General features: G+C 55.5%; 52 protein-coding genes, 2 tRNA genes and 1 other RNA gene (2 of these 55 cut by a window edge). 21 read left to right on the top strand and 34 right to left on the bottom strand.

Annotation, left to right across the window (positions count from 1 at the left end):
* From gluQRS to QEN58_RS01605, 10 genes are all read left to right on the top strand, one after another.
* Positions 1–215: the final stretch of a tRNA glutamyl-Q(34) synthetase GluQRS gene (gluQRS, locus tag QEN58_RS01650; RefSeq protein WP_280105467.1), read on the top strand. 697 nt of this gene lie to the left of the window's left edge; only the last 215 of its 912 coding nucleotides appear in the window; its start codon lies beyond the left edge, outside the window; its stop codon occupies positions 213–215.
* A gap of 1 nt (position 216) precedes the next feature.
* A complete protein-coding gene (locus QEN58_RS01645) occupies positions 217–393 on the top strand; it encodes a hypothetical protein (protein WP_007111811.1) in 177 nt (58 codons plus the stop codon).
* Positions 383–3,331, top strand: a complete 2,949-nt coding sequence (locus tag QEN58_RS01640; protein ID WP_280105466.1) for an ATP-binding protein — start codon at positions 383–385, stop codon at positions 3,329–3,331. Before QEN58_RS01645 ends, QEN58_RS01640 begins: the two co-directional genes overlap by 11 nt.
* Positions 3,309–4,703: a sigma-54-dependent transcriptional regulator gene (locus QEN58_RS01635; protein WP_280105465.1), complete on the top strand. Its 1,395-nt coding sequence runs from the start codon at positions 3,309–3,311 to the stop codon at positions 4,701–4,703. Before QEN58_RS01640 ends, QEN58_RS01635 begins: the two co-directional genes overlap by 23 nt.
* Positions 4,704–5,617: 914 nt before the next feature.
* Complete coding sequence (pcnB, locus tag QEN58_RS01630; RefSeq protein ID WP_133731577.1) at positions 5,618–7,000, top strand: polynucleotide adenylyltransferase PcnB; 1,383 nt, start codon at positions 5,618–5,620, stop codon at positions 6,998–7,000.
* The gene (gene folK, locus QEN58_RS01625) at positions 7,000–7,494 is read left to right on the top strand and encodes a 2-amino-4-hydroxy-6-hydroxymethyldihydropteridine diphosphokinase (RefSeq protein WP_280105464.1); all 495 of its coding nucleotides are present in this window, start codon (positions 7,000–7,002) and stop codon (positions 7,492–7,494) included. Before pcnB ends, folK begins: the two co-directional genes overlap by 1 nt.
* A gap of 158 nt (positions 7,495–7,652) precedes the next feature.
* Complete coding sequence (panB, locus tag QEN58_RS01620) at positions 7,653–8,444, top strand: 3-methyl-2-oxobutanoate hydroxymethyltransferase (protein ID WP_280105463.1); 792 nt, start codon at positions 7,653–7,655, stop codon at positions 8,442–8,444.
* Between the two features lie 57 nt (positions 8,445–8,501).
* Positions 8,502–9,365, top strand: a complete 864-nt coding sequence (gene panC / locus QEN58_RS01615) for a pantoate--beta-alanine ligase (protein ID WP_280105462.1) — start codon at positions 8,502–8,504, stop codon at positions 9,363–9,365.
* A gap of 29 nt (positions 9,366–9,394) precedes the next feature.
* Positions 9,395–9,775: an aspartate 1-decarboxylase gene (gene panD / locus QEN58_RS01610; RefSeq protein ID WP_007111819.1), complete on the top strand. Its 381-nt coding sequence runs from the start codon at positions 9,395–9,397 to the stop codon at positions 9,773–9,775.
* A 220-nt stretch (positions 9,776–9,995) separates the two neighbouring features.
* Complete coding sequence (locus tag QEN58_RS01605; protein WP_071695112.1) at positions 9,996–11,174, top strand: acetyl-CoA C-acetyltransferase; 1,179 nt, start codon at positions 9,996–9,998, stop codon at positions 11,172–11,174.
* 71 nt (positions 11,175–11,245) lie between these two features.
* Here the strand turns inward: QEN58_RS01605 and QEN58_RS01600 are convergent, their stop codons facing one another.
* The 16 genes from QEN58_RS01600 to rlmE form a co-directional block, all read right to left on the bottom strand.
* Complete coding sequence (locus QEN58_RS01600) at positions 11,246–12,415, bottom strand: MFS transporter (RefSeq protein WP_280105461.1); 1,170 nt, start codon at positions 12,413–12,415, stop codon at positions 11,246–11,248.
* Positions 12,416–12,588: 173 nt separating this feature from the next.
* Positions 12,589–14,757, bottom strand: a complete 2,169-nt coding sequence (gene pnp / locus QEN58_RS01595) for a polyribonucleotide nucleotidyltransferase (protein ID WP_280105460.1) — start codon at positions 14,755–14,757, stop codon at positions 12,589–12,591.
* A gap of 163 nt (positions 14,758–14,920) precedes the next feature.
* On the bottom strand, positions 14,921–15,190 hold the full coding sequence (rpsO, locus tag QEN58_RS01590; protein ID WP_007111823.1) for a 30S ribosomal protein S15: 270 nt from the start codon (positions 15,188–15,190) through the stop codon (positions 14,921–14,923).
* Between the two features lie 122 nt (positions 15,191–15,312).
* Positions 15,313–16,233, bottom strand: coding sequence for a tRNA pseudouridine(55) synthase TruB (gene truB / locus QEN58_RS01585; protein WP_280105459.1), 921 nt, complete (start codon positions 16,231–16,233; stop codon positions 15,313–15,315).
* The gene (gene rbfA / locus QEN58_RS01580) at positions 16,233–16,685 is read right to left on the bottom strand and encodes a 30S ribosome-binding factor RbfA (RefSeq protein WP_280105458.1); all 453 of its coding nucleotides are present in this window, start codon (positions 16,683–16,685) and stop codon (positions 16,233–16,235) included. The genes truB and rbfA overlap by 1 nt, the downstream gene beginning before the upstream one ends.
* 18 nt (positions 16,686–16,703) lie before the next feature.
* Positions 16,704–19,298, bottom strand: coding sequence for a translation initiation factor IF-2 (infB, locus tag QEN58_RS01575; RefSeq protein WP_280105457.1), 2,595 nt, complete (start codon positions 19,296–19,298; stop codon positions 16,704–16,706).
* A gap of 27 nt (positions 19,299–19,325) precedes the next feature.
* Positions 19,326–20,840, bottom strand: coding sequence for a transcription termination factor NusA (gene nusA / locus QEN58_RS01570; RefSeq protein WP_071695106.1), 1,515 nt, complete (start codon positions 20,838–20,840; stop codon positions 19,326–19,328).
* A 72-nt stretch (positions 20,841–20,912) separates the two neighbouring features.
* A complete protein-coding gene (rimP, locus tag QEN58_RS01565; protein WP_007111828.1) occupies positions 20,913–21,374 on the bottom strand; it encodes a ribosome maturation factor RimP in 462 nt (153 codons plus the stop codon).
* Between the two features lie 346 nt (positions 21,375–21,720).
* Positions 21,721–21,797: transfer RNA gene (locus tag QEN58_RS01560), tRNA-Met, on the bottom strand.
* A gap of 161 nt (positions 21,798–21,958) precedes the next feature.
* Positions 21,959–22,045: transfer RNA gene (locus tag QEN58_RS01555), tRNA-Leu, on the bottom strand.
* A gap of 30 nt (positions 22,046–22,075) precedes the next feature.
* Positions 22,076–22,435, bottom strand: coding sequence for a preprotein translocase subunit SecG (gene secG, locus QEN58_RS01550; RefSeq protein ID WP_280105456.1), 360 nt, complete (start codon positions 22,433–22,435; stop codon positions 22,076–22,078).
* 4 nt (positions 22,436–22,439) lie between these two features.
* Complete coding sequence (gene tpiA / locus QEN58_RS01545; protein ID WP_280105455.1) at positions 22,440–23,189, bottom strand: triose-phosphate isomerase; 750 nt, start codon at positions 23,187–23,189, stop codon at positions 22,440–22,442.
* Between the two features lie 147 nt (positions 23,190–23,336).
* Positions 23,337–24,686, bottom strand: a complete 1,350-nt coding sequence (gene glmM, locus QEN58_RS01540; RefSeq protein ID WP_280105454.1) for a phosphoglucosamine mutase — start codon at positions 24,684–24,686, stop codon at positions 23,337–23,339.
* On the bottom strand, positions 24,683–25,597 hold the full coding sequence (gene folP, locus QEN58_RS01535; protein ID WP_280105453.1) for a dihydropteroate synthase: 915 nt from the start codon (positions 25,595–25,597) through the stop codon (positions 24,683–24,685). The genes glmM and folP overlap by 4 nt, the downstream gene beginning before the upstream one ends.
* 105 nt (positions 25,598–25,702) lie before the next feature.
* Positions 25,703–27,733, bottom strand: a complete 2,031-nt coding sequence (ftsH, locus tag QEN58_RS01530) for an ATP-dependent zinc metalloprotease FtsH (RefSeq protein ID WP_280105452.1) — start codon at positions 27,731–27,733, stop codon at positions 25,703–25,705.
* A 245-nt stretch (positions 27,734–27,978) separates the two neighbouring features.
* Positions 27,979–28,626, bottom strand: coding sequence for a 23S rRNA (uridine(2552)-2'-O)-methyltransferase RlmE (gene rlmE, locus QEN58_RS01525; RefSeq protein WP_035582941.1), 648 nt, complete (start codon positions 28,624–28,626; stop codon positions 27,979–27,981).
* 114 nt (positions 28,627–28,740) lie between these two features.
* On the opposite strand from rlmE, the gene yhbY reads away from it, so the two are divergent.
* On the top strand, positions 28,741–29,067 hold the full coding sequence (gene yhbY, locus QEN58_RS01520; RefSeq protein ID WP_008958789.1) for a ribosome assembly RNA-binding protein YhbY: 327 nt from the start codon (positions 28,741–28,743) through the stop codon (positions 29,065–29,067).
* Between the two features lie 122 nt (positions 29,068–29,189).
* On the opposite strand, the gene greA is transcribed toward yhbY, so the two are convergent.
* From greA to QEN58_RS01495, 5 genes are all read right to left on the bottom strand, one after another.
* Positions 29,190–29,666, bottom strand: a complete 477-nt coding sequence (greA, locus tag QEN58_RS01515) for a transcription elongation factor GreA (RefSeq protein ID WP_280105451.1) — start codon at positions 29,664–29,666, stop codon at positions 29,190–29,192.
* The gene (gene carB, locus QEN58_RS01510) at positions 29,663–32,893 is read right to left on the bottom strand and encodes a carbamoyl-phosphate synthase large subunit (RefSeq protein ID WP_280105450.1); all 3,231 of its coding nucleotides are present in this window, start codon (positions 32,891–32,893) and stop codon (positions 29,663–29,665) included. Before carB ends, greA begins: the two co-directional genes overlap by 4 nt.
* Before the next feature lie 61 nt (positions 32,894–32,954).
* Complete coding sequence (gene carA / locus QEN58_RS01505) at positions 32,955–34,100, bottom strand: glutamine-hydrolyzing carbamoyl-phosphate synthase small subunit (RefSeq protein WP_280106882.1); 1,146 nt, start codon at positions 34,098–34,100, stop codon at positions 32,955–32,957.
* Between the two features lie 426 nt (positions 34,101–34,526).
* Complete coding sequence (dapB, locus tag QEN58_RS01500; RefSeq protein ID WP_280105449.1) at positions 34,527–35,333, bottom strand: 4-hydroxy-tetrahydrodipicolinate reductase; 807 nt, start codon at positions 35,331–35,333, stop codon at positions 34,527–34,529.
* Between the two features lie 80 nt (positions 35,334–35,413).
* Positions 35,414–35,695: a DUF2218 domain-containing protein gene (locus QEN58_RS01495; RefSeq protein WP_280105448.1), complete on the bottom strand. Its 282-nt coding sequence runs from the start codon at positions 35,693–35,695 to the stop codon at positions 35,414–35,416.
* Between the two features lie 265 nt (positions 35,696–35,960).
* On the opposite strand from QEN58_RS01495, the gene QEN58_RS01490 reads away from it, so the two are divergent.
* The 3 genes from QEN58_RS01490 to QEN58_RS01480 are packed head-to-tail and all read left to right on the top strand — an operon-like array spanning position 35,961 to position 38,897.
* Positions 35,961–37,094, top strand: a complete 1,134-nt coding sequence (locus QEN58_RS01490) for an ABC transporter substrate-binding protein (protein ID WP_280105447.1) — start codon at positions 35,961–35,963, stop codon at positions 37,092–37,094.
* Positions 37,084–38,154, top strand: a complete 1,071-nt coding sequence (locus QEN58_RS01485) for a FecCD family ABC transporter permease (protein ID WP_280105446.1) — start codon at positions 37,084–37,086, stop codon at positions 38,152–38,154. Before QEN58_RS01490 ends, QEN58_RS01485 begins: the two co-directional genes overlap by 11 nt.
* Positions 38,148–38,897, top strand: coding sequence for an ABC transporter ATP-binding protein (locus QEN58_RS01480; RefSeq protein ID WP_280105445.1), 750 nt, complete (start codon positions 38,148–38,150; stop codon positions 38,895–38,897). Before QEN58_RS01485 ends, QEN58_RS01480 begins: the two co-directional genes overlap by 7 nt.
* Here the strand turns inward: QEN58_RS01480 and QEN58_RS01475 are convergent.
* The 4 genes from QEN58_RS01475 to grpE all read right to left on the bottom strand — a co-directional run bounded on the left by QEN58_RS01475 (position 38,875) and on the right by grpE (position 43,907).
* Complete coding sequence (locus QEN58_RS01475) at positions 38,875–39,774, bottom strand: DMT family transporter (protein ID WP_280105444.1); 900 nt, start codon at positions 39,772–39,774, stop codon at positions 38,875–38,877. The two genes, QEN58_RS01480 and QEN58_RS01475, sit on opposite strands and share 23 nt — an antisense overlap.
* Positions 39,775–39,862: 88 nt before the next feature.
* A complete protein-coding gene (gene dnaJ, locus QEN58_RS01470) occupies positions 39,863–41,008 on the bottom strand; it encodes a molecular chaperone DnaJ (RefSeq protein WP_133731605.1) in 1,146 nt (381 codons plus the stop codon).
* A gap of 164 nt (positions 41,009–41,172) precedes the next feature.
* The gene (gene dnaK / locus QEN58_RS01465) at positions 41,173–43,107 is read right to left on the bottom strand and encodes a molecular chaperone DnaK (RefSeq protein WP_280105443.1); all 1,935 of its coding nucleotides are present in this window, start codon (positions 43,105–43,107) and stop codon (positions 41,173–41,175) included.
* Between the two features lie 158 nt (positions 43,108–43,265).
* Positions 43,266–43,907, bottom strand: a complete 642-nt coding sequence (grpE, locus tag QEN58_RS01460; RefSeq protein WP_280105442.1) for a nucleotide exchange factor GrpE — start codon at positions 43,905–43,907, stop codon at positions 43,266–43,268.
* Between the two features lie 211 nt (positions 43,908–44,118).
* Here grpE and recN point away from each other — a divergent pair, with 211 nt between their 5' ends.
* On the top strand, positions 44,119–45,792 hold the full coding sequence (recN, locus tag QEN58_RS01455; RefSeq protein ID WP_280105441.1) for a DNA repair protein RecN: 1,674 nt from the start codon (positions 44,119–44,121) through the stop codon (positions 45,790–45,792).
* Positions 45,793–45,959: 167 nt separating this feature from the next.
* Here the strand turns inward: recN and fur are convergent, their stop codons facing one another.
* Complete coding sequence (gene fur, locus QEN58_RS01450; RefSeq protein WP_007111850.1) at positions 45,960–46,412, bottom strand: ferric iron uptake transcriptional regulator; 453 nt, start codon at positions 46,410–46,412, stop codon at positions 45,960–45,962.
* 72 nt (positions 46,413–46,484) lie between these two features.
* Between fur and bamE the strand changes: the two genes are divergently transcribed.
* Positions 46,485–46,943 (top strand): outer membrane protein assembly factor BamE, encoded by a 459-nt coding sequence (gene bamE / locus QEN58_RS01445; RefSeq protein WP_280105440.1) that lies wholly within the window; start codon positions 46,485–46,487, stop codon positions 46,941–46,943.
* A 5-nt stretch (positions 46,944–46,948) separates the two neighbouring features.
* On the opposite strand, the gene QEN58_RS01440 is transcribed toward bamE, so the two are convergent.
* Positions 46,949–47,266 (bottom strand): RnfH family protein, encoded by a 318-nt coding sequence (locus QEN58_RS01440; RefSeq protein WP_280105439.1) that lies wholly within the window; start codon positions 47,264–47,266, stop codon positions 46,949–46,951.
* A complete protein-coding gene (locus QEN58_RS01435; protein ID WP_088702172.1) occupies positions 47,256–47,690 on the bottom strand; it encodes a type II toxin-antitoxin system RatA family toxin in 435 nt (144 codons plus the stop codon). Before QEN58_RS01435 ends, QEN58_RS01440 begins: the two co-directional genes overlap by 11 nt.
* Before the next feature lie 125 nt (positions 47,691–47,815).
* Here QEN58_RS01435 and smpB point away from each other — a divergent pair, with 125 nt between their 5' ends.
* Entirely contained in the window at positions 47,816–48,307 is a 492-nt protein-coding gene (gene smpB, locus QEN58_RS01430; RefSeq protein ID WP_008958772.1) for an SsrA-binding protein SmpB, read from the top strand.
* Between the two features lie 45 nt (positions 48,308–48,352).
* Positions 48,353–48,733, top strand: a transfer-messenger RNA (tmRNA) gene (gene ssrA / locus QEN58_RS01425).
* A gap of 78 nt (positions 48,734–48,811) precedes the next feature.
* Here the strand turns inward: ssrA and QEN58_RS01420 are convergent.
* The 3 genes from QEN58_RS01420 to QEN58_RS01410 all read right to left on the bottom strand — a co-directional run bounded on the left by QEN58_RS01420 (position 48,812) and on the right by QEN58_RS01410 (position 50,523).
* Positions 48,812–49,210: a lysozyme inhibitor LprI family protein gene (locus QEN58_RS01420; RefSeq protein ID WP_280105438.1), complete on the bottom strand. Its 399-nt coding sequence runs from the start codon at positions 49,208–49,210 to the stop codon at positions 48,812–48,814.
* A gap of 169 nt (positions 49,211–49,379) precedes the next feature.
* On the bottom strand, positions 49,380–50,051 hold the full coding sequence (locus QEN58_RS01415) for a metal-binding protein ZinT (protein WP_280105437.1): 672 nt from the start codon (positions 50,049–50,051) through the stop codon (positions 49,380–49,382).
* 265 nt (positions 50,052–50,316) lie between these two features.
* On the bottom strand, positions 50,317–50,523 hold the full coding sequence (locus QEN58_RS01410; RefSeq protein ID WP_007111857.1) for a cold-shock protein: 207 nt from the start codon (positions 50,521–50,523) through the stop codon (positions 50,317–50,319).
* A gap of 364 nt (positions 50,524–50,887) precedes the next feature.
* Between QEN58_RS01410 and QEN58_RS01405 the strand changes: the two genes are divergently transcribed.
* Positions 50,888–51,844, top strand: coding sequence for a calcium/sodium antiporter (locus QEN58_RS01405; protein ID WP_280105436.1), 957 nt, complete (start codon positions 50,888–50,890; stop codon positions 51,842–51,844).
* 85 nt (positions 51,845–51,929) lie between these two features.
* Entirely contained in the window at positions 51,930–52,487 is a 558-nt protein-coding gene (locus QEN58_RS01400) for a hypothetical protein (RefSeq protein ID WP_280105435.1), read from the top strand.
* A 9-nt stretch (positions 52,488–52,496) separates the two neighbouring features.
* Here QEN58_RS01400 and QEN58_RS01395 read toward each other — a convergent pair whose 3' ends face one another.
* Both QEN58_RS01395 and QEN58_RS01390 read right to left on the bottom strand, forming a co-directional pair.
* A complete protein-coding gene (locus QEN58_RS01395; protein ID WP_280105434.1) occupies positions 52,497–54,296 on the bottom strand; it encodes a TRAP transporter permease in 1,800 nt (599 codons plus the stop codon).
* A gap of 96 nt (positions 54,297–54,392) precedes the next feature.
* Complete coding sequence (locus QEN58_RS01390) at positions 54,393–55,370, bottom strand: TAXI family TRAP transporter solute-binding subunit (RefSeq protein ID WP_280105433.1); 978 nt, start codon at positions 55,368–55,370, stop codon at positions 54,393–54,395.
* Positions 55,371–55,832: 462 nt separating this feature from the next.
* Between QEN58_RS01390 and nhaD the strand changes: the two genes are divergently transcribed.
* Positions 55,833–57,311, top strand: coding sequence for a sodium:proton antiporter NhaD (nhaD, locus tag QEN58_RS01385; RefSeq protein WP_280105432.1), 1,479 nt, complete (start codon positions 55,833–55,835; stop codon positions 57,309–57,311).
* Positions 57,312–57,392: 81 nt separating this feature from the next.
* Here nhaD and QEN58_RS01380 read toward each other — a convergent pair whose 3' ends face one another.
* Positions 57,393–57,671, bottom strand: partial view of a putative bifunctional diguanylate cyclase/phosphodiesterase gene (locus tag QEN58_RS01380; protein WP_280105431.1) — the end only. 1,560 nt of this gene lie beyond the right edge of the window; only the last 279 of its 1,839 coding nucleotides appear in the window; its start codon lies off the right edge, out of view; the stop codon is at positions 57,393–57,395.

Here is a 57,671-nt window from a genome sequence, read left to right as displayed (position 1 = left end):
AGCAAAACCTGGCCCCAGCCCTGGCAGAAGACGAGCAGGAAGTGCGCCAGCAGCTCTTTCAGGCGCTGGAAGCGCTTGATCAGGCGCCACCCCAAGAACTTGCCTCAGAGCCCCCCGCAACTCAGCTACACTGGGCCGTAGCGAACTGGTCGTTGGCACGGCTAAGCCCAACGGCACATCGTTTAACCCCCTCTTTACCTCCAGCAGGAGATTGATATGTACGTCTATCGCATCATGCTGTTTTTGGTGTTTGGCGGCTACCTGCTCTCTCCGCTACTGATGAATGGCTGGAGCGACCCTGAGGCTGCCTGGTACCGACCTTTTGCTATTTGGGGCGGCTTAATTGCGTTAACCCTCTGGCTGGAGCAGAAAAGGAAACTTGATGAACGTTGAGTTAATCGGCGTCTTACTGCTTGGGCTGGGCTACCTGGCGCTGCTGTTTGGCTGCGGTTTTGCGGTAGAGCGTGGCTGGGTGCCGGTGCGTATTACCCGCCACCCAATGGTTTACACCCTTGCCCTGGGTGTTTATGCCAGCGCCTGGGCAATCTACGGCAGCGTGGAAATGGCTGCCAATGCTGGGTTTGGCTACCTTGCCTACTACCTGGGCGCAGCGGGCGCCTTCTTGCTTGCCCCTGTGCTGCTGGTGCCCATCCAGCGCATCACCCGCACCTATCAACTGACGTCGCTGGCGGATCTGTTTGCCTTTCGCTTTCGCTCCAGGTGGGCGGGTACGCTGGTTACCCTCGTCAGTCTGCTGGCCGTGCTGCCATTGCTCGGCATTCAAGTCCAAACCCTGAGCGAAGCCATCAACATCATCACCGCCAGCCAAGCGGGCGGAAGTGTTGCACTGCTTTTTTGCGCCGTGATTGCCGCCTTTGCGGTCATTTTTGGTGCCCGCCACAGTCAGTCTCATGGCCGTCACGACACCTTGCTTAGCGCCATTGCGTTTGAATCCATCGTTAAACTACTGGCCATGCTGGGGCTGGGTGCGGTGGCGCTATGGATGGTGTTTGATGGCCCGGGCGATCTGCAGCTGTGGCTGGAAGGTCCAGGCGCTATCCTCCAGCAACAGACACCCAAACTTGACCCTGCCCAGTGGCGAACCCTGCTGCTGCTGTTTTTTGCCGCGGCGTTTATGATGCCGCACCTATTTCACATTAGTTTCGCGGAAAGCCTGTCGCGGCATACCCTGCTACAAGCGAGCTGGGCACTGCCGCTGTTTCTACTGCTAATGGCGCTGCCCGTGCCGGTGATCTGGTGGGCCGCGCAGTCGGTTAATCCCGACATACCCATCGCCGCCTATGCCGCCTACCTAATGAGTGAACACTGGTGGGTAGGGGCACTCGCGTTTATCGGCGGACTAGCTGCCGCCAGCGGCACCATGATTATGATTGCGCTGGCGCTTTCAGGCATGGTGCTTAATCATATTGTGCTGGTAGCAAGGCCCCCCGAAGCGCGCAGTGACCTCTACGGCTGGCTGCTGTGGTTGCGTCGTGGTTTAGTGGTCGCGGTGATTATCGGCGGCTGGGTGTTTTACCAGTGGGTAGGGCGCCATCATGGCCTCATAGGCTTGGGGTTAGCTGCGTTTGTCGGCATGGCCCAGTGCCTGCCCGGCATGTTGGCGCTGCTCTACTGGCCGGGTGCTAACCGTAAAGGCATGATTATTGGCCTGATCGCAGGTGTGGGCGTGTGGCTGTGGGGTCTATGGCTGCCACTCATGTTTTCGCTGCCCGTACCGACGCTACCTTTTACACCGCTTACCGATACTGGTGCACCGGTTTGGTACAACGTCACGCTGCTGTCGTTAGCGGTCAATATCCTGCTGCTGATTGTGATATCGCTGTTCACGCGTATTTCTGATGGGGAGCAGTCCGCCGCAGAAGCGTGCTCCGTCGATGCGGTTATCCGCTCCAAGCGCTTTCCATTGGAAGCCGCCACGGCAAGTGATTTTTCTATCCATTTAGCCCACGCCCTCGGCGATGAGGCGGCCAGCCGTGAAGTTAACCGAGCCCTGCAAGCGCTCAACTTAACCCCCCAGGAGCGCCGCCCCTACGCGCTGCGTCGCTTGCGTGACCGCATTCAGGCTAATCTTTCGGGCCTAATGGGCCCATCGGTGGCACGGGACATTGTGGATCGCTACCTACCCTACCGCCACGACGACGCCCCTGAAACCGATGATATTCACTTCGTTGAAAGCCGCTTGGAAGCCTACCGATCACGGCTGACAGGGTTAGCCCGTGAACTCGACGGCTTGCGACGCCACCACCGCCAAACCCTGGCGTATTTACCGGTGGGGCTGTGCGTTTTGGGCGATGATGATGAGTTGTTAATGTGGAATCAGGCGCTCTCCCAACTTTCGGGCATTAGCGGTGAAAGCGTGATCGGCTCGCGCCGCGATAGCCTGCCCGCCCCCTGGCCCAGCCTGCTGGGCAGCGTGTTAGAGACCAGGTCAACACCGCTCTACAAACAGGCAGTTACGCTGCACGGTAGAGACTATTTTTTGACCCTGCACAAAGCGATTCTAAGCGGCAATGACAGCCGTGGCGGTAGCGTTATCCTGATTGAGGACCATACCGAAATGAAGTGGTTGGAAGATGAGTTGGTGCATGCAGCGCGCCTTGCCTCTATCGGCCAGTTAGCCGCCGGCGTCGCCCACGAAATTGGCAACCCGATTACCGGCATCTCGTCGCTGGCGCAAAATCTACGCTACGACACCAACGACCCAGCCCTGCTGGAGACCGCTGATCAAATCCAGCAGCTAACCCAACGGGTCACCAAAATCGTTAACTCATTGGTTGGTTTTGCCCATGGGGGGCGTCAATCGGTACCGCTCCCTGCCTCACCTGTGGCACTGGCATCAATTAGCGAAGATGCACTGCACTTGATCCACCTCGCCCGCTCGGGAGAGGATGTCACATTAACCAATGAGACGCCTGAAGACGTTGTGGTGCGTGGCGATGCCCAGCGATTAACGCAAGTGATGGTCAACCTGCTGAGCAATGCCCGGGATGCCTGCGGCCAGGGGGGAGAAGTTCACATGACCGCAGGGCGCCACGAGCAGTTTGCCTGGTGGCGGATAACCGATAACGGCCAGGGCATCGACCCACGAGTGCGCGAGCACCTATTCGAGCCCTTTACCACCACCAAACCCGCCGGCGAGGGCACCGGTCTGGGCCTTTCATTGGCCTACCAGATTATCAATGAGCACCAGGGTAAAATAGATGTGGCCTCGCCACCCCCCGGACAGCCTCGCGGCACAGCCATTACGTTATGGCTGCCGCTTTACCAACAGGATGATCAGCCAACCCATGCCCAGGATTCTGATTGTTGAAGATGAAGCGATTATTCGCAGCGCGTTAAAGCGCCTACTGGAACGCCACGACTATACGGTCAGCGAAGCAGGCAGCGCTGAGGAGGCCTGCCAGCTTGAGCTCAAAGGGTTCGACCTCATCATCAGCGACCTGCGCCTGCCGGGCGAGCCGGGCACTACGCTCATCACCGCCGCGGCCCCCGTGCCGGTATTGATCATGACCAGCTACGCCAGCATGCGCTCTGCGGTGGAAGCGCTCAAACAGGGTGCCGTGGACTACGTGGCCAAGCCCTTTGACCACGCGGAGCTATTGGAGACCGTTGAGCGGATCCTGCACAAGCAGTCGATGCAGCAGAGCCCGCCCCCGGATATCACCGATGCAGGCGGCAGTCGACAAACCATGATCGGCAACTGCGTTGCCATGCAGCAGGTCTACACCCGCATTAGTAAAACTGCCCCCGCCGATGTCACCGTATTGATTCTTGGCGAGTCGGGCACCGGCAAGGAGCTGGTAGCCCGCGCCATTCACCAGCAGAGCAAGCGCGCCAAGGCACCGCTGATCTGCGTCAACTGCGCAGCAATTCCTGAAACGCTGATCGAGTCCGAGCTGTTTGGCCATGAGAAAGGCGCTTTTACCGGCGCCAGCGCTGCGCGCACCGGGTTAGTAGAAGCCGCCGATGGCGGTACGCTGTTTTTGGATGAGATTGGCGAGCTACCGCTGGATGCCCAGGCGCGCCTGCTACGCGTTCTTCAAGAGGGCGAAATTCGCAAAATCGGTTCAGTGGAAACCCGCCACGTTAACGTCCGCCTGATTGCGGCCACCCACCGTGACCTGCGCGCGCTGTCAAAAACCGGCGAGTTCCGCCTTGACCTTTACTACCGGCTGAACGTGATGCAGATCGAGCTGCCGCCGCTGCGCGAGCGCGAGGACGACGTCCTTGAGATCGCCGACATTCTGCTCGACAAGGCGTGTAAACGCCACGAACGCACGGGGCTGCGCCTCTCCCGCGCAGCCCGACAGGATCTACGCGACTACCCTTGGCCGGGTAACGTTCGCGAGCTGGAGAACGCCCTTGAACGCGGGGTAATTCTGGCCGAGGGGCATCTGATCCACCCGGATGATCTAGGTCTAGCGCCGACCACCCCACGCCCTCATCCGCCCTCTGGCTCGTCCAGCTCCCCTACTGTCACTGGCAGCGGCGATAAAAACGCTGAAGAGAATGAAGATGATCTCTCTTTAGAAGATTATTTTCAGCACTTTGTCCTCGAACACCAGGATCAAATGAGTGAAACCGAACTGGCACAAAAACTGGGCATTAGCCGTAAAAATCTCTGGGAACGACGCCAGCGGCTTGGCATACCGCGCAAAAAAACCGCCCGCCGCCCAGGTTGAGTACCTGGGCATTTCTATCCACACGCCCTACCACCCCACCTCTACGACTATTGTCTAATACACTGATTTAAATAAGAAATATTCTACCTTTCGCTACCCAGGCACTGTTACCTTCCCACACAACGGCGCGCACAAACGGACGCGAAAGGGGTAACACTTTTCGCGTCGCAAAGTTCCTCATCCCATTTGAAAACGCCAACCTTCTGAAATTTATAATTTATTAAATAGGTGGCACAGGGTCTGCAGTATTACTGGGTAAGAAAAACAAACTGGGCATAGCGCCAGGTCACCAACAAAAACAACATGACCTCGCCAGAACCTGAGCCACAACAAAAACAACAGGGCCAGGTAGAGATAACGGTACTAACAAGAACAATAGGCTTGAGTCTCATTACTTGCTTGCGCAGGCAACACAGGCGCAGCGAACAATAATAAGAGTTAGCAAGTGGCCCGATAAGGACGCGACGTACAACGTGACTCGGCATCCTAACAACAACAATAGCTGTCAGTGTGTACACCCCGGCGCCAATAATAATTCCCCGGGGGGAGAAAAGTTCGCGGTTGGATTATTGTTTTGAATACGAGGCGGTCGGAACTATTGTGATCCTTACGCCTACCGACTGCGGTGCGTATTCAGGGCGATGTGCCATCATGAAGAAAAACAGCAGCACGGACGCTGATTGATTGCTTTATAGGGGAGGCTCTCTTAGCCTCCCCTTTCCGTGTTTAAAGTCTGGGTTTAAAACCTGTGCTAGCCTCCGCCAGCGTCAAATGCTTTGCAAGCCGCTCTTTGCAAGCCATAGAGGGTCGGCTACACTCATCCATTCGTGGTTTATGTTCAGTACTCGTTTGACGTGTTTTCTAACGACTATTTTTACGGCCATTTTTCGTACCCTGCGAGTTGAAATCGTCGCATGTTTAAAGGATTTACCCGTTTCCTACACAGCCCGGGGGAGCAATTGAAAACCTTGCTTGATCCCCAAGAGAGCACCACCAACGCCCTCACTCCGCGTAACATCCCTCGGTCCGAGCACCCTGTTTCTCGCCAACATATTAGCGATGCCGCGTTAAAAGTGCTTTACCGCCTTAGCGGCGCGGGTTTCGACGCCTATTTGGTGGGCGGCTGCATTCGTGATGCGCTGCTGGGCAAGATGCCCAAAGATTTTGATGTCGCCACCAATGCCACGCCAGAGCAGGTTCGCGATTTATTTCGTAACTCGCGCCTGATCGGCCGCCGTTTTCGGATTGTCCATGTGCGCTTTGGCCGCGAGGTCATTGAGGTCACCACCTTCCGTGGCAAACCCCAAGACGAGCATGGCGACCACATTGCCCACCAGTCCGATGAAGGGTTACTGCTGCGCGATAATGTATGGGGCAATATTGAAGAAGACGCGCTGCGCCGCGACTTTACCGTTAATGCGCTCTACTACAATATCGCCGACTTCAGCATCACTGATTTTGCCAATGGTGCAGAGGACATTAAGACCCGCACCCTGCGCTTGATTGGCGACCCGGCGACACGCTACCGCGAAGACCCGGTAAGGATGCTGCGGGCAGTGCGCTTTGCGGCTAAGCTCGACTTCACGCTAGACCCCGCCACCGAAGCGCCGATGTACGATCAGGCGCCGCTGCTGCTGCAGATTCCCCCAGCGCGGCTATTCGATGAAGTGCTCAAGCTGTTTATGTCGGGCCACGGCTTGGTCACCTTCCGGCTACTCAGCCACTACGGCCTATTCGGTATGCTGTTCCCCGAGGCCGAAGAAGCCATGGCCGATGCCGCCTGGGCCGAAGAACTGATTGAGCAGGCGCTGACCAACACCGATAAACGCATTGCCGAAGAGCGCCCCGTCACCCCGGCCTTTCTGCTGGCAGCATTTTTATGGGCCCCGGTCAAACATCGCCAGGAAGCCCTGGAGCAGGAAGGCATGCCGCCCATTCCCGCGCTTCAAGCAGCCGCTCAACAAGTGGTATCCCGGCAGTTAGAGTTCACGTCGATTCCCAAGCGCTTTGGCATCCCCATGCGGGAAATTTGGGAATTACAGCAGCGCCTACCCCAGCGGCGCGGTAAAAAGGCCTTTCAAACCCGCGAACATTCACGTTTCAGAGCGGGCTATGACCTGCTGCTGCTGCGCGAACAGGCGGGCGAGATACCCAGTGGTTTAGGCGAATGGTGGACGGCGTTTCAGCGCGGCGACGAGCACGAACAGCGTCGCCTGCTGCAAAAAGTTGGCGGCGACCCCGCCAGCCAGGGCGACCGCCGTCGTAAACGGCGCCGTAAGCCGAGCGCGCCAGAGTAGTGGGTGCGTCTTCCCAGCTCGCCTATATCGGTTTGGGTAGCAATCTGGAGTCGCCTATCGAGCAGGTTCGTGAGGCCCTCAACGAGCTGGCAAGGCTACCGCTAAGTCGATTGGTGGCAGCATCATCGCTTTACGCCAGCCGCCCGGTGGGGCCGCAGGATCAGCCGGACTTCATCAACGCGGTGGCAGCGCTGGAGACCCGGCTCTCGCCGCTGGCGCTACTCGACCAGCTTCAGGCGTTAGAGCAGCAGCATCGCCGCCGCCGCCAGCGCCACTGGGGGCCCCGAACGCTCGATCTTGACCTGTTGCTCTACGCTAACGACCACATCAACTCGCTGCGTTTACGCGTACCGCACCCGCAAATGACTGCCCGGGCCTTTGTACTGCTCCCCCTCGCAGAGATCGCCCCCTCTCTAGATCTTCTCCAGCAGCCGCTATCCACATGGCTTGAACGTGTTGAGAACCAAGGCTTGGAACGCTTATCTAACGCCTAGTGTGCGGCTAACGCTACCATTTGACACAAATCTCGACACCGACACCCCATTCAGGTAACAATTGCCGGTTACGCCACTTCGCGCATGCAGGGATGCAGCATCAATAATGGTCGGCTGCCTATGTCGCAGCGGCCTCACGTAAAACATGAGAGCACGCCATGAAAACCGTCACCCTAAGCACGCTGCAGGCCTATAAGCAGGCTGGCGAGACGTTCAGTTGCCTAACCGCTTACGATGCTTCCTTTGCCCATGCGGCAAGCCAAGCAGGCATTGATGTCCTGCTCGTCGGTGATTCGCTGGGCATGGTGCTACAGGGCCATAACAGCACCCTACCCGTCACCATTGACGACATCGTTTACCACACCCGCTGCGCGGCACGTGGTAAAGGCCATAGCCTGCTGATGGTCGATCTACCCTTTATGAGCAACGCCACCACCGAGCGCCTGTTGGAAGATGCCGGTGCCGTGATGCGCGCGGGGGCGGAACTGGTCAAGCTGGAAGGTGAAGCGTGGATGGCCGATGGCATTCGTGAACTCACCCGCCGCGGCGTACCGGTGTGTGCCCACCTGGGCTTAACCCCGCAAACCGTGCACCAGCTAGGTGGCTATAAGGTGCAGGGACGCGACGCTGCTCACGCGGAACGCATCATTAACGACGCAAAAGTACTTGTCGAGGCGGGCGCTTCGGTGATTCTGCTCGAGTGCGTTCCCGCCAGCCTGGGCAAAGCGGTCACCGAAGCGCTGGATGTGCCGGTTATTGGCATTGGCGCAGGACCGGATACCGATGGCCAAATCCTGGTAATGCACGATGTGCTCGGTATTACCCATGGCCGCACACCGCGCTTTGTAAAAAACTTCATGGTCGACGCTGATAACATTCAAGCTGCTTTCCTGGAGTACCACGAAGCCGTCAAAACCCGCGCCTTCCCAGCTCAAGAGCACTGTTTTTAAAACCGTTTTAAGACAGCTCGACTATCGACCATTTTTTGTTATTGACGCGAAACGACTATGCGCACTTTGCGAGACATTGATCAGCTACGCAGCACGCTGCGAGATTACCGCCAACGCGGCCAGCGTATTGCCCTGGTACCCACCATGGGCAACCTACATGCAGGTCACCTAGCGCTGGTCGCCTGCGCGCGCCAGCACGCCGATATTGTGGTCGCAAGCCTGTTTGTCAATCCGATGCAGTTTGGCCCAGGCGAAGATTTAGACGGCTACCCGCGCACCTTTGATGCCGATCAAGCGCAGCTTATTGAGGCTGGCTGCGACGTGCTGTTCGCCCCAACGGTAAGCTCGCTCTACCCTAACGGCTTGGACGCACAGACCCGCGTGCATGTGCCCGTGGTAGGCGAAGGGCTGTGCGGCGGCTCACGCCCCGGCCATTTCGACGGTGTCTCTACCGTGGTCAGCATGCTGTTTAATCTGGTACAGCCAGACGTCGCCTGCTTTGGGGAGAAGGATTACCAGCAGCTGGCGGTGATTCGTAAGCTGGTGTGCGACCTGCACATGCCTATTGAGATTATCGGCGTGCCCATCGTACGTGCAGAGGATGGCTTAGCACTGTCATCACGCAACGGCTATTTAAGTAGCGAGGAGCGTGTCATCGCCCCTGCGCTTTATCGCACGCTGTGTACGCTTCGCGATGCGTTGGAGCGCGGAGAACCTATCGAAAAGGTACTACACCAGGGTCACACCGCTCTGTATGATGCGGGCTTTACGCTGGACTACCTGGAACTGCGCGATGCCACGCTAGGCCCCATTAACCTAGCGACCCAGCATGCGGTAATGCTGGCCGCCGCCAAGCTGGGCCCGGCGCGATTAATCGACAACCTCACTGTTAAACTCCCGGCCAGCACTGTCAGAGAATAAACAAACAACGGGTAAAAATAGGAACTCACATGCATACCATCATGCTCAAAGCCAAGCTGCACATGGCACGCGTCACTCACGCGGTACTCAACTATGAAGGCTCCTGCGCCATCGACGGCGACCTGCTGGATATGGCGGGTATTCGTGAAAATGAGCAGATCCAGATTTACAACGTCGAGAATGGCGAACGCTTCACCACTTACGCCATTCGCGGTGAGGAAGGCTCAAAGCTCATTTCGATCAACGGCGCTGCGGCCCACCTCGCCGCCCCTGGCCACCGGATCATTATCTGCAGCTACGCCCACTACTCCGAAGCCGAACTGGAAAACCACCAGCCTGCGCTGGTGTATCTCCAGGAAGGCAACCACGTCAGCCACACCAGCAATATTATCCCGGTGCAGCTAGCCTAACCACCATTGGGCTCATCTTAGCACTTCTAATGCTTTCTTCTGACGGGCCACATGTTGGCCCGTTTTTATTTGCCCATAAAGGTTTATTGCCGCAACGCACCACCTTCCCCTATGCTGAAGAGACGGCTGACAGAGCTCGAATAAAAGAGTACGGCTGACAGAGCACGCCTATCGGGCATCTGGTATCAGACTGTCTGTTAATTACTCCAGGAGTCATCTTATGCAAGAAGTAGTCATTGTTGCGGCACGCCGCACCGCTGTGGGCGCTTTCGGCGGCTCCCTCGCAGGTATTCCAGCGAGCGACCTGGGCGCTTTGGTGATCAAGGATATCCTTGCCTCAACCGGCGTTTCTCCCGATCAGGTTGACGAAGTACTGCTGGGCCAGGTGCTCACCGCGGGCGTTGGTCAAAACCCGGCGCGCCAAGCGGCGATTAAAGGCGGCCTACCGGACTCGGTGCCGGCCATGACCATCAACAAAGTGTGTGGCTCAGGCCTTAAAGCGCTTCATCTTGCGACTCAGGCAATTCGCTGCGGCGATGCCGAGCTGATTCTGGCCGGCGGCCAGGAGAACATGTCCGCCTCGCCCCATGTACTGCCCAATTCCCGCAACGGCCAGCGCATGGGCGATTGGAAGGCGATTGATTCCATGGTGCACGACGGCCTGTGGGATGCGTTCAACAACTACCATATGGGCATTACCGCCGAGAACTTAGCCGAGAAGTACGGCATCACCCGTGAAGCAATGGATGAGTTTGCCGCCGCGTCGCAGCAGAAAGCTGCAGCAGCGATTAAAGAGGGCAAGTTCAAAAGCCAGATCGTGCCGGTGGAAATTCCCCAGCGCAAAGGCGACCCGGTGGTGTTTGATACCGACGAAAACCCACGCGAAGTTACCGCTGAGAAGCTTGGAGGCATGCGCCCCGCGTTTAAGAAAGACGGCACCGTTACCGCCGGTAACGCCTCGGCGCTCAACGACGGCGCGGCGGTGGTTATGCTCTGCTCAGCCGAAAAAGCCAAGCAGCTGGGGCTAGAGCCATTGGCACGTATAGCGGCTTATTCCAACGCAGGCGTTGACCCTGCCATTATGGGTATCGGTCCCGCACCGGCCACTCGCCGCTGCCTGGAAAAAGCTGGCTGGAGCCTGGACGACCTGGACTTGGTAGAGGCCAACGAAGCGTTTGCCGCCCAGGCGCTATCCGTCAACAAAGAGCTAGGCTGGGACACCTCTAAAGTGAACGTCAACGGCGGCGCGATTGCCCTAGGCCACCCGATCGGCGCCTCTGGCTGTCGCGTGTTTGTGACGCTGCTCCACGAAATGATCGCCCGCGACGCCAAGAAAGGCCTCGCGACACTGTGTATCGGCGGCGGTCAGGGCGTAGCACTGGCTATTGAGCGTCCTTGATGATTGTTTGAGGTGAGCGCTTAACCAATGCCCCCGCTGATCGCGGGGGCATTTTTTTTGCGCCTCTTGGCTCAACGCGTTTTCTGGCCAACGACCTTGGCTGGCGTACTCAGTACCAGCAGCGCGCCTAGCAGGAATAATCCCGCTGCGGCCCACATAGCCATGGGCAGACTACTGCCATCGACGATACGCCCACCCAGCATGGCGCCCAAACCAATCGACATATTGAAGGTAAACGCCATCAACGCCGTTGCGGCTTCGGTATTGGGTGCTGTGCGCAGAATCCAGGTTTGAATACTCACCGATACGCTACCAAACACTGCGCCCCACACCATCAGCAGCATCACACCGCTGCTCGGCTGAACACCCATCAGCGGGAACACGGCAACGACGATAAGCAACAGGCTGGGAATCGCCAGCACGGCGCGGTAAGGGTGGCGCCCAGCAAACATGCCGGCCGCAATATTGCCCACAATGCCCGCCGCCCCGTAAAGTAGCAGCAGACTGCTCACATGGCGCTGTGAAATACCGCTGATCTCTTGCAGGATGGGGCTAATAAAGGTGTAGGCGGCAAAGTGGCCAACCACTACAAAAGCGGTGGTTAACACCGCCACCCGCACACCACGATTGCCAAACTGCTGGGCGAGCACGCGGAGCCGCACCGGTTCTCTTGGCGGTAACGGCGGTAGCCAACACCACAGCGCAACGGCCGTTAACAGGCTTAAACCACCCAGCGCCCCAAACGCGACCCGCCAGTTGCTTAGATCCCCCAGCAGCGTACCCAACGGCACACCCAGCACCGAGGCTGCCGCGACACCACCAAAAATCATCGTCATCGCTTTTGGCACTTGGGCTTCAGGCACCAGCCGTGGGGCAATACTGCCCGCCACCGCCCAAAACCCACCAATACTAAGCCCCACTAATACCCGGGCGGCGAGCAGCAGGATAAAGCTGCTGGCCAATGCTGAAAGCACACTCCCTGCCACCATCACGGCCATCAATACCGTGAGCATAATGCGCCTGTCCAAACGCCCTACAGCGACGGGTAACAGCGGTGCTGAAAAAGCAGCGACCACGCCGGGCACAGTGACCATTAAGCCTGCCATGCCGGGGGTAACGCCCATGCTCGACGCCACCTGAGAAAGCAACCCAATCGGCAACTGCTCAGCGGTCACCAATAAAAAAATGCCGATCATCACGGCCACCACCGCCCACCAGCGCGGCGCTTGTTCCTGCTCCATCTACTGCTCCCTGATTCTTTAAATCCCGGCGAACAAAGCTATAGCTAACAGCAAAACCAGATCTAGCAAAAAGTGCTTAGCTAAAACGGCACCTAGCAAAAACAGTACTTAGTAAAAACAACGCCCCCGCAGCCAGAGGCTACGAGGGCGGTGTCAGAAACCTAGCTAGCGATTTAAATCGTGGCTTCGGTTTCCGCTGCTTCAGCTGCAAAAGCGGCTTTCTCTTCTTCGGTGATCTCTTTCATCGACAGCTTCACGCGGTTGCGGTTGTCGATATCCAGCACCTTAACGATCACATCATCGCCTTCGTTCAAGAAGTCGCGCACGTTGTTAACGCGTTCGGCAACGATTTGCGAGATATGCACCAGACCATCGGTGCCGGGCATGATGTTAACGAACGCACCGAAGTCGGCAATACGCACGACCTTGCCGTTATACAGCTTGCCGATTTCCGCTTCTGCGGTAATCGCCAGTACGGTGTCAATCGCACGCTTGGCGGCAGCTTTATCTTCCGCATAGATACGTACGGTGCCATCGTCGTCAAGGTCGATAGAGGCGCCTGTGTCTTCGCAGATTTTGCGAATCATCGCGCCGCCTTTACCGATAACGTCACGGATCTTGTCTGGATCAATTTTAATCGTTGCCATGGACGGCGCGTTGTCGGAGACATCGCTACGGCTCTGGCTGATCACGACATTCATCTGCTCGAGAATACTCAGACGCGCGGTCAGTGCTTGCTGCAGCGCGAGCTCCATAATCTCTTCGTTGATGCCTTCGATCTTGATGTCCATCTGCAGGGCGGTGACACCCTCTTCGGAACCGGCGACTTTGAAGTCCATATCGCCAAGGTGATCTTCGTCACCCAGGATATCGGTCAATACCGCGAAGCCGTCGGCGTCTTTCACCAAGCCCATGGCAATACCGGCGACCGGTGCTTTTAGCGGCACGCCTGCATCCATCAAAGCCAGCGAAGAGCCACATACAGAGGCCATGGAGCTGGAACCGTTAGACTCGGTAATTTCAGACACCACGCGAATGGTGTAGGGGAAGACGTCTTCTGACGGTAGCATCGCCTGCACGCCACGACGCGCTAAGCGGCCATGGCCGATTTCGCGACGCTTCGGGCCACCCATAAAGCCAGCTTCACCCACCGAGTAGGGAGGGAAGTTGTAGTGCAGCATAAAGCGGTCTTTACGCTCACCTTCCAGTGATTCGATTAGCTGTGAATCACGCAGCGTGCCCAGCGTTGCTACGGCAATCGCCTGGGTCTCACCACGCGTAAAGATGGCAGAACCGTGCGCTTTCGGCAGCACACCGACTTCGATGGCCAGCGGACGAACGGTTTGATTGTCACGACCATCAATACGCGGCTCGCCTTTTACCACCCGTGAACGCACAACGCGTTTTTCCAGGCCAGCAAAGGCACCTTTGACGTCATCTTTACTGAACTTGTCGTTAACCGGTTCGCCTTCATCGGCTGCCAGCTGTGCAATCGCCTGGTCTTTCAACTCAGCCAGTGCATCCTGACGCTGCATTTTGTCGGTGATGCGGTAAGCGTCGCCCACTTTAGCTTCAAAGGCATCGGCCATAGCGGCTTTAAGCGCTTGGTTTTCTTCGGCGGCCTGCCACTCCCAGCGCGGCTTGCCCGCTTCAGCAACCAGTTCGTTAATGGCACTGATCGCGACCTGCATTTCCTGGTGACCGAACAGAACGGCGCCCAGCATTTCGTCTTCTAGCAGCTCTTTGGCTTCAGACTCAACCATCAGCACGGCTTTTTCGGTACCGGCGACGACCATGTCCAGCTCTGAGGAGCCCAGTTCTTCAACCGTTGGGTTGAGGAAGTAGCCTTTCTCTTCGTTAAAACCAACGCGGGCTGCGCCAATCGGGCCACTAAACGGCACGCCAGAGATGCTCAGCGCCGCGGAGGTGCCAAGCAAAGCGGCGATATCCGGATCGTGGTTACGGTCGGTAGAGAGAACGGTACAGACGACCTGCACTTCGTTCATGAAGCCTTTGGGGAACAGCGGACGGATCGGGCGATCAATCAAGCGCGAGGTCAGCGTCTCTTTCTCAGTGGGGCGTCCTTCGCGCTTGAAGAAGCCGCCAGGAATCTTGCCCACTGCGTAGGTTTTCTCTTGGTAGTGTACCGAGAGGGGGAAAAAGGGTTGGCTCGGGTTTGCCTCTTTACGAGCGACAACGGTACACAGCACGACGGTGTCATCCATTGTTACCATGACAGCGCCGGTAGCTTGGCGGGCAATACGCCCGGTTTCGAGCGTGACGGTGCTACGACCGTACTGGAACGTTTTCTTTACCGGATTCACAGCGACTTCCTTCAGCATTATCAATATCTACTTGTCTATTCGTTTAGGTCGTTTTGACTCGTTACCATTCTAGGCGCTGGAGCGCGATAGGGCTACCAGTTCCCTCTTGCCGTAAACACGAAACATAAAAAAACGGGCAGCTCACAAAGAGCTGCCCGTTTCTAATCGTTGCCGTTAACGCTTAACGACGCAGACCTAAACGCTGAATCAGAGACTGATAGCGTTCGAAATCTTTACGCTTTAGGTAGTCCAGCAGCTTACGACGCTGGTTAACCATGCGGATCAGACCACGACGAGAGTGGTGATCCTGTTTGTTGGTCTTGAAGTGATCCTGCAGGCCATTAATGTTGGCGCTCAGCAGTGCAACTTGCACTTCAGGGGAACCGGTATCGTTGTCGCCGCGGCCGTATTCGGTGACGATCTCGGCCTTCTTCTCAGCGGTTAAAGCCATCTGTCTCTCCAGTAAGCAATATGCCTAAAAATGAATGGTTGAGACCACGCATATTTGCAGTCTCAGGCTACTAATTTCTACTAGCGATTTTCGCGAACACTGCTGCATCCTTGCAACGCTGTTTACGAGATAGCGACGGTACTTAACAGTCGCTTAGGCGCCACTTCCTGGGCACCTTTCACTACGCCAAGGCCGATAAACGTCTCGGCGTAATAAAGTCGTGCTAACGCATCCGGCGCAAGCGAGCCGGTGGTTAGCATGGCAGGCTGGCCATGTGCCAAGCAGGCGTGGGCCGTATCGTCTACCATCAACGACGGCAAATGATCGACCAGCACATCCACAGGCATTAGCTCAGCTTCCAGTGCCGCTTGGTCGGCCAATGCTTCCAGCGCCTCTAGCGTCCACATCGCGTCGGCTAAAAAAGGCCCCGTTTTGAGCCTTCTTAGTTGACTGATGTGCGCGCCACAGCCAAGCGCTTGGCCAATATCTTCGGCTAACGTGCGGATGTAAGTGCCTTTACTGCAGCTTACTTCCAACTCAAAAGCAGTGCCTTCAAACGATAGCAGGCGCGCATCATACACGCTTACGCGCCGTGCTGCACGTTCTACCTGCTTGCCTTCACGGGCCAACTCGTAAAGTTTTTTGCCTTGATGCTTTAGCGCCGAATACATGGGCGGCACTTGGTCAATCTCACCACGAAAACGAGTGAGCACTGCTTCCACGTCATCGACGCTTAGGCTGGGGACCTCATGCTGCTCAATCACCGCACCTTCCGCATCACCGGTATCGGTGATCACCCCGAGCTCTACCCGGGTGCGATACACCTTGTCGGCTTCCAGCAAGTGCGATGAAAACTTGGTCGCTTCGCCTAGGCAAATCGGCAATAAGCCGGTTGCCATTGGGTCTAGCGTTCCGGTGTGCCCGGCTTTTTGAGCCTGAAACAGCCGACGCACACGCTGCAGCGCATGGTTGCTGGAAACGCCCTTGGGCTTATCCAGCAGCAATACACCATTAACCGGCAAACCTCGACGTTGACGCGCCACTAGCGAGTTTCCTCACTTTGCTGGGCGTCGGTGTCCTGGCTACTGTCTTGGTAATCGTCACTATCTTGATAATCATCATCGTTTTGATAGCGTGCACGATCCGTGGTCACGGCTTCATCAATTAATGAAGAGAGTTGCTGACCGCGTACCACGCTCTCATCGAAATGAAAACGCAGCTCCGGGACGTGACGTAGCTTGATGCGCTTAGCAATCTGACTTCTTAGAAAACCGGCAGCTCGCTTAAGCACCTGCAGGTTCTCTTTAATACGCTCGGGCTCTTGCTCACCCAACAGAGTGACATAGACATCGGAGTAGCCAAGATCACGACTAACGGTGACACCGCTCACCGTGACCATGCCTAAACGCGGGTCTTTCACTTCGCGTTGAATCAGTACCGCCAGCTCCTTTTGGAGCTGGTCGGCTACCCGGTCGGTACGCTTAAATTCGCGCATGTTTAGCTCCTCGCAGCCTTACAGGCTACGCTCGACCTTCACTTGGTCGAAGACTTCGATCTTATCGCCGACTTGGACATCGTTGTAGTTCTTCACGCCGATGCCACACTCCATACCGTTGCGCACTTCCTGCACATCGTCTTTGAAGCGGCGCAGCGATTCGAGCTCGCCTTCGTAGATTACTACGTCATCACGCAACACGCGGATCTTCTTATTACGATGCACGTTGCCTTCAACCACCATACAACCGGCGATGGCACCAATTTTCGGCGCACGGAAGACGTCGCGTACTTCAGCAATACCAACGATCTCTTCTTTCCACTCAGGTGCGAGCATACCGCTCATCGCCTGTTTGACCTCGTCGATCAACTGATAGATGACGCTGTAGTAACGTAGATCCAGGCCTTCGCGCTCAACGATCTCACGGGCAGCGGCATCAGCACGGACGTTAAAGCCGACCACGATGGCTTCAGATGCAAGCGCCAGGTTGGCATCGGTACCGGTGATACCACCGACACCCGAAGAGACCACCGCCACTTCGACTTCATCAGTGGAGAGCTCTTCCAGGGCGCCTTTGATCGCTTCCAGTGAGCCTTGAACATCGGCCTTGAGGACGATATTGACCTTGGCCACTTCGTCTTGGCCCATCTGGCTGAACATGTTCTCCAGCTTGGCCTTCTGCTGACGTGCCAGGCGCACTTCGCGGTATTTGCCTTGACGGAAGTTCGCTACTTCGCGAGCTTTCTTCTCGTCAGCCACGACCATAAAGTCATCACCGGCATCCGGCGTGCCGCCCAAGCCTTGAATTTCTACTGGCATCGCAGGGCCAACCGAATCAACCTGCTGGGCCAGTTCGTTGGTCAGCGCACGTACACGACCATAGTGCAGGCCAGCCAGGACGATATCGCCCTTTTTCAGCGTACCGTTCTGAACCAACACGGTAGCGACCGGACCACGACCTTTATCAAGGCGTGACTCAACCACAACACCTTTACCCGGCGCGGAAGGCACGGCTTTTAACTCAAGCACTTCGGAGGCCAACTGGATCGCTTCCAGCAGCTCTTCCATACCTTCACCGGTCTTAGCAGACACGTGAACAAACTGGGTATCACCGCCCCACTCTTCTGAAATCACGCCGTGCTGGGAAAGCTCGTTCTTGATGCGATCCAGATCGATCCCCTGCTTATCGATCTTGTTCACCGCCACCACCATCGGTACTTCAGCGGCCTTGGAGTGCTCGATCGCTTCAATCGTCTGTGGCATCACGCCGTCATCCGCGGCAACAACCAGAATGACGACGTCCGTTGCCTTGGCACCACGGGCACGCATAGCGGTAAACGCCGCGTGGCCTGGGGTATCCAGGAAGGTAACGCCACCGTGGTTATCTTCCACGTGGTAGGCGCCGATATGCTGGGTAATACCGCCCGCTTCACCGGTCGCTACTTTCGCTTTACGGATGTAATCCAGCAACGAAGTCTTACCGTGGTCAACGTGACCCATCACCGTAACAACGGGTGAACGAGTGATCTCTTCGCCTTCATAGGAGATGCCTTCGAGCATTTCCGTTTCCAGCGCGTCATCTTTCACCAGCTTCGGCGTATGACCCATCTCTTCCACCACGATCGCAGCCGTATCCTGATCGATGGTTTGGTTGATGGTAACCGCCGCGCCCATGTTAAACATGGCCTTGATCACTTCATTGGCCTTGATCGACATCTTGTCGGCCAATTCCGCTACGCTGATCGATTCAGGAATCGATACTTCGCGCACGATCGGCTGGGTCGGCTTCTGGAAAGCGTGCTTGCCATTGCCGGTTTGGTTGCCACCACGGCGACCACCACGACGCTGCTCGGCACGTTTGACCTTCTTACCGCCGCCACCGCGCTTGCGCTCTTCGCGATCACCACGATCTTCATCGTCACGACGACCTTTAGCCTTCGCTGCCGTTTTCTTCGGCGGAGCGGTACGACGGTCAGAGCGGCCTTCTTTCGGCGGCGCTGGCGGCATATCGTCACCGGACGGCGTGTCATCAATCTCTAGGTTGGGCACTTCGATATCAGGCGTCGCAGCTGCTTTGGCGACTTTGGGCGTTGATTCAGCCTCTTTGTTGCTACGTGCCGTCGCTTCAGCTTCTTTATTGCTACGCGCGGTTGCCTCAGCTACCTGTGCAGCACGGGCTTTCTTAGCAGCGGCTTTTTCTTCGGCTTCACGCGCATCAGACACTTTGCGCTCAGCTTCGGCTTCTGCCATATCGCCCACTAGCTGGCGCGGGCCGGTGTAGCTAGGCTCCGGTGCTTTCGGCTTTTCATCTTCAGCGCTTTTTACGTAGGTTTTTTTCTTACGTACCTGCACTTCGATGCTTTTGCCGCGCTCACCGGTATTGATACGGCTACGGGTTTTGCGCGTCAGCGTGATGCGGTTCTTACCCGCTTCAGGGGTGTCGCTACCGCCGTGGCTCTTCTTCAAGAAACTCAGCAACTTCTGCTTATCTTCTTCAGATACAGCATCGCTTTCAGAAGCGTGCTTTAAACCCGCTTCTTTCATTTGCTCTAGTAGGCGAGGCACATCACGGCCCACCTTTCCTGCGAAATCTTTAACTGTCATATCTGACATATTGACCCTCCTCAGCCCGTGACCTGTTTACTGTGTGTTCGAATCCGATGCGTCATCGACTTCAAACCAGGGCGCACGGGCAGTCATGATCAGTGCCGCTGCGCGCGCTTCGTCCAACTCCTCGATATCGACCAGATCGTCGACAGACTGCTCGGCGAGATCTTCCATGGTGACAATGCCGCGACTGGCCAGAATGAAGGCCAGGTGGCGCTCCATGCCATCCATCTCCAGCAGATCAGCTGCTGGCTGGGCACCGTCTAGCGCTTCTTCCGAGGCAATCGCCATCGTCAGCAGCTCGTCTTTCGCACGTGCGCGTAGCTGCTCTACTATATCTTCATCGAACTCTTCGATTTCGAGCATTTCTTCCATCGGCACGTAGGCGACTTCTTCCAGGGTAGTGAACCCCTCTTCCACTAACAGGCGAGCGACGTCTTCATCCACTTCAAGGTGCTGAATAAAAGAGTCCACCAGGCTATCAATCTCTTGGTCGCGCTTAGACTCCGCTTCCTCTTCGGTCATGACATTAATCCGCCAGCCGGTAAGTTCAGAAGCCAAACGCACGTTCTGGCCGCTCCTGCCAATCGCCTGAGCAAGGTTATCCTGCGCCACGGCCACATCCATTGCGTGGGCGTCTTCGTCCACAAGGATAGACCCAACATCGGCAGGTGCCATGGCGTTAATCACCAATTGGGCAGGATTATCGTCCCACAGCACGATATCAACGCGTTCGTTCTGCAGCTCCGAAGAGACCGCCTGAACGCGCGAACCGCGCATACCCACACAGGCACCGACAGGATCAATGCGGCGATCATTGGTTTTTACCGCAATTTTGGCGCGTGAACCGGGGTCGCGAGCAGCACCTTTGATCTCAATCAACTGTTCAGCGATTTCAGGCACTTCGATTTTGAACAGTTCAATAATCAGCTCGGGACACGTCCGCGATAGCTGGAGCTGGGCGCCACGAGCGTCCGGGTCGACTTTGACCAAAAGGGCACGTACCCGCTCGTTCATGCGGTAACGTTCGCCGTGAATCATTTCATTGCGCGGCAAAAACGCCTCAGCGTTTTCACCCAAATCAATGATCAGGCCATCACGCGTGGTCTTTTTAACGATGCCCGCAACCAGTTCACCTTCGCGATCGGCATACTGGCGCACGACTTCGGCCCGCTCGGCTTCGCGTACTTTCTGCACGATCACCTGCTTCGCGGTTTGTGCAGCGATACGGCCAAACGACGCATTTTCGATGCTTTTTTCGACAACATCGCCTAATTTCAGCGGCGGATCGCGCTGCTCGGCGATGCTCTCTTTAATTTCGTAATCTGGCGTTTCGAATTCGTCATCTTCCACAACGGTCCAGGTGCGGAAGGTTTCGTATTCGCCAGTGCGACGGTCAATATGCACGCGCACATTGGCTTCTTCTCTTTCAAAACGCTTGCGTGACGCGCTCGCAAGAGCGGCTTCTACCGCCTCGAAGATGACATCACGCGGGACGCCCTTCTCATTGGAGATCGCGTCAACGACCATTAAAATTTCTTTACTCATGCGTATGCCTCGCCAGAAAACCTATCCTTATGTGCATCACCCCGGCAGCCTGCCGGCAGCGCCGCCACCCGGTCAATCGTCGAACTGCGGTACAATGTGAGCAGAATCAATACTCTCAATTGGAAAGCAGTACTCTTCGCCATCCAGTTGTAACAGTACTTCATCCCCCTCAACACCGACCAAAAGCCCTTGATACTTGCGCCGCCCGTCAAAGGCAGTGCGCAGTTTCAGCGCGACGTGATGACCTTGAAAGCGGGTAAACTGATCCAGGGAATACAAGGGACGTGCCATGCCTGGCGAGGAGACTTCCAACCGGTACTCACCGGCAATGGGGTCTTCTACATCCATAACAGCACTGACTTGGCGGCTAATATCTGCGCAGTCTTCCACGCTGACACCACTCTCGCGCTCGATGTAGATCACCAGCCGCGAGTTTTTGCCCTGGGAAAGATGGTCGATGCCCCATAGCTCAAAGCCCATGGCAGCAACAACAGGTTCGATCAGCGCGTGAAGCGCAGCGTGTTTAGTGGCCACAGACAAAGCTCCTATAGCCGTTGCATCAGGCACCTGGCCAGGAGTTATTAGAAAAGCTAGGTGGCTGATTGGCGTTACTCGGGAATGTGTCTCCGGTTTTCCGGACGACATCCGCTATTAAGATATTCGTGCTAACGATATTTTTGCCAACAAGGCGGGCGCCAATGCAGCAGCACCAAGCGCCTTTGCTAGCTAAAAGCTGCTAACAAAAAGCCCCTTCACTGGAAGGGGCTTTTTGAAAGAAACCTTGAGTACCATCTTAGCAACATGTAGCAGGCTGTACCTGGTATGACTGACTGTTTTCTATTTTTCTAAAAGAAAACAACCATCACATGCAACTAGAAAATGGTAGCGGGGACCGGATTTGAACCGATGACCTTCGGGTTATGAGCCCGACGAGCTACCAGACTGCTCCACCCCGCATCAATCTAGGTCGACGATAATAGACACTAAAGCTACTCACGTCAAGAACTACTTGCTTCAAGAACCACTTACTTAAAGCTGTCTTTTTCATCTCAGGTGCCAAGCTGGCATTCTGGTAACGAAAGAAACGTTCTGGGAAGCTGGCTAGCCAGCAAAACAGATGGTGCCGAAGGCGGGACTTGAACCCGCACGACCATACGGTCACTACCCCCTCAAGATAGCGTGTCTACCAATTCCACCACTTCGGCATCAGGGGAGGCTAAAAAACAGTCAGCCACTTACTCGCTGCTTTCCTCTAGCACTGGCGCGGCATTATCCACATCCGCAGGCCTGTCGTCAAGCGTTGGAACGTTTTGCTGCTGCTCGATCAGACGCGAATCGGGGATACCCGCTTCGGGTGCCTGGCCTGCCTGGGTGGCAAAGTAAGCCAGCGCCATTGAGGTGGCGAAAAAACCCGCCGCCAACAAAGCCGTGGTGCGCGACAAGAAGTTACCGCTGCCCCGCGAACCAAACACGGTTTGTGATGCACCGCCCCCGAAGGCTGCACCGGCTTCGGCACCTTTACCCTGCTGAAGCAGAATGAGTACCACCAGGGCGACCGCAATCACCACATGAATCATAAGAATTGCAACTTGCATGGCGTTATCCTGCTGACTGACAAATGGCATAAAAATCATCGATCTTGAGTGAGGCTCCGCCCACTAGACCGCCGTCGATATCTGGCTGAGCGAGCAGCTCAGCCGCATTGCTTGCGTTCATACTGCCGCCGTAAAGCAAACGCAGTTGCTCAGCGAGCCCCTTATCAAAACCCGCTTGGTAGGCGCGAATGCCTGCCATGACGTCCTGTGCTTGCTCGGGCGTCGCCGTGCGACCAGTGCCAATGGCCCAAACAGGCTCATAGGCAATCACGACCTGCTTGCGCTGATCGGGCTCTAAGCGGGACATGACATAGCCCACTTGACGAAGCACAACATCCATCGTGCGACCTGCGTCACGCTCCTCTAGAGACTCACCCACACAAAGGATCGGCTTGAGATCGACACTTAACGCGGCTAATAGGCGCGCGAAAATCTGTTCATCGCTCTCTTTATAAAGCTGGCGTCGTTCGGAGTGCCCCACCAAGACATAAGAGACCGCAAACTCTTTTAGCATGCGGCCACTCACTTCGCCGGTATGCGCCCCAGAGTGAATAGGGTTCAGCGTTTGCGCGCCTAATGATAGCACCGTACCTTCAAACGCTTGGCGCGCTGCATCCAAATAGGGGAACGGCGGAATAATAACGACATCCACGTTCGTTGGCGATACGGCGGCGGAGAAGGCCTGGCCGAATTCATTGATCAACGCCACGGAACCGTTCATTTTCCAGTTGCCGGCAATTAAAGGCGTACGCATCGACTCTCCTCACTCAAGGTGGAGCGAAATGGTATAGGAGCGGCCTTGTCAAGACAACCGCTGTTATAGCCACAGGCTGGGTTTGCGAAACATGTTTACTAAACAAGTGTGCTGAACCGTTTTGCTGTGCTGGTTGGTTAAGCATGTTTAATCAAGCAGTGCCTGAACTTGATCAGCCAAGGTGCGTGCCAATTGGTCGACATCCAAATGAGCGCGACCCTCCACCATCACACGAATTAGCGGCTCAGTACCTGATGGACGTAGCAGCACTCGACCCTCATCGCCTAACTCATGCTCTAAAGCGGCCACCGCCTGTTGAAGTGCCGCCGTCTCCATGACCTCTTTTGCGCTGACATGGGCGGGCAAGCGTACATTAACCAGCGCCTGGGGCACTTTCTCCAGCTCTTTTAAGAGTATCGGCAGGCTTTTTTGCTCGCGCATCATCAGTGCCAAAACCTGCAACGCGGAGACGACCCCGTCGCCGGTGGTCTGCACATGACCACAGACTATATGCCCCGACGACTCACCGCCTAGCTCCCACCCATTGGCGGCCATGCGCTCCATCACAAAGCGATCACCCACTTTAGCTCGCTCAAAGGGGATTCCCAGCTTGTCCAGCGCCATCGCCAGGCCAAAATTCGACATCACCGTGCCTACTACGCCGCCTTGCAGCAAACCACGCTCGTGGCGATCGCGGGCAATCAGATAGAGAATATCGTCGCCATCAACTTCGCGACCGTCGCCGTCCACCAGCAACAGGCGATCACCATCGCCATCAAAGGCGATCCCCAAATCAGCATTTTGCTGAATCACGGCAGCACGCAGAGCAGCAGGGTGCGTTGAGCCCACCTGCTGGTTAATATTCAACCCGTCGGGCGCAGAGCCAATAGTAGTGACATCAGCCCCCAGCTCGCGGAACACATTGGGCGCGATATGATAAGTGGCACCGTGAGCACAATCTAAGACGATTTTGAGACCGTGCAGACTAAGCCGGTCAGGCAGAGTCGATTTGCAAAACTCGATATAACGGCCTGAGGCGTCGTCGATACGCGTCGCCTTACCCAGCTGAGCGGCTTCAGCCGTAGTCAGCGGCGCTTCTAACATCGCCTCAATACGATCCTCTGTCTCATCAGGCAGTTTCTTGCCCTCCGCGGAGAAAAACTTGATGCCGTTATCATCAAACGGATTGTGCGACGCCGAAATGACGATGCCCGCATCGGCACGAAAGGTGCGCGTTAAGTAGGCAATGCCCGGCGTGGGCATTGGCCCTAGCAGCGACACATCGACCCCCGCTGCGGAAAGCCCTGCTTCTAGGGCGGATTCGAACATATAGCCAGAAATTCGCGTGTCTTTGCCGATCAGAACCCGCGTTCGGCCTTTATCACGGCGCAGCACCTGCCCCGCCGCCCAGCCCAGTTTGAGCATAAAATCAGCGGTAATCGGCGATTTACCCACCGTACCGCGAATACCATCCGTCCCAAAATAGCGCCTTGTCATGCGTCAAACTCCTTGTTTAGCGGCGGCTCGCAGCCTTCTTGAAGTACCGCCCATGCCATATTGACTGCATCGACCGTTTCAGCCACATCATGCACGCGCAAAATATTTGCCCCACGCTCCACTGCCATAGCAGCGAGCGCCAAGCCCCCCGGCAAACGCTCCTCTACCGGGCGGCCCAATACTTTACCAATCATACTCTTGCGTGACATACCCACCAGCAAGGGAAGCTCAAATGACTGAAAAGTTTCCATGTATTTGAGTAAGCGTAGATTGTGTTCGACGGTTTTGCCGAAGCCAAAACCTGGATCTATCAATAATCGATTACGGCGCAAACCGGCTGCCTCGCACTCGGCAATCCGGCGTGACAAATAGTCAGCCACCTCTTCCTCGATAGGGCGCTGATAAGCGGGTGACTCCTGCATATCTTGCGGCTCACCCTGTCGATGCATCAAGCAAACGGGCAAACCACTACCCACCGCAGCCAGCAGCGCCCCATCGCGCTCTAACGCGCGCACATCGTTAATCATTCCAGCGCCCAGCTCGCTCGCCTCGCGTATGACCGTCGGGCAGCTGGTATCCACCGACACCAGCGCATCCAGCTCACGAACCAGAATTTCCACCACCGGCGCCACCCGATCCAGCTCCTCCTGGGGACTGACAGGGGTAGCGCCAGGGCGAGTCGATTCGCCGCCCACATCTATTATCGCCGCCCCTTCGGCCAGCATTCGCTCGGCGTGGCGCAAAGCGCCATCCAATGACACATGCTGACCACCATCGGAAAAAGAGTCAGGGGTCACATTAAGAATGCCCATTACCCGGGGAAAGGAGAGATCCAGCAGATGACGTCCGCAACGCAGTTGAAAAGCATTTTCTGCGGTGCGTGTGGAGGATGTGTCCAAAATTGATTTCATGCTGCAGCCTGATCAAGAAAATAAACATTGCAGTGGTATGCACACAGCATAACAAAAAAGGCGCCCCTGACAGGGCGCCTTTTGCTCATACGACGATGCCGACGGCTATGGACCGGCAGGACCGCCTAGCGGGTCTGAGGGACGGCGACGCGGTTTGTCGTCATCCTCTTCACCATTGTCTCCAGAATCACTGCCGCCAGAAGAATCACTTCCAGAAGCGCTAGAAGAAGCGTCGTCTTCGGCCTTCACTTGCGGCTTGTCATCGTTGACAGGGGTACCGCCACCGGATGAGTCACCGTCGTCCCAGCCTTCTGGTGGGCGCGGATCACGACCTTCCATGATGTCCTTCAACTGAGCGGCATCAATGGTCTCGTACTTCATCAAAGCCTCGGCCATGGCATCCAGCTTATCGCGATTATCGGTCAGGATTTGGCGTGCCTGCTCGTAGCAATCGTCGATGATTTTGCGGACTTCCTTATCAAGGCGCGTGGTGGTGTCACCCGACTTCATCTTACCACCGCCCTGACCCGGGCCGCCGAGGAACTGATGAGACTCATCCTCGTCGTACATGATCGGGCCCATTTCGTCGGACAAGCCCCACTTAGCAACCATGTTGTGAGCCAGCTCTGTAGCACGCTTGATGTCGTTGGAGGCACCCGTGGTCACGCCGTTCGGGCCTAGCGTCATCTCTTCGGCAATACGGCCACCAAACAGCGAGCAGATTTGCCCCAGAATTTGCTGACGAGAGAGGCTGTAGCGATCCTCTTCCGGCAGGAACATAGTGACACCCAGCGCACGACCCCGCGGGATAATCGTTACTTTGTAGACCGGATCATGGGAAGGCACGACCAAACCGATAATGGCGTGACCCGACTCATGGTAAGCCGTATTGAGCTTCTCTTTGTCGGTCATGACCATCGATTTGCGCTCAGCGCCCATCATGATCTTGTCCTTCGCCAGCTCAAGCTCTTCCATGCTGACCAAGCGCTTATTGCGGCGCGCGGCAAACAGGGCAGCTTCGTTGACGAGGTTGGCCAAATCCGCGCCTGAGAAACCAGGCGTACCACGTGCGATCAACTGCGGTTTTACGTCATCACCCAGTGGCACTTTACGCAGGTGAACGCCCAAAATGTGCTCACGACCACGAATGTCCGGCAAGCCGACCGTTACCTGACGGTCAAAGCGGCCGGGGCGCATAAGCGCAGGGTCGAGTACGTCAGGACGGTTAGTCGCGGCGATAACGATGACGCCTTCGTTGGCCTCAAAACCATCCATTTCAACCAGCAGCTGATTCAACGTCTGTTCGCGCTCGTCGTTACCGCCACCCATGCCAGCGCCGCGTGAGCGACCCACAGCGTCAATCTCATCGATAAAGATGATGCACGGCGCCTGCTTCTTAGCCTGCTCGAACATGTCGCGCACACGCGATGCACCCACACCGACAAACATTTCCACGAAGTCTGAACCGGAAATTGAGAAGAACGGTACTTTCGCTTCGCCAGCAATCGATTTTGCCAGCAGCGTTTTACCGGTACCTGGAGGCCCTACCATTAATACGCCGCGGGGAATCGTACCGCCCAAGCGCTGAAATTTAGTCGGGTCACGCAGGAAGTCTACCAACTCTTCGACTTCTTCCTTGGCTTCATCACAGCCAGCCACGTCGGCAAAGGTCGTCTTGATCTGATCCTGGGAGAGCAGCTTGGCCTTCGACTTACCAAAGCTCATCGGGCCGCCTTTACCGCCACCGGCGCCACCTTGCATTTGGCGCATGAAGAACATAAAGATGCCCAAAATCAGCAAAATCGGGAAGCTGGCAATAAGTAGCCGCGTCCAGATGCTTTGCTGCTCTGGCTCTTTGCCCACGACCGTCACATTATTGCTCAACAGATCGTCCATCAGCTTCGGATCTTCTGCCGATGGGCGGATTGTCTGAAACTGAGAGCCATCCGTACGCTCACCAGTGATGGTGTAACCATCAATCGTTACGCTACGTACCTGCTGATTTTGCACCTGCTGCACAAACTGGGAATAGTTAGTGTTTTGCGGTGCGCTTTCGGTGCTGAAATTATTGAACACAGTCAGTAGGACGGCCGCGATGACCAACCACAGAATCAGGTTCTTCGCCATATCATTCAAGGGGCTACCCTCATTACAAGAATCTGTCAGTTAAACCCTGATGCTTATAAATCCTTCTACTAGGACATTACATCAGCATCAAGCGTTCAACCATTGCCAAAGCGTCTTATATTATGCCTCGGGCCATCTGTGTCACGCGCAATTATGGCGCCTAATGTGACACACGTTGCGCTTGCCTGTCTGGCAATCGCGCTGATAAATCTTGGCTATGAACCACACGGGCGGTGCCTCCTACCTAAAGACAGTCACCCGCGAAACCCTTCGGCCAGAAAATAAACTTCCCGTGAACGTGCTCGGGAAGCATCTGGCTTACGGGTTACCACCTTGCTAAAGCTGCCGCGCAACTCTTTCAAATAGGCGTCAAAACCTTCCCCCTGGAATACTTTAGCTAAAAACCGACCACCAGGTGACAACGTTTCACGTGCGAGCTCTAACGCTAGCTCCACTAAATACATCGCCTGAGGCTGATCAATCGCCGCCATACCACTCATATTGGGGGCCATATCCGACATCACAAGGTCTACACGGCGATTATCCAGGCGTTTTAATATCGCCTCTAGTACCGCCTCTTCAGTGAAATCGCCTTGGATAAAGTCCACACCGGCCAGTGCATCCATTTCCAGAATATCAGAGGCAATCACCACACCTTCCGGCCCTACCCTCTCCGCAGCGATTTGACTCCACCCACCGGGGGCTGCCCCAAGATCAATCACCGTCATGCCAGGGCGCAGCAGTTTATCCTTTTCATCCAACTCGATCAGCTTATAGCTGGCACGGGAGCGGTAGCCATCTTGCCAGCTCTGCTTCACGTACTGGTCGTCAAAGTGCTCCTTCTTCCAGTTATTGCTGGTCTTGCTAACAGAATGTTTTCGGTTTGGGGGCTTTTGCTGCATGTGGGAATCTAACACTGGAATAAGAGATGGGCGCATTCACGCGATCGCTTTCACTCGGTGACGTTTCACCGTAAGATGGAGCGTTAAGCGCTAACCGGGATACCGCAAGATACCATGAGCTTGTCACAGGCACAAAAGAAAGCATTTCGTAGCATTGGCCACCATCTCAACCCAGTGGTCACCGTTTCTGAGAACGGCGTCTCCGAAAATTTGCTTGCAGAACTTAACCGCGCACTTACCGATCACGAATTGATCAAAGTGAAGCTTGCCATTCCTGAGCGTGATGATCGGGCTGCTATGATAGCCGAACTGATCGCCAATAGCCGTGCCGACCTGGTACAGACCATTGGCAAAATGGCGCTGCTCTACCGCAGAAACCCGCAGGTGAACCCGAAGCTTTCTAACGTTACCCGCTTCGAGAACCATCACGGCCGCCATTAACCATTCGCTTGAACTCGCTCTAACACTCTCTCAAGAACACTACTTAAGACAGAGCGCGGCGATGATACTAAAACGCCCCTTCGACCGACCTAACCAAGGCCAACCGAAGGGGCATTTTTCGATCAAACGTATTCGACGCTACCTACCTCATACTCCACGTCGCCGCCGGGGGTTTTGACCACCACAACGTCTCCCTCTTCCTTGCCGATCAGGGCACGGGCAATCGGGGAGGTGACCGAAATGCGGCCAGACTTAATATCCGCTTCATCTTCGCCAACGATACGGTAAGTGACTTCCGCATCAGTATCCAGATTCATTAGCGACACGGTTACGCCGAAAATCACTTTGCCGGTTTTCGGCAGTTTGGTGACATCAATCACTTGAGCGACAGAGAGCTTACTTTCGATCTCCTGAATTCGCCCTTCGATAAACCCCTGCTGCTCGCGAGCGGCGTGATACTCGGCGTTCTCCTTGAGATCACCGTGCTCACGCGCCTCGGCGATGGCCGCGATCACCTGCGGACGCGCTTCGCTTTTAAGGTGATCGAGCTCTTCACGAAGGCTTCTTTCTCCCGCAACTGTCATCGGGACCTTGTTCATTGACTTGCTCCTGCATGCAGATCCTGAAGGCGCCGCACCGTAATCTCCCTACCGTACTCAAGCGCCATGCAAACAGCATTAGCGCCCGCCAAGGTGGTCGCATAGGGCACCTTGCGCGCGAGAGCAGTACGGCGAATGACCGAAGAGTCGTTAATAGCCTGACGACCTTCAGTAGTGTTCACAATGTAGGCAATTTCGTCGTTCTTAAGCAGATCGACGATATGGGGACGACCTTCGTAAACTTTATTGACGTGCTCCACGGCAAGCCCGGCAGCTTCCAAAGCAGCCGCTGTTCCCCGTGTAGCACATAGCGTAAAGCCTAATGCTAACAGAGAACGACCCACTTCGATAATCCCTGCCTTGTCCGGCTCGCGTACAGACAGGAACGCTTTACGCTCGCCGGTAAGCCCAGGAATGGCCTCACCTGCCCCCAACTGCGCCTTGAAGAAGGCTTCTGCAAAGGTGTCGCCAGAGCCCATCACTTCGCCGGTGGACTTCATTTCCGGCGAGAGAATCGGGTCGACCCCCTGGAATTTATTGAACGGGAAAACCGCCTCTTTAACACTATAGAAGTGCGGTACGATTTCCTTCTCAAAGCCCTGCTCCGCAAGTGTTTTACCGGCCATGCAGCGGGCCGCAATCTGCGCCAGCGAGGTACCGATGCACTTGGATACAAAGGGCACCGTACGCGAAGCGCGGGGATTAACCTCGATCACGTAGATCTCGCCATCCTGCCAGGCCAGCTGCACGTTCATTAAGCCTTTAACACCCAGCTCAACGGCCATCTGTTTCACCTGGTGGCGCATCTCATCCTGTACATCCGCAGGTAGCGAGTAAGGCGGCAGCGCACAGGCGGAGTCACCGGAGTGAACGCCCGCTTGCTCTACGTGCTGCATGATGCCGCCAATCACTACCTGTTGACCATCCGACACCGCATCGATATCGATCTCGATCGCGGCACTCAAAAAGTGATCCAGCAGCACCGGTGAGTCGTTGGAGACCTTCACCGCGTGGGTCATGTAGTTTTCAAGCTCGGAGGCGTCGTAAACGATCTCCATGGCCCGGCCACCCAATACGTAGCTTGGGCGCACTACCAGCGGGTAACCAATCGCTTCGGCTTTATCGAAAGCCTCGGCAAAGCTGCGCGCCGTGGCATTGGGCGGCTGCTTCAGGCCCAGCTTGTCGATCATCACCTGGAAGCGCTCGCGGTCTTCGGCGCGGTCGATAGCGTCCGGCGTGGTACCGATAATCGGTACACCGGCCGCCTCCAGCTCACGGGCCAGCTTCAATGGTGTCTGACCACCGAACTGAACGATCACGCCCACCGGCTTCTCTTTGTCGGCGATTTCGAGCACGTCTTCCAGCGTTACCGGCTCGAAGTAGAGGCGATCAGAGGTGTCGTAATCGGTAGAGACGGTTTCCGGGTTGCAGTTGACCATGATGGTTTCATAGCCGTCATCACGCATGGCGAAGGCGGCGTGAACGCAGCAGTAGTCAAACTCGATACCCTGGCCGATACGATTAGGACCACCGCCCAGCACCATAATTTTCTGACGGTCAGACACATCCGCCTCGCACTCCTCTTCATAGGTGGAGTACATATAGGCGGTGTCCGAAGCAAACTCCGCAGCACAGGTATCGACGCGCTTATAAACCGGGCGAATACCGGCAGCCTGACGGGTTTGACGGAACTCTTTTTCGCTGACGCTGAGCAGCTTAGCCAGGCGTGCATCGCCAAAACCTTTGCGCTTGAGCTGATAGAGCTCACGAGCAGAGAAGTCAGCCAACGAACGCTTGGCAACGGCGCTTTCAGTCAGCACCAGATCTTCCAACTGCACCAGGAACCAGGGGTCGATATTGGTCAGTGCAAAGACCTCATCGACGCTCATGCCCGAGCGCATGGCATCTGCCACGTAGAAAATACGCTCGGCACCGGCGGCCTGGAGCTCACCCTGGATAATCGCCATGTTGTCCGGCGTAAAATCGGTAATGATCGGATCAAGACCATCGTTGCCGGTTTCCAGGCCTCGCAGCGCTTTCTGCAGCGACTCTTGGAACGTGCGGCCAATCGCCATCACCTCACCCACCGACTTCATCTGCGTCGTCAGACGATCGTTAGCCTGGGGGAATTTCTCAAAGGTGAAGCGTGGAATCTTGGTGACCACGTAATCGATAGACGGCTCGAACGATGCTGGTGTACGCCCACCGGTAATATCGTTCTGCAGCTCGTCCAGGGTATAGCCAATCGCCAATTTCGCGGCGATTTTAGCAATCGGGAAACCGGTCGCTTTAGAGGCCAGCGCCGAGGAACGCGACACCCGCGGGTTCATCTCAATGACCACCAAACGACCGGTTTTGGGGTCCATACCGAACTGGACGTTAGAGCCACCGGTCTCTACACCAATCTCGCGCAGTACCGCGAGGCTGGCGTCACGCATGATCTGATACTCTTTATCCGTCAGCGTTTGTGCCGGGGCCACGGTGATGGAGTCACCGGTGTGCACGCCCATGGGGTCGAAGTTTTCAATCGCGCAGACGATGATGCAGTTGTCGTTTTTGTCGCGCACAACCTCCATCTCGTACTCTTTCCAACCCAGCAGCGACTCATCAATGAGCAGCTCGTGGTTGTTGGAGAGTTCAAAACCGCGGGTACAGATCTCTTCGAACTCTTCCTTGTTGTACGCTACGCCGCCGCCGGAGCCGCCCATAGTGTAGGAAGGGCGAATAATGGTCGGGAAACCCAGCTCTGCCTGAATCTCCCACGCCTCATCCATGGTGTGGGCGACTTTCGCTTTAGGGCACTCCAAGCCAATGCGTTTCATGGCCTGATCAAACAGATCGCGGTCTTCGGCCATGTTAATCGCATCGGCGTTAGCACCGATCATCTCGACGCCAAATTTCTCGAGCACGCCATGTTTTTCAAGCTCGAGGGCGCAGTTGAGCGCCGTCTGGCCACCCATGGTCGGTAGAATCGCGTCGGGGCGCTCCGCCTCGATGATCTTCTCTACCGTCTGCCAGGTAATCGGCTCGATGTAAGTAGCATCGGCCATGGCCGGATCGGTCATGATGGTGGCGGGGTTGGAGTTGACCAAAACAACCCGGTAACCCTCTTCGCGCAGCGCTTTACACGCCTGGGCGCCAGAGTAATCGAATTCGCAGGCCTGGCCGATCACAATCGGGCCAGCGCCAATGATCAAAATAGTGTTGATGTCGGTACGCTTAGGCATAACGGTTCCCGCAAAAAATGGTGACGATGAGCAACAAAAAGACGGTGATGGGACAGGCGCGTTAGCGACGCGCCTGCATCATGCCCACGAAGCGATCAAACAGCGGCGCCACATCACGCGGGCCGGGGCTCGCTTCTGGATGACCCTGAAAGCTGAACGCGGGGCGGTCGGTGAGCTCAATCCCTTGCAAGGTGCCATCGAACAGCGACCGGTGCGTTGCACGTACGTTGGCAGGCAGTGTTGCTTCATCCGCCGCAAAACCGTGGTTCTGGCTGGTGATCATCACTGTGCCGGTATCCAAATCCTGCACCGGATGGTTGGCACCATGGTGGCCGTGGCTCATTTTGACCGTCTTCGCCCCGGCGGCAAGCGCCAGCAGCTGGTGGCCCAGGCAAATACCAAACACCGGAATATCGGTTTCCAGCACATCTTGAATCGCTTTAATGGCGTAGTCGCAGGGTTCTGGATCGCCAGGGCCATTGGCTAAAAACACGCCATCAGGCTTCATCGCCAGAACGTCAGCGGCGGGTGTTTGCGCGGGCACCACCGTCAGTCGACAGCCGCGGGCGGCCAGCATGCGCAGGATGTTGAATTTCACGCCGTAGTCAAACGCCACCACATGGTAAGGGCGCTCACTTTTAGCAGCATCAGCGTAGCCTTCACCCAGTGTCCACTCACCTTCCGACCACTCGTAGGCCTCTTTACACGAGACTTCTTTGGCCAAATCCATACCCTTCAGACCAGGGAAAGCCTTGGCGGCTTCCAGCGCCCGCGCCACCGCGTCGTAACCTTCAGCGTCAGCACCCGCTAAAATCGCCCCGTTCTGCGCGCCTTTATCGCGCAAAATGCGCGTTAGGCGGCGGGTATCAATATCGGCAATGCCCAGCACATTCTGGCTTTTTAGGTAATCCGACAGCGACTGCTCTGAGCGGAAGCTGCTGGCCATTAACGGTAGATCACGAATGACCAGCCCTGCCGCAGCAATAGAGGCGGACTCAATGTCTTCTGCGTTAATGCCGGTGTTGCCGATATGGGGATAGGTGAGGGTAACGATTTGGCGGGTGTAAGAGGGGTCGGTGAGGATTTCTTGATAACCGGTCATGGCCGTATTGAACACCACCTCACCGCTTGTTAATCCGTCCGCGCCAATGGCGATGCCGTGGAACACGCTGCCATCTTCCAAGGCCAATATTGCGGGTTTGCTCAATGCGGGGTTATTCAAAACAAGATCCTCCCATGCTGGTGGGAGCCTGAGGGCGCAGGCTCAGCAATTTCTTCATTCATCCACGACGCTAGTTATCAAAACTATCGTCGTTAAAGCGTCTGTCATTAAAGCGCTTGCCATTAAAGCGTTTGCCATTAAAACAAGGGCCGTAAAAAAGCGGGACGAAGCCGATAAAAAGAATCGGTTTCATCCCGCTTGTTGTTCGATGCCTTTCGGAGCCGCATAACTATTAACTTACTAGTAGCAAACTCGGGGCAGGCTTTGGGCTGGCCAACGCAACAAGCGCGCCGTTTAAAGTCTGTAAGTCAGAGCTTCTAAGCCACCCGGCCAAAATTTTTGAAATGTTACAGGAATTTTTGACCTAAAACTACCCCTGAGTGACAGGGCTGTCCTAGCATTAGTAACGCCTCAATCCAAACCTAACACATCCTGCATGTCATAACGGCCGCTCTCTTTACCAGCGACCCAGCGCGCCGCGCGAACCGCACCTTTGGCAAAGGTCATCCGGCTAGAGGCCTTATGAGTGATTTCAATGCGCTCGCCTTCAGTAGCAAACATTACCGTGTGCTCTCCTACGATATCGCCCGCTCGAACGGTGGCAAAGCCGATCTCTTTGTCGGTACGTGGGCCGCACTGGCCGACTCGCTCGAACACACCGTGCTCTTTCAGGTTACGCCCCAAGCTGTCGGCGATTACTTCGCCCATTTTGATCGCGGTACCGGAAGGGGCATCAACTTTATGGCGGTGATGGGACTCAATCACTTCAATGTCGTAGCCTTCATCGCCCAATGCTTTAGCAGCGGTTTCGAGCAGCTTCAGGGTCAAATTGACGCCGACGCTCATATTGGGCGCGAACACCATGGCCACCTTGTCGCGGTAGCTATCCAACTGGGCCAGCTCATCATCGCTCATGCCGGTGGTGCCAATCACGATACGTTTGCCGTGCTTGGCACAGAATGCCAGATTACCAAGAGTGACCTGAGGGGCTGTGAAGTCGATCAACACATCGAAATCAGCGACAATCGACGCGAGCGAATCGACCGCAACGACGCCGCGCTTACCTACACCCGCAAGCTCGCCAATGTCAGCGCCCGCCAAGGAACTGCCGGGCTCCACGATCCCACCAGCTAGCGTCGCCTCTGTATCCTGCTCTACAGCATTTACCAACGTACGGCCCATGCGGCCAGCCACGCCTACAATGGCAATTCGGGTCATGCGAACTCCTGCGCTCTGCGTTTCGGTGCGTAAGACTTATGTTTTCAAAATCAGCGCGATTATAGCAGACCAGCCGTAGTCTAGTTCTCCCAAACAATCGCCAGCTCTTCATCACCGGCCATACGCACCAAGTGTCGCTCGACTACCCCTTCCAGTTCATCCAGATGCTCCTCTTCGAGGGTTTCGAGAGCCACCACTAATTTATCGGGCTCCGCGAGCATCAAGCAGGTGCCTGTGGCAAACGTAATGGTGGCTTGCTGGTCGCTTTGCTCGACCTCCAGCTTATGCGCCCAGTGTTTGCAGAGCCGATTGATTAAACGCTCGGCGGAAGGCGTGACAATTTCAACACGAGACAAAGGCATAGCGGCCCCTCCAGAAAAGTAAGTACTTGCTAACCAACAATGCATCAATATCGCTTTGCCGCTTAGAACCAGATGCGTGAATTCACCGCCGGGGAATAAATGCTAAAAGTAGAGCGTAGCATGTTGACCATTAAGCGCGGCACCCCAATAATGCCGCCTAAACGCTAATCAGTTACAATAGCAACTGCATCTCTGTGCTATCAAACCATTAAAACCCATCAGCGATGCCAGCCCTGTTAACCAATATCGACCAACGAGTTAAAAAATGCTCAATTCTCCGCGCTTAAAACTTCTGCTTGGTACGCTTATCACGTTTGCTTGCAGTGCAACTGCTATGGCTGACGCTATCACCGTCACCGATGTGGCTGGCCGCCAAATCACCCTGGACGCCCCTGCCGAACGGGTGATTTTAGGCGAAGGTCGGCAAATTTATTTGCTTGGGTTGCTCGAACCTGAAGATCCTTTTGCCCACGTGGTCGGTTGGCGCGAAGACTTTTCTCAGGCGGATCCCGATAACTATGCCCGTTACGCCGAACGTTTCCCCGAAATCGAAGCGATCCCCACCTTTGGCGGTTTCAAAGACGGCACTTTTGACGTAGAGCAGGCTGCGTCGCTTAACCCTGACGTAGTACTGATGAACATTGAGGCCAAAGCCGCTACAGAGGACGCCGCCTACGACGACAAGCTGGCACAACTCGGCATTCCCATTGTCTATGTGGATTTTCGCGAAGACCCGCTTGAACACACCATTCCCTCCATGCGCATTATCGGCCAGATCATGGACGATGAAGAAGCGGCGGAAGAGTTCATCGAGTTTGCCGAGACGCAGTTGGCACGGGTAACCGATGTCATCGCAGAGGCCAACCCGGAGCGCCCCAGCGTGTTTATTGACCGGGCCGGCGGCTACTCCGACGAGTGCTGCATGAGCTTTGGCCCTGCCAACTTTGGCGAGTATGTCACCCTAGCGGGCGGTAGCAATATTGCCGAGGGCATCATTCCTAACAGTTTCGGCAACCTGAACCCTGAACAGATTATTGCTGCCAACCCTGACCATGTGGTCGTCACCGGCGGCAACTGGGACGCCTACGTGCCGGGCGGTAACTGGGTCGGCGTAGGCCCTGGCTCTGATATGCAGCTCGCCCGCACTAAGCTGGAAGCGCTGACCAAGCGCACCGCGATGACCGGCATCGAAGCGGTGGAATCAGGCAACTTCCACGCTATTTGGCACCAATTTTACAACAGCCCTTACTACTTCGTGGCCGTTCAGCAGTTAGCCAAGTGGCTACACCCCGAGCTGTTTGAAGACCTGGATCCCAACGCCACAATGGAGGAGCTGCACGAACGCTTCTTGCCCATCGACTATGAACCCGGCTATTGGTTAACGCTCCATGAGGACTGAAATAGGAACAAGCGAACACGTCTCCCAGGGGCGTGCTTTCTACCATAGCCAGGTTTTCCGCCGCCAGATGATACTGGCGGCACTGGTTTTAGCGCTATTTTTTAGCCTCTGCGTCGACCTGGCGCTGGGGCCCGCCCGCTATAGCCTGGGTGAAGTGATCGCGGCGCTGTTTACCCCAGATAACGTTAGCCAGCAGGCGCGAGTCATTCTCTGGGAAATCCGCATGCCGGTGGCGCTGATGGCGCTGGTGGTGGGTGCCAGCCTGTCGGTGGCCGGGGCACAGATGCAAACCATTCTGAGCAACCCGCTAGCCAGCCCGTTCACCTTGGGTATATCCGCTGGGGCCAGTTTTGGCGCCGCACTGGGTCTCGCCTTCGGCGTGGCGCTGGTGCCTGCCGCCATTGAGTTCGTGGTGCCCATCAACGCCTTCGTGATGGCCATGTTTACCGCCTTCTTAATTCATGCCTTAAGCCTTAAGCGCGGCGTCACGGTAGAAACCATTGTGCTGCTCGGCATCGCCATGGTGTTTATCTTCAACTCGCTGATGGCGCTGATTCAGTTCTTTGCCAGCCAGGAGGCGGTCTCCGCAGTGGTGTTTTGGACGATGGGCAGCTTAACCAAAGCCACCTGGCCGAAGTTCTGGATCGCCCTTAGCATTCTTGCCTTGTCGATGCCGCTGCTTGCCCGGCATGGCTGGGCGCTGACCGCCATGCGCCTGGGCGATGCCAAAGCCGAGAGCATGGGCGTCAATCCCCGCGCGCTGCGCTTGGAAGTGCTGGTGCTGGTGTCACTTCTCGCCGCCATCGCGGTGGCGTTCGTAGGCACTATTGGTTTTATCGGCTTGGTGGGCCCGCATATTGCGCGCATTTTACTGGGCGAGGATCAGCGCTTCTTCCTCCCCGGCTCGGCCCTGTGCGGCGCACTGATCCTCTCCGTTGGCTCGGTTATCTCCAAGATCATTATCCCCGGCACCATTATTCCCATTGGCATTATCACCTCGCTGGTGGGCATTCCCTTCTTCCTATTTCTAGTGCTTAACCACAAGAAGGCCTCATGGTAACCCTACAACTGAACCGTGTATCCGCCCGTTACGGCCGTCGCCCTATTCTGGAAGAGATCACCACGCCCTGCTTTCAAGGCGGGCAAGTCGTCGCCCTGCTGGGGCCCAATGCGGCGGGTAAATCGACGCTTTTTCGCCGCGTGTTAGGGTTATTGAAAGGCGAAGGTGAAGTGATTATCAGCGGCACCAGCGCCGAGCGCCCCGTGGGCTATATGCCCCAGGACACCGGCGCCAAGGCCGTGCTGACGGTCTATGAATCAGTGCTTTTAGCGCGTATGCAGGGGCGTGGATTAAAAGTGCAGCCTGAGGATTTAGTGCAGGTTGATCGCGCGCTGGAGGAACTCAGCATTACGGCCCTAGGCGAACGCGATATTGGCGACCTTAGCGGCGGGCAGCGCCAACTGGTTAGCGCTGCCCAGGCCCTGGTGCAAGAGCCCGAGATTCTGATGCTGGACGAACCCACCTCGGCGCTCGACCTTAACCGCCAGATCAGCCTATTGACGGTGCTGCGGCGGTTAGCTGATGAGCGCCAGATGCTGATTCTGGTGGCACTCCACGACCTGGGGCATGCGCTACGTTTCGCCGATGCCGCCATGATGCTCGAAAATGGCCGCCTGATTGCCTGCGGCCCCACCGCCGAGGTGATCACGCCTGCGCTGCTCCATCAGGTTTATCAGGTATCTGCGCGGATCGAGTCCTGCTCAAAAGGCCAACCACAGCTTATCGTCGAAGCAGCCATTTAAACCGCCGCCCTTCCATCGCCGCTAGCGCTACCCCGCTTAGCATCAGCGGTAGCGCTAGCAGAAAGCCGCTGGAGACGGGTATTCCAAACAACACCCAATCGGCGAGCACGGGCCACACCAGGGCAATATATTCGAAAGGTGCCAAACGCGATGCCTCGGCGTAGCGCAGGGCTAATGTCATCGCGATATGTGCAGCACCGCCAAACAGGCCTGATAATACTAAAAGCGCAAATTCGACCCTGGTAAGCGCCGCCCAACCCAGCGGAAGCGTCGCCAACCCGGCCAGCGCAGCCACCAAAATAAAGTAGAAGGCGATTGAAGCAGCCGTCTCCGTTCGCGAAATTCGCCTGACAGTCAGTAGCGCCCCAGCGGTTAACAGCGCACTCAACGCCCCTAGCGCGTACCCGGTCGATTGACCATTACTGGAACTGGCATTGAGTCCAGGCAAAATCAGCACGGCCACCCCGGCAAGCGCCAGCACCACGCCACCCGCGCGATTAAGCGAGAAGCGCTCCCCCAATAGCAACACCCCACCAATCGCCATAAAGACCGGCGTAAGCTGAGCGAGCAGGGTTGCTTCCGCCACCGGCAAAAGCGCCACGGCGGCAAAAGAGGCGAACATCGCCGCCGCCCCCAGGCCAGAGCGCAACGCATGCCCCAGCGGGCGGCGCGTCGCCAATCCGCGTGGGAACTCCCGACGCAGAAGTAGGAAAACGACGATAGGCAGCAGCGCAAACAGCGAGCGAAAAAACACCGACTGCCCCACAGGCACTTCGTCACTGACTGCCTTAATGCACACCAGCATCCCGGTAAAAAGCAGGCCAGAGAGTACCCGCAGCACAATACCCAAGGTGGGCCTTTCTTCAAGATGATCCATGACGCGCAGCATTCCCTCAACAGCAAAAACCCCCGGCGAACCGAGGGTTTTTGAACCAAACAACTAACTGCTAACCATTATCTCAGACTTACGGCTTCATATCTTCAAAGAAGCTCTTCACGCTGTCGAAGAAACCGGTTTTCTTCGGCGAGTGGTTGTGGCTGTTGCTGTCGTCGAAGCTCTTTTGGAGCTGGCGCAGTAGGTCGCGCTGCTCGTCATTAAGCTTGACTGGCGTTTCCACGACCACCTTGCACAGCAAGTCGCCGGGCATACCACCACGCACGGGCTTCACACCTTTACCGCGCAGGCGGAACAGCTTGCCTGTTTGGGTTTCCGGCGGAATTTTCAGCTTAACGCGACCGTCTAGCGTCGGCACTTCAAGCTCACCACCTAGCGCTGCATCAACAAAGTTGATCGGCACATCGCACTGCAGGTGCTTGCCGTCACGCTGGAAGATGTGGTGCGGCTTGATAGCCACCTGCACATACAGATCCCCAGGCGGGCCACCGTTCACGCCGCTTTCGCCTTCGCCATTCAAGCGAATACGGTCGCCGGTATCCACACCGGGCGGAATCTTAACGGACAGCGTGCGTGTCTCGCGTACACGGCCTTCGCCATTGCATTTATGGCACGGCACTTTAATGTGCTGGCCAGAGCCATGACAAGTCGGGCACGTTTGCTGCACGGCGAAAAAGCCTTGCTGCATACGCACTTGCCCGTGGCCATGACAGGTCGGGCACGTCTCTTTAGAAGAGCCGGGCTCAGCGCCGCCGCCATCACAACGGTCACACTCGATATGCCGCGGCACGCGAATATCCACCGTGGTGCCTGAAACGGCATTTTCCAGATCCAGCTCTAGGTTATAGCGCAGGTCGGAACCGCGTGCCGGGGCATTGGGGCCACGGCGGCGACCGCCACCTCCACCAAAAATATCACCAAACACATCGCCGAAAATGTCGCTGAAATCACCAGCGCCAGCCCCGCCGAAACCGCCGCCGCCACCTTGGCCATCGACGCCTGCATGGCCGAACTGATCATAGGCAGCGCGCTTTTCGCCGTCGCTAAGCACTTCATACGCTTCGGACACTTCGCGGAATTTTTCCGCGGAGGTGGTATCGTCCGGGTTTCGATCAGGGTGGAATTTTTGCGCCAGACGGCGATAGGCCTTCTTGATCTCTTTCTGATCGGCCCCTTTTTCGACACCCAGGACTTCGTAATAATCGCGTTTGGACATAGGCCCTACGCCTCCTGGTTAGCTACGCACTCAACTGCACATTTAGCCATGTATTCAACTGTATATTTAACTACGTGATACTTAACTACGTGCGTCTTGGCCGCGGAAACAGCAACGCGGGAGTAAGCTCCCGCGTCACCGCTTTCCTTGGCAGAAAGAGGATGTTACTGCTTTTTCTGATCGTCGTTGACTTCTTCGTACTCGGCGTCAACCACGTCTTCTTCCGGCTTGGTGCCCGTGTTCTCGGCACCTTCACCGCCCTCTTGCTGCGCCGCTTCGGCCTGCTCGGCGTACATCTTCTGGGCTAGCTGGCCAGAGGCTTCGGTCAGTGCATCCAGTTTCTTCTGAATGTTGTCGACGTCGTCACCTTTAACCGCTTCTTCCAGCTCGCTGATGGCCGTTTCAATCGCCTGCCTCTCGTCGTCAGTCGCTTTGTCGCCAGCTTCTTCCAACGTTTTGCGCGTAGCGTGAATCATGCCGTCAGCTTGGTTACGCAGCTGTACCAGCTCTTCGAACTTTTTGTCCTCTTCGGCGTGAGCTTCGGCATCACGTACCATTTGCTCGACTTCTTCCTCGGACAGACCGCTAGACGCCTTGATGACAATCGACTGCTCTTTGCCAGTAGCCTTGTCTTTTGCCGATACGTTCAGGATACCGTTGGCATCCAAATCGAAGGCGACTTCGATCTGCGGTACGCCGCGCGGTGCCGGCGGAATGTCGGCGAGATCAAAACGACCCAGCGACTTATTCTGCGACACTTGCTTGCGCTCACCCTGTACGGCGTGAATGGTCACCGCCGTCTGGTTGTCATCCGCGGTAGAGAAGGTTTGTGTCTTCTTGGTCGGGATGGTGGTGTTCTTTTCGATCAGCGGCGTCATTACGCCACCCAGGGTTTCGATACCCAGGGTCAGCGGGGTCACGTCGAGCAGCAGAACGTCTTTAACGTCGCCACCGAGGACACCACCCTGAATCGCTGCACCCACGGCAACCGCTTCATCCGGGTTGACGTCTTTGCGTGCTTCTTTACCGAAGAAGTCAGCGGCTTTCTTCTGCACCATCGGCATGCGTGTCTGGCCACCGACCAGGATCACTTCGTCGATTTCAGCCGCAGACAGACCCGCGTCTTTCAGCGCCATTTTACACGGCTCGAGCGAGCGCTGAACCAGCTCTTCTACCAGCGACTCCAGCTTGGCGCGTGTCACCTTAACATTAAGGTGTTTCGGGCCCGTGTTGTCGGCAGTGATGTACGGCAGGTTCACGTCGGTCTGCTGGGCACTGGAAAGCTCAATTTTGGCTTTCTCGGCAGCTTCTTTCAGACGCTGCATGGCGAGGTTGTCGCCGGACAGGTCAATGCCGCTGTCAGACTTGAACTGATCAACCAGATAGTTGATCAACGCCAAGTCGAAATCTTCGCCGCCCAGGAAGGTGTCACCGTTGGTGGCCAACACTTCAAACTGGGTTTCGCCGTCGACGTCAGCAATTTCGATAATAGAGATATCGAAGGTACCGCCACCCAGGTCGTAGACCGCGATGGTTTTGTCGCCGCGCGACTTGTCCATACCGTAGGCCAGTGCGGCAGCGGTCGGCTCGTTGATGATGCGCTTAACGTCCAGACCTGCGATGCGGCCGGCGTCTTTTGTCGCCTGACGCTGGCTGTCGTTAAAATAGGCTGGCACGGTAATCACTGCTTCAGTGACCGTTTCGCCCAGGTAGTCTTCGGCGGTCTTCTTCATTTTCTTCAGCACTTCCGCGCTTACCTGCGGCGGTGCCATTTTTTTGCCCTTCACTTCAACCCAAGCGTCGCCGTTATCAGCTTCGCTGATTTTGTACGGCACCATCTTGATGTCTTTCTGGACAACGTCGTCTTTAAAGCGACGGCCAATTAGACGCTTGATAGCGTACAGGGTGTTTTCTGGGTTAGTAACGGCCTGACGTTTAGCCGCCTGACCTACCAGCGTTTCACCATCATCGGTATAAGCGATGATAGAAGGCGTCGTACGGCCACCTTCGGCGTTTTCGATAACTTTAGCGCTGTCACCATCGAGCACGGCCACACAAGAGTTAGTGGTGCCCAGGTCGATACCAATTATACGTCCCATAGCAATACCTCGAATTCGGTTGTTACAAAACTGAAAATTTAGTTTTAAAAGCATGTCTGCGGGTTTCCCCGCGGGGTTGCCCTTTATTTGGGGGCCGACGCTGACATTTCAAGGGCTTTTTTTAACACTCTTATTTCACACTCTGTGCCGCCAGTGGCTTAATCGGCTTTTTTACTCACTACAACCATCGCCGGGCGCACCAGGCGTCCATTGAGTAAGTAGCCTTTCTGCATAACGTCCATCACGGTGTTCGGATCTAGATCCGGATTAGGCACCATGGTCATGGCTTCGTGTACCTGCGGGTCGAAGGGCTCACCATGGGGCTCAATGCTTTCAACGCCAAATTTGTTGAGCACATCCAGCTGCATCTTCAATGTCATGGAGACGCCTTCACGGTGAACTTCTGAGGCACCCTCTTCCATGGTCTCAAGCGCTTTTTCCAGGCTATCCACTACTGGCAGCAGCTCTTTAACGAACTTTTCCAGGGCAAACTTGCGTGCTTTCTCGGCCTCCTGCTCAGCACGGCGGCGAACGTTTTGCGCTTCAGCAGCGGCGCGCAGGGCTTGATCTTTGGCGTCAGCCAAACTCTGCTCTAACTCATCCACCTGGGCTGCCAGCATTTCCGCTTCAGGGTTGTCGACGCTGTCGTCTAGCGTCTCTTCGTCATTGATCAACCCTTCCAGCTCACCCTCCATCAAGCGCTCTTCAGCGACCTTCTCAGCCGCTTGCTCAGCGCCTTCGGCTTCATGCTCGTGGCGGGCCAGCTCATCGTCCATCGGTGTTTGCGGTTCTTTCGCCATGTTGTGCTCCTCAAAAGTAGGGCGCGGCCACGCGGGCAACGCGCAAAGAAGTAAGCCTTTAGGTCACTAGCTTTAACTGATCATGCTGGCTATATGGGGGCCATAAATTCCATCTCAAGAGGTGCATTGAAGTGAGTTATTAACTACTGTATAAATCAACAACTATTGGATAAGTATCCAGCTTCTATGCTGTACCGCCTCAGGAGGCGCCATGCTTACTCAGCTAGCTATTCAAGATTTCGCCATTGTCGATCACTTAGAACTCGACTTGGCCAGCGGCATGACCGCAATCACCGGGGAAACCGGGGCGGGCAAATCGATCCTGTTAGGCGCCCTTGGGCTGTGCCTGGGCGAGCGTGCCGACGCCGGAAGCGTGCGTCATGGCCGGGAGCGTACGGATCTCTCCGCTCGCTTCGATATCCAGCACCTGCCTGCCGCCGTTGAGTGGCTAACGGCGCGGGAGCTTCCCGCTGAAGAGTGCTTGCTGCGCCGCGTGGTCACGGCCAACGGCCGCTCCAAAGCGTGGATTAATGGACACCCCGCCACTATCTCGGATCTAAAATCCCTCGGCGAGCAGCTGATTCAGATTCATGGACAGCATGCTCACCATGCGCTGATGCGCGAAGAGACCCACCTTGCCCTGCTGGACGATTACGCTGGCCTAAACGGTGCCACCACTCAATTGGCTGAAACGTTCCGCGAGTGGCGCAATGCGCGTCGCCAGTTGAAGAGGCTAAGCGAAGAAGGCAGTGAGGTAGAGGCCAAACGGCAGTTGCTGCGTTATCAGGTTGAAGAGCTGGATCAACTCGGCTTAGCGGAGGGTGAATTAACCACGCTAGAAGAGGAGCAGCACACCCTGGCTCATGCGGAAGAGACCCTGCGTGAAACCCAGTTTGCCGCCGACTGCTGCGCCAGCGACGAGGGCGGCGCACTGTCTTTACTCAACCAGGCATTTGCTCACTTAAGCGCGCTGCCGGGTAGTGACAAAGGCACCCTGGCGAACACGCTTGCCATGCTGAGCGATGCGCGCATTCAGGTGGAAGAGGCTTCCAGCGAACTTAATCGCTTGGCCAGCACCACCGAGTTAGACCCAGAGCGGCTCGCCTGGGTTGAAGAGCGAATGACCGACGTGCACCGGATTGCCCGTAAGCACCACGTTGCCCCTGATGAGCTATGCGCCCTGCATGCGGACCTGCAGCGGGAAGTTGCGCAGTTAGAAGAGGGTGGCAATGACCTGGAGGCACTCAGTGCACGGGTAGTTGAGCTACGCGAAAACTACCGCCAAGAGGCGAAAAAACTTAGCGATAGCCGGCAAAAAGCCGCGCTTCGTTTGGGCAAGGAAGTGCAGCAGCAGTTAGGCTTTTTAGCCATGGGTAAAGCCCGCTTTGAAGTGGAAGTCACCGCGAAAGAGGCGCCCTCTCCCGAAGGCCTTGATCGTGTGCAGTTTCTGATCAGCGCTAACCCCGGCCAGCCCGCGCGGCCATTGACCAAAGTCGCCTCCGGCGGCGAACTGTCGCGGATTAGCTTGGCGATTCAAGTGGTCGCGGCGACCCACTCAACGGTGCCCAGCCTGGTGTTTGACGAAGTAGATGTGGGCATTTCAGGCGCCACTGCGGAAATCGTCGGTCAATTGCTGCGCAAGCTAGGTGAAAACGGCCAAGTAATGACCGTGACTCACCTACCGCAAGTGGCGGCTCAGGCGCACCAGCATCTGCATATCGAGAAACAGGCGAAGCGCGATACAACGCTAACCCAGATGGCGCTGCTCGATGAACAGGGACGTATCAGCGAGCTAGCACGGATGCTGGGCGGTGTGACGCTCTCTGACCAAACGCTCGCCCACGCACGGGAGATGCTGCATGCCAGCCAGCGCCCGCCGCACTGATTGAACGGGCGCCTTACGCCATTTTCCTGCATCTCTATTCAGCACATCTGTAACTAGCAAAAACAAACGCCCCTGACCCACTTGGTGAATTCAATAAATGTCGAATTCGATCCAGTAGATCAGGGGCGCTCACATTTCTGACCGCGATAAACGGCGACCTACGAACGCTATTTCTTGTTCGTCGGCCCGCTGTCTTGGCGCGTCACGTCTGAACCGCGCGGACGCACATAGAGCACTAGGGCATGGTCTACTAGTTCGTAGCCGTGCTCCTCAGCGATTTCTTGCTGACGGCGCTCAATGATTTCATCAACGAATTCAATGATTTCGCCGCTTTCAAGGCACACCATGTGGTCATGGTGATCCTCTTGGGTCATCTCGAATACCGCATGGCCTCCGTCGAAATTATGACGAATTACCAGGCCCGCTGACTCAAACTGAGTCAATACGCGGTATACGGTTGCCAAGCCAACATCTTCGCCCGCATCAATCAGTGTTTTGTACACTTCTTCCGCGCTAAGGTGATGCTGACCCGAAACATTTTCGAGAATCTGAAGTATCTTGACGCGCGGCAGGGTCACTTTCAGACCGGCTTTGCGCAATTCATGGTTCTGATCGGCCATGGTCGCTCTTCGCAGTAACTGGTTAGGTCGGGTATGATCAACCGAAACCACGATAGTGAAGAATAGGCCCAAATGCAAAAATTGACTCGAATCATCACACTCTCCGTCGCCCTGACCGTTGTTAGCGGCTGTAGTTACGTCGGCGTTTATAAGCGCGATATTCCCCAAGGCAACCTGGTCACTCAGGAGATGGTCAGCCAGCTTCAACCCGGAATGACCCAAGAGCAGGTTACTTATGTGATGGGTAGGCCGTTGCTGGAAGCGCCCTTTGACTCTAGCCAGTGGGACTACGTGTTTCGTTTAGATAAGGCTTACGGCGACGTAGAACAGCGCCGCGTAACGCTCACCTTTGATCCTCGAGGGCGCTTAGCGAACATAGAGCAAGAAGGCGATTTATCCAAGGCGCTGCCGTTCGAAGCCGAAAGCAGCATCGGCCCCGCAACGGAAGGCGTTGATCCAATGGATGCACTACCTGAAGAGAGCACTCAGACGCCTATACCCCCGAGCGCTCAGACCGCTCCACGGACTTAACGCGCTTATTGCTCCTGGTCGCTCGCTTGGCGCTTAGCGCGCTCTAGGCGAGCGGCCTTGGGGTCGATCGCCAATGGACGATAGACTTCTACCCGATCCCCATCGCGCAATAACTGGGTATCGGGGTTGCGTATCGCCTTACCGAAGATACCCAACGGTGCCTGGGAAAACGTATCGCCGGGCACATTAGGAAACAGCGTGGGCAAATCGGCCAAGGCAACGGCTTGGCGTGCGGTAGTGCCATCAGGCACTCTCAGAGCCACTATGCGCTGCTTGGATGGCAATGCAAAGGCTACCTCAACCGTAAGTGCTTCAGCGGCCATACAGCTCGTTTGCCCGCTTGGTGAAGGCATCGACTAGCTGCCCAGCGATTTGCTGAAAGAGTTTTCCAAACGCCATGCCAAGCAGGCGGTTGGCGAACTCGAACTCCATCTCAAGGCTCACTTTGCAGGCATCCTCCCCCATGGGGATAAACAGCCAGCGTCCTTTAAGCCGCTTGAACGGCCCTTTTACCAACGACAGCTCAATACGCTCGGGCGCAAAAAGTTCGTTGCGAGTGGTAATGGTTTGCTCGACACCGGCGCGACCCAGGGTCATTTCGCCGATCAGATGCACATCATCATGTTCAAGCAAACGCGCCTGGCGGCAGCCTGGCAAAAACTCCGGGTAGCGTTCGAAGTCATTAACCAGATCGAACATTTTCTGGGGGGTGTGCCGCACTAAGGCGGAACGATTGACGGTTGGCATTGACCTCTCCGCTGACTTCACAGTGCCCAAAGCGTATCATGGGAAACAATTTTCAGATCTTAAATGGTATCACGCCTCCCCAAATAACGAAGGGGATGCCACTGACAGATTAATTATGAGGTTCCATGGCCACGAAGAAAGGTAACAGTAAGGGTCCCGGTAGCAGCGTTATTGCCCAAAACAAGAAGGCACGGTTTGAGTACCATATCGATGAGACCTTCGAGGCGGGGCTGTCGCTCGCTGGCTGGGAAGTGAAGAGCCTGCGCGCCGGTAAGGCTCAGCTCACCGACACCTATATTTTGGTTCGTAACGGCGAAGCGTTCCTGCTGGGTAGTCATATCATGCCGCTAAATACCGCGAGCACCCACGAGATCGCCGATCCTACGCGCACCCGCAAACTGCTGCTGCATCGCAAAGAGATCGCCAAAATCTTTTCGATCACCCAGGACAAAGGCCACACCTGTGTGCCCCTCAAGCTTTACTGGAAGCGCAATAAAGTGAAGTGCGAGCTGGCGCTGGTGACCGGTAAACAGCTGCATGACAAACGCGCAACAGAAAAAGATCGCGACTGGAGCCGCCAAAAAGGTCGAATTATGCGGGAACATAACAAGGCATAACTGGTCAATCAGGTGTGAGCACGTTAGAATGCTCACCTGTAATAAGGGGGCGACATGGTTTCGACGCCGGTGACAACCCTTGCGGTGCATGCCGAGAGCGTGATGTATCTCGTAAATCCCACATCACGAAAAAATAGTCGCAAATGACGAAAACTACGCTCAAGGCGCGCTAGCAGCTTAAACACTGTTAGCTTCTTGTCTGGCCCCAAGGTGATGTGCCTATTCATCGCTGAGGGGATACGAGCTAAAGCTGATAGGATCGCGTTTGGTGGTGTCTTCTCGCCAAGCGCTAAACTTTAGAAGGCTCGCGTGGCTGAATCCTGACCGTCGGAGTCAGTCGCGCTAAATCAAATGACGGAATCTAAGCATGTAGAGCCAATAGGCGCGTGCTGGCGGACGCGGGTTCAATTCCCGCCGCCTCCACCACCTTACTATACAAATCAAGCACCTACGGGTGCTTTTTTTGTGCCTGTAGCAGCCCACCTCTCCGCAAAAGAACGCCTTTTAGCGCGGGCAGCTTAAGTCCCCTTCTTCGCAGCTAGCATGCTCACGCAATCTCTCCGTGCGCTGCTCTGTGAGTACTTTAAGGCACCCATTGCGCACCATGGGCTGTGCGTTGCCGCCGTCTACCGCGCTACTTGCATACGCACACTCGGCATCACGAAAGCCGATCCAGGCCCGCTGCGCCACTCTAAGCTTTTCAAGCGAGCCTGGATTACTTGCCAGCTTTCCCACCAACGCCTGGTAAGCCTCATTAAGCTTGTCATCGGCCGTTTGGTACGACATTGCCGTGCATTGATTTAGTTCTGTTTGCGTATTCGCGTTATCACACGCCGCGCCAGCCATGGCATAGCCATTTGTAACCAATAGCCAGGCGACCAGAATGAATTTGAACAAGCGCATAGTAAGCGTCCCTCTCACGTTTTTGGTAGCAGTAGCGACATGTAAGCTTAAGCTTAATTTTCAGACACAACATTTCTTTTTATCCATAAAAAGCAAAGCGCCAGCATTTCTGCCAGCGCTTGGTTTCCTACCTACGTATTAAGATACAGCTATTAATCATCGCCGCTAGTTAGTGAGCCAACATCTCATCGACGATTTCATCGCCACTTAGCTCAGAGGGATAATAAGTAGGCCAGTTAGTCACTTCTTCTAGCAGCACTTCGCGATCATCACCCCAGTAGAGGTGGTAGTGATGCGCATCAGTGGGGTAAATGCTGTGGTCGCTAAATTGGATATATTGAGGCAGATCATCAGATGCTTCTTCAAGCTCATAGATAAACCGCACACCTCGGTTACCTGCTTGGTAAGTTAGAATTTCATAGCCATCGTATTGGTATTCGCCTGATCTCTCTTCGCCATTTTCAACGAAGGTGACGCTATTACCATCGATAACGATACGCTCGACATCCGTTTGATACCCTGTGTCGTAATACGTTTTGTACTCTTCTGCCGTCTTGTCGCTATTTTCTGCTTTATGCGCAAACACTTCGTCCAGCGTGCCATCTTGCAGGTAGGGATAAACGGACTGCCAATCGCCTTCCCAATCAGAAAGCGCACGATCCTCAACCTGCTCATCATCAAAATAGCCTGAATAGATATCGTGGTCGTGGTCGTGGTCGTGGTCGTGGTCGCTATGAGTATGGCCGTGATCATGGTCACTGGCGCTAACGCCTTGAACGCCCGTCAATATCAGTGCACTTAATACAAGCGCGCTGACGGCCTTAATTGGCAATGCTGTCATATTCGGTTTTCCTTTGGCTGCTCGTGAAACAAGTCGCCGAAAAGATACAATATAACATACCATTCAATCAAGCTCGTTTTTACATTAAGCGAATAAACACCTACAAAACCAAGGAATTAATCGCAGAGCTTTTGCTGATCTAATAGCAGGGGCAGCTGGGCTTAATGGAAAATACTTTTTGGTAGGCACAAACGCATCGGGCCCCGCCTAAGCGGGGCCCGATCATCGAATCTAAAAGATTCGAGAGCTTAAATAATCGCTAGGATTAAGAAAGCAGCTTAATGTTTGAAGCTTGAAGGCCTTTCTGACCCTGGGTAACGTCAAAAGAAACGTTAGCGCCTTCAGGCAGAGTTTTAAAGCCATCAGACTGAATTTCAGAAAAATGAGCAAAAACGTCATCGCTGCCGTCAGAAGGAGCAATGAAACCGAAGCCTTTAGAATCGTTGAACCACTTAACTGTGCCAGTTGCCATGATATTAAATCCTTTTCGCAAGTCGCGAATTGTAGAAATCCTGGTATTACCCAGATAAATAGTGAGTAGAACAAGGAATACAATTACAGACTACCGAAAGAATTCGAATGTTTCTGGAACCATGCTTGCTTGCTAACTAACTGCGCACATCCTGTCACGTAGTCAGCAGCAGGTCAAAGCCTTTATGTTTTTATATTTTCGCTTGGCCTTCCATCGTCATTTAAAAACCGCGCAAATTTACAAAAATAGCCTTAATCTTGCCGATGAGCTAGGCACTACTAATCCGCCCGCCTAGCGCGCTTTGCCTGCTCGCTAAAACCCGCTTCACCCGCGACCTAACGAGCACTTTGGGAGAGGTTTTAACATGCTATACGGACTTAGTTTATTGGCGGGTATCGCCTTTTTGACCCTAGGAGGGGAATCACTTATCCGCGGCGCGGTGGCTGGGGCACGAAGAGCTGGCGTCTCGCCACTGTTAACAGGGTTGGTGGTGGTGGGTTTTGGCACCTCGGCTCCTGAGCTTGTCGTTTCGATTGATGCCGCGATTAACCAGCAGCCTGACATTGCGGTTGGTAACATTGTGGGCAGCAATATCGGCAATATCTTATTGATTCTGGGCATGTGTGCGGTTATTTGCCCAATGGTGGTTCAGCCTTTAGCACTGCGCCGGGATGGGCTGGTCGTGGTGCTGGCCAGCCTGCTGTTTATTGGGCTCTCCTTCGGCGGAGCACTGGGTCGTTTCGATGCAGCCATTTTTATAGCGGGCTTGATTGGCTATCTTATTTGGGCCTACTTTAGTGAAAGCCGTCAGCACATTCCCGCAGCGGAAATGCACGCTTCAGAAGCGGAGGAGATGACCAAACTTCCCACCACAGGCTGGATGATTGCCGTAGCGTTAGTGATTGGCTTGGGCATGCTGATTGGCGGGTCACAGCTACTCTTATACGGCGCCATAGGCTTGGCCCAGGCCATGGGCATTTCCGAAGCGGTGATTGGCTTAACCATCGTCGCCGTCGGCACCTCTCTACCGGAGATGGCCGTGTCGGTGATTGCGGCATTGCGACGTCATGCGGATGTTGCCGTAGGAAATATTCTGGGCAGCAATATTTTCAACCTATTAGGCATTCTGGGTATCTCCGCGTTTTTACAGCCGTTGCCCCTTGCGCCACGCGTGGCCATGTTTGACCAGTGGGTAATGCTGGGAGCAGCGGGCATACTGGTGCTGTTTTTGTATACCGGTATGCGCCTGTCGCGCTGGGAGGGCGCCGCGCTGCTCGCGGGCTATGCCGCATATATAGCGTTGAGCTTTACGATCTTTTGAGATGATCTAACCGTCGATTGCGTTGAGCCAAAAGCACACCATTTTGGCTCAACGACTTGATCATTTAGCGTGGAGAAAAGTCACCGTGCACATTGCAACCTTGGGGCCTAGTGGCAATAACCATGAACTGATTGCCAAGCGCTATCTCAAAATACGCGGCTCAGGTGAAGGCAGCATGACGCTCTTCAGCCAGTTTGAAGATGCGTTCCAAGCACTGCTCAACGGCCAAGTGAGCCATGTGCTGCAGTGCACCGCCCATGCAGCGCATAGCGACTGCGTCGGCCGCTATATGCATCGGGCTTACCCCGTAGACACCTTTATAGCGGGCAGCAAGCCGCTGGCGCTGATTGCCCAGCGCACCTCTGTTCGCCCCACCCAAGTAGCGCTACAACCAGCGACCCGCTACTACACCGACTTAACGGCTTATACAGAGATTATAGACGCCCCCACCACAGTGGCGGTGGCAGAAGGGCTGTTAAGTGGGCATTTTGAGGCGGGCATTTGCGCTGAAGAGGTGCTGGGGCAAGCACCCGAGCAACTGCGTTTAGTTCAGTCACTGGGGCCTGCACTGGATACCTGGGTAATGTTTGCCACCACCTCACTACCCGCATCTTCGCCGCTACGGCTAGACGCTGGCGTTTAGACAACGGGGCTAAACGACAAAGATCAGAATAGTTCCTCCCAAGATCAATGCGCCCCGCTTCCACAGCGCTTTTCGCGCAATAACTCCGTAAGAGATCGCACCTAAACCAATCGCCACTTTCAGCGCATCCAACAAGGCGCCGGAAGGGTTAAAGGCTAGCTGGATCATCTCCGGGTTGGCCACCATGGCTAGAGGAATAATATACAGCCCTATTCCTAACGCCATGGCTTTGAATGCGACTTTTAGCCAGTTCTCCCCCACCATGCCCGCAGCGATAAAGACACCGCCACACACCGGCGGCGTGATCGTCGAGAGCAGCGCGTACCAGAATACAAACAGATGCGCCAAAAGCGGTTCCAATCCGAGTGAGGTCAGGGCAGGTCCGGCAACAGAGACGCAAATCACATAGGCGGCGGTGGTAGGTACCTCCATACCTAAAATCAAGCAGGCGAGTGCCGTTAGTAGTAGCGCTGGCCAGAGCATGTCGTTGGAGAGCGATAGAATGCCCGAGGTGATCTTGACACCCAACCCCGTCAACGACAGCACGCCGACCACCAGCGAGGCACATAGAATAATGGCGCCGATGACGGCAATCTGACGTCCAGCGGTGACCGCTGCGTCGGCTAAGCGGCTGGCAAAATCGGGGAGCGAAAAGCGCAGCGTCACGTTAAAGAACAGCAGCGCAATGCCCGCGAAAATCGCTATGCTGGCGGCGTACTGGGGAGTAAAACCGCCGTTAAAGATGCGCTCTAGCAGCAGCACAAAGGGGATGGCGAAAAACAGCGAGGTAATCACTACCTCTTTCACGCCGGGGCGCTCGCTTTCGGCCACGGGCTTTAGATCATGGCGGGTCGCATAGGCATTAATACCCACCCAGACGGTTAAAAAGTACAGCACCGCTGGCAGCATTGCCGCGGCCATGATCTGCGTATACGGCGTGCCGGTCAGTTCCACCATCACAAATGCCCCCGCGCCCATCAGCGGCGGCATAATTTGCCCGCCGGAAGAGGCAACGGCTTCCACCGCACCCGCCAGCGAACGCGGGTAACGCAGCCGCACCATGGAGGGAATAGTAATTGCCCCAGTGGAGGCAACATTAGCGCTCGCCGAGCCGGAGATAGAGCCCATCAACGCCGACGAAATCACCGCCACTTTAGCAGCCCCGCCGGTGAACCGCCCCGCCACCGCACTGGCTAGGTTCATAAAGCCCTGGCCCGCCTCTCCCGCATTGAGCACCGCGCCGAAAATCACAAAAATCGCCACCACGCTAACACTGACACCCGTTAGCGATCCCCATAATCCACCTTCGGCAATCGTGAGCGTGCCCACCATGCTGGCCAGCGGCAGTCCAGGGTGACCAAAAGCACCAGGAATATATTGTCCAAAGGCGCCATACATCAACGCCAGCAAGGCAACCAACGGTAAGGGCCAGCCAATGGCTCGGCGCGCCGCCTCAAGCGCTAAAGCCATCAAAAAAAGACCAATACCCATCTGTAGATAGGTATCAATAAAGCCGTACTGGTTGGCTAGGGCAGCTTCGTTAAACGCAATATAGCCACATGCAGCAACACCCAATACCGTTAGTAACCAGCCGCTTACCCGCTGCGTGGGCGTATTGGCCATATAGATCAGCACCCATGGCAACAGCAGCGTCATATGCAGCGGCCGGCTAACCAGCGCCGGCGTTAAACCATAAAAAATCAAGCCAAGATGGAACACTACGCTGACCGCGCCTAATGCCAACCAGCCAGGCGCTACTGAACGATCATCCACAGGGGTCGCCGCTTGAGAAGAAGTAAAAACACGCATGCCTTGTTGCCTATCAATACTGCATCAATACAGGACTGCCACAGTGCAAGCACCATGGCAGAAAGAAGATGTACGTTGGACAATGCAGGAAAACGGCTAACGCAGCGCGTCAGGTACCTCGATACCCGCTTCTTCGTAGTAACGCAGCGCGCCTGGGTGAAGCGGACCGGTCATGTTTTCCAACATTTCAGGGCTAATGCTACTCCACCACGCCGCCTCTTCGGCCATGGCGTCGCGGCGCTCCCAAAACGTTTTGGTCAGCGTGTAGGCGGTGTCGTCGTCCATATACGTTGTGGTGTAGGCGATCACCGGTAGCGATGTGGTTTCAACATCTTTATCCACGCCGGGATAGGTGCCGCCGGGGATCGTTTGGCGTGGCGCTCCCGTTTGCTCGATTTGCTCGTCGGTCAGGCTAACCAAAGTCACCGGCATGCTGGCCGCGGTCTCAATCACATTGGGTGAGGGGAAGGAGCTGGCGGTCACAAAGCCATCGATCTGGCCGTTTTTAAGCGCATCGGGGCCGCTGCCAATCGCCGCATCAGCAATTTTCACGCTCTCTTCCAGGCCAAACAGCGCCAGGTAACGAGCCGCTTCACGGGCGCCAAAGGTACCGCGGCCAATCAATAGGTGCTTGCCTTCCAGCGCGGTAATATCGGTCGCTCCTTGGTCTCCCGCCAACACAAAGTGCATGGTGATAGAGGGGATTGGGAATAGCCCCCGAATTTCTTGAAAGCGCGGATTCTGACGCTCGGCAAAGGCGCCCTCACCGGCCATGGCCTGATCGACTAACGCAGGCGGCGTGGTAAATACGTAATTGCCTTGGCGAGCCATGACTTCCATCACGTTCTGTACCGAACCCTGGCTCTCTTCCAGGGTAAGGATGATAGCGTCGTCGGTACCCTGACGAATCGCTTCAGAGAGTTCTACACCCATCTGGTAATAGGCGGTGCCCGCTGAAGCCGATTTATAGGTCACACGGGTTTCAGCACTGGCAGAGATAGCAGTACCTGCCAGGGCGAGCGTAGCCACCGACAAGCCAAGCGTGCGACGTAGGGAGCGAAAGGGGTTGCGCATCGTTATATTCCTTAACGTATCCAGTGGCCGTTTTTAATCGGCCTCGTTTTTATCTTATCCAGTCATTACATGACCAAGCTAAGAGCGTGGCGCGCCTCAACATATCACGACTACACTGAGCAGGGCACTCTCTGCCGCCGCCCTGCACTCCACCTTGAACGCATTCTCGAGGTGTTTTTTAAAACAAAATATTAGCGAAAGCAGATATAAAATCTAAATCTTATCTAACAATGCTATTCGGCGATAGTATAATTCTTAATCGGCTATTAATCGTTTTTTATAAAACTAATACTGTAAAATTTACTATTACCTAAAAGATTAATTTACTAAAAAAAGATGCTATTACGCTAAGAAGAACTACTTTCGTTCGTTTTAATAAGGTATTGCGGCGCAATATAGGCTGATAAAATATGGCTGCTTTTACACTATTCCTGACAACTTAACCTTGAGGAAGAACGTCACATGCCTACGTTGTGCCAACCCTCTTGCCAGCCACGATTATCTCGTCGCTGGCTTTTTTTGTTAGCGGCCTTACTATTAGGTGTAAGCCCCAGTACTTTTGCAGTGACCGGTGAATTAGACTTAACCACCTCTGCAGTTGGCTTTTTCGCTGTTGGGATTTTCGTCCTGGCGTATGCGTTAGTCATGGCGGAAGAAAAGATTCACATGCGTAAGTCTAAACCGGTGTTAGTGGCGGCTGGTATTATTTGGAGCCTCATCGGCTGGGTGTATGTCCAAAATGGCATGTCGGACGCGTCCGAGTACGCTTTCCGCGTCACGCTTTTGGAGTTCACCGAGCTGATGCTGTTCTTGCTGGTGGCCATGACTTACATCAACGCCATGGAAGAGCGCCGGGTTTTTGATGCGTTGCGTTCCTGGATGCTGCGCAAAGGCTTTAATTACCGGACGCTGTTTTGGCTGACCGGCGGTCTCGCCTTTGTACTATCGCCAATTGCCGACAACCTCACAACCGCGCTGTTGATGTGTGCGGTGGTGACCAAGGTAGCCGAAGGCAACCAGCGCTATATTAACCTGGCCTGTATCAATATCGTTGTTGCCGCCAACGCCGGGGGCGCGTTTAGTCCGTTTGGCGACATTACCACCCTCATGGTATGGCAAGCAGGCATGGTGGAGTTCCAGGAGTTCTTCATTCTGTTCTTCCCCGCCCTGGTCAACTTCATGATTCCTGCCTCCATTATGAGTCTGTTTATCAAGGATGAAAAACCCGAAAGCGTTTATGAAGATGTGTGGATGAAGCGCGGCGCCCGGCGCATTGTGCTGCTGTTTTTATTGACAATCATTACCGCTGTATTGTGTCACGTTGTGCTCCACCTGCCCCCTGTACTCGGCATGATGACCGGCCTGGGCTACTTACAGTTCTTTGGTTATTACCTGCGCCGCAGCCTGCCTCGTTCGTTGGAACGTAAGCGCGAGCGGTATAGCCGTGAAGGTGATAACCGTAAGCTGGCGCAGCTGGGTAGTGTGGTGCCGTTTGATGTTTTCAACCGTGTAGCACGCGCCGAGTGGGACACGTTGCTGTTCTTCTACGGGGTCGTTATGTGTGTTGGCGGGCTGGGTTTTATGGGCTATCTCGGCTTGCTGTCAGAAGCACTGTATACCGGCTGGAACGCTACCGCGGCTAACATCGTATTAGGCATTGTTTCGGCCGTGGTGGACAACATTCCGGTGATGTTTGCGGTACTGACCATGGAACCGGACATGTCCCATGGCCAATGGCTGCTGATTACCTTAACCGCTGGCGTTGGGGGCAGTTTGCTATCGATAGGCTCTGCGGCCGGCGTGGCGGTCATGGGTCAGGCTAGGGGTTCCTATACGTTTATGGGCCACCTGCGCTGGTCGCCGGTTATTCTGCTCGGCTACATCACAAGTATATTGGTACATATGTGGCTCAACGCTGAGAGCTTTGCGCTTTTCAGCTAAGCCCGATCAGCTAAGCATGATAGTTAGACGCTAACCTTTACCCCTTTTCAGCGTACTGAAGAGGGGTTTTGATATAACCGCTTAATAGCCCTCAAAAAGATACTCAATCGGCGTCGGACGACCAAATAGATAGCCTTGGTAACGGTAGCAGCCGTGGCCTCTTAACCAATCGAGTTGCTCTTTTTTCTCCACCCCTTCCGCAACCACGGTTAAGCCCAAGCTCACCGCGAGAAGAATCGTGGTATCGACAATCGCTGCGTCTGTCTTATCGGTCAGCAATTCGTGAATAAACGATTGATCGATTTTCAACTCATCCAGCGGCAAGCGCTTCAGATAACTAAGCGATGAGTAGCCAGTACC

It is taken from the genome of Halomonas alkaliantarctica (assembly GCF_029854215.1).
Taxonomy (GTDB): Bacteria; Pseudomonadota; Gammaproteobacteria; order Pseudomonadales; family Halomonadaceae; genus Vreelandella; species Vreelandella alkaliantarctica_A.
The sequence above is the reverse complement of the archived record's forward strand: the minus strand, read 5'-3'. Positions and strand labels throughout refer to the sequence as shown.

Bases quoted from the DNA above. Each gene is read 5' to 3' on its own strand.
- QEN58_RS01645 (WP_007111811.1), top strand. From the start codon at position 217: ATGTACGTCTATCGCATCATGCTGTTTTTGGTGTTTGGCGGCTACCTG.
- QEN58_RS01640 (WP_280105466.1), top strand. From the start codon at position 383: ATGAACGTTGAGTTAATCGGCGTCTTACTGCTTGGGCTGGGCTACCTG.
- QEN58_RS01635 (WP_280105465.1), top strand. From the start codon at position 3,309: ATGCCCAGGATTCTGATTGTTGAAGATGAAGCGATTATTCGCAGCGCG.
- pcnB (WP_133731577.1), top strand. From the start codon at position 5,618: ATGTTTAAAGGATTTACCCGTTTCCTACACAGCCCGGGGGAGCAATTG.
- panB (WP_280105463.1), top strand. From the start codon at position 7,653: ATGAAAACCGTCACCCTAAGCACGCTGCAGGCCTATAAGCAGGCTGGC.
- panC (WP_280105462.1), top strand. From the start codon at position 8,502: ATGCGCACTTTGCGAGACATTGATCAGCTACGCAGCACGCTGCGAGAT.
- panD (WP_007111819.1), top strand. From the start codon at position 9,395: ATGCATACCATCATGCTCAAAGCCAAGCTGCACATGGCACGCGTCACT.
- QEN58_RS01605 (WP_071695112.1), top strand. From the start codon at position 9,996: ATGCAAGAAGTAGTCATTGTTGCGGCACGCCGCACCGCTGTGGGCGCT.
- QEN58_RS01600 (WP_280105461.1), bottom strand. From the start codon at position 12,415: ATGGAGCAGGAACAAGCGCCGCGCTGGTGGGCGGTGGTGGCCGTGATG.
- pnp (WP_280105460.1), bottom strand. From the start codon at position 14,757: ATGCTGAAGGAAGTCGCTGTGAATCCGGTAAAGAAAACGTTCCAGTAC.
- rpsO (WP_007111823.1), bottom strand. From the start codon at position 15,190: ATGGCTTTAACCGCTGAGAAGAAGGCCGAGATCGTCACCGAATACGGC.
- rbfA (WP_280105458.1), bottom strand. From the start codon at position 16,685: ATGCGCGAATTTAAGCGTACCGACCGGGTAGCCGACCAGCTCCAAAAG.
- infB (WP_280105457.1), bottom strand. From the start codon at position 19,298: ATGTCAGATATGACAGTTAAAGATTTCGCAGGAAAGGTGGGCCGTGAT.
- nusA (WP_071695106.1), bottom strand. From the start codon at position 20,840: ATGAGTAAAGAAATTTTAATGGTCGTTGACGCGATCTCCAATGAGAAG.
- secG (WP_280105456.1), bottom strand. From the start codon at position 22,435: ATGCAAGTTGCAATTCTTATGATTCATGTGGTGATTGCGGTCGCCCTG.
- tpiA (WP_280105455.1), bottom strand. From the start codon at position 23,189: ATGCGTACGCCTTTAATTGCCGGCAACTGGAAAATGAACGGTTCCGTG.
- glmM (WP_280105454.1), bottom strand. From the start codon at position 24,686: ATGACAAGGCGCTATTTTGGGACGGATGGTATTCGCGGTACGGTGGGT.
- folP (WP_280105453.1), bottom strand. From the start codon at position 25,597: ATGAAATCAATTTTGGACACATCCTCCACACGCACCGCAGAAAATGCT.
- rlmE (WP_035582941.1), bottom strand. From the start codon at position 28,626: ATGCAGCAAAAGCCCCCAAACCGAAAACATTCTGTTAGCAAGACCAGC.
- yhbY (WP_008958789.1), top strand. From the start codon at position 28,741: ATGAGCTTGTCACAGGCACAAAAGAAAGCATTTCGTAGCATTGGCCAC.
- greA (WP_280105451.1), bottom strand. From the start codon at position 29,666: ATGAACAAGGTCCCGATGACAGTTGCGGGAGAAAGAAGCCTTCGTGAA.
- carB (WP_280105450.1), bottom strand. From the start codon at position 32,893: ATGCCTAAGCGTACCGACATCAACACTATTTTGATCATTGGCGCTGGC.
- dapB (WP_280105449.1), bottom strand. From the start codon at position 35,333: ATGACCCGAATTGCCATTGTAGGCGTGGCTGGCCGCATGGGCCGTACG.
- QEN58_RS01495 (WP_280105448.1), bottom strand. From the start codon at position 35,695: ATGCCTTTGTCTCGTGTTGAAATTGTCACGCCTTCCGCCGAGCGTTTA.
- QEN58_RS01490 (WP_280105447.1), top strand. From the start codon at position 35,961: ATGCTCAATTCTCCGCGCTTAAAACTTCTGCTTGGTACGCTTATCACG.
- QEN58_RS01485 (WP_280105446.1), top strand. From the start codon at position 37,084: ATGAGGACTGAAATAGGAACAAGCGAACACGTCTCCCAGGGGCGTGCT.
- QEN58_RS01480 (WP_280105445.1), top strand. From the start codon at position 38,148: ATGGTAACCCTACAACTGAACCGTGTATCCGCCCGTTACGGCCGTCGC.
- QEN58_RS01475 (WP_280105444.1), bottom strand. From the start codon at position 39,774: ATGGATCATCTTGAAGAAAGGCCCACCTTGGGTATTGTGCTGCGGGTA.
- dnaJ (WP_133731605.1), bottom strand. From the start codon at position 41,008: ATGTCCAAACGCGATTATTACGAAGTCCTGGGTGTCGAAAAAGGGGCC.
- dnaK (WP_280105443.1), bottom strand. From the start codon at position 43,107: ATGGGACGTATAATTGGTATCGACCTGGGCACCACTAACTCTTGTGTG.
- grpE (WP_280105442.1), bottom strand. From the start codon at position 43,907: ATGGCGAAAGAACCGCAAACACCGATGGACGATGAGCTGGCCCGCCAC.
- recN (WP_280105441.1), top strand. From the start codon at position 44,119: ATGCTTACTCAGCTAGCTATTCAAGATTTCGCCATTGTCGATCACTTA.
- fur (WP_007111850.1), bottom strand. From the start codon at position 46,412: ATGGCCGATCAGAACCATGAATTGCGCAAAGCCGGTCTGAAAGTGACC.
- bamE (WP_280105440.1), top strand. From the start codon at position 46,485: ATGCAAAAATTGACTCGAATCATCACACTCTCCGTCGCCCTGACCGTT.
- QEN58_RS01440 (WP_280105439.1), bottom strand. From the start codon at position 47,266: ATGGCCGCTGAAGCACTTACGGTTGAGGTAGCCTTTGCATTGCCATCC.
- QEN58_RS01435 (WP_088702172.1), bottom strand. From the start codon at position 47,690: ATGCCAACCGTCAATCGTTCCGCCTTAGTGCGGCACACCCCCCAGAAA.
- smpB (WP_008958772.1), top strand. From the start codon at position 47,816: ATGGCCACGAAGAAAGGTAACAGTAAGGGTCCCGGTAGCAGCGTTATT.
- QEN58_RS01420 (WP_280105438.1), bottom strand. From the start codon at position 49,210: ATGCGCTTGTTCAAATTCATTCTGGTCGCCTGGCTATTGGTTACAAAT.
- QEN58_RS01415 (WP_280105437.1), bottom strand. From the start codon at position 50,051: ATGACAGCATTGCCAATTAAGGCCGTCAGCGCGCTTGTATTAAGTGCA.
- QEN58_RS01410 (WP_007111857.1), bottom strand. From the start codon at position 50,523: ATGGCAACTGGCACAGTTAAGTGGTTCAACGATTCTAAAGGCTTCGGT.
- QEN58_RS01405 (WP_280105436.1), top strand. From the start codon at position 50,888: ATGCTATACGGACTTAGTTTATTGGCGGGTATCGCCTTTTTGACCCTA.
- QEN58_RS01395 (WP_280105434.1), bottom strand. From the start codon at position 54,296: ATGCGTGTTTTTACTTCTTCTCAAGCGGCGACCCCTGTGGATGATCGT.
- QEN58_RS01390 (WP_280105433.1), bottom strand. From the start codon at position 55,370: ATGCGCAACCCCTTTCGCTCCCTACGTCGCACGCTTGGCTTGTCGGTG.
- nhaD (WP_280105432.1), top strand. From the start codon at position 55,833: ATGCCTACGTTGTGCCAACCCTCTTGCCAGCCACGATTATCTCGTCGC.